Below are 57671 nucleotides of genomic sequence, written 5' to 3'. Positions count from 1 at the left end.
GGTTTACACCATCCAGTTGAAAAATGCGGTTTATGTTCTCCATGTTTTTCAGAAGAAGTCCGTTTCCGGGAAGGCAACCCCGAAACCTGAAATTGACCTGATTTATCAGCGGCTCAAGGCTGCACAGCGCCATGCGCAGGAGAGTGGATATGTCAAATGAAGTGGAAGCCAGTAGCGGTAATGTCTACGCCGATTTAGGCGCGTATGACGCCGAACAGATGCAGCTGAAAGCGCAACTGGCAATGGTGATTGGTGAGATTTTGCAACGCAAAGGGTTAACGCAGCAGCAGGCCGCGCAGTTACTGGGAATGACACAGCCTAAACTTTCCAACCTGCTACGCGGTCAGTTTCGCGGTATCAGCGAAGCAAAGATGCTCGAATGTCTGGTGAAACTGGGCCGTGATGTAGAGATTGTTGTCGGGAAAGAGGGCAATATGCCAGGGACGCTGAAAGTGAAGTTTGGCTGATATTCACCTTCAGGCTATTTCGATGCGCTAAATGCCGGCGAGTGGGTTAACTTACTTTCAAGTATGTTAATAATCAAATCGAGTGGAAAGATGATTTCAACGCACATGATGACAGGCATACCTGTGAAGAATATGGGTAATTGTGTGGGAGACCTGGCTGCAAACAGGGCAGAAATTCGGGATGCGATTGATTTTCTGATTAATTGTTATTAGAGCGCCCATCCCCGGCGCTCTGTTCCTGCTTCTTTACCCCGCCCGTGCAAAATCTGCGGCTTCGGCAATCAGCGCGTTATCCGGGCGTACGCCGGTGTACAGGGCGAACTGCTCCACGGCCTGTAAAGCAATCACCTCTGCGCCGCTGAGGGTCTTTTTACCCAGCGTCTGCGCCAGCTTAATCACCGGTGTTTCTGCTGGTAGGGCGACCACGTCAAATACCACGCTGGCGGCGGCGACCATTGTTTCGCTGTAGGCCTGTTCATCGCCCTCTTTACCGCCCGCCATGCCGACGGGCGTCACATTGACCAGAATATCGCAGGTAATCCCTTCTGGCTGCGGCTGCCACTGGAAACCGTACTGTTTTGCCAGCGCAGGGCCGCTTTCCCGATTACGGGCGGCGACGATCACATCACGAAAACCGGCATCGCGAAATGCGGCGATGACCGCTTTGCCCATCCCACCGCTGCCGCGGATCATGACGCGCGCGCTGCTATTGAGCTGGTGGCTGGCAATCAGGGCTTTTACTGCAATATAGTCGGTGTTAAATCCCGTCAGCGTGCCGTTGTCATTCACGATGGTGTTGACGGAATCAATGACTTTTGCGGACGGATCGATGGCGTCCAGAAACGGCATGCAGCTTTCTTTAAACGGCATGGATACCGCGCAGCCGCGGATGCCTAACGCCCGCACGCCTTTCACCGCGGCCTCAATATCCTGCGTGGTGAAGGCTTTGTAGATAAAATTTAATCCTAACTTTTCATACAGATAGTTGTGAAAACGCGTGCCGAAGTTGCCGGGGCGACCGGCCAGCGACATGCACAGTTGGGTGTCGCGATTAATCATGTTAAATCTCCCCGGCGTGAGACAATACGTAGTGTTCGGCTTCCTGCGACCAGATCCCCTGATGACGTCCCAGGATGTCGCGCAGTTCAGGATCGTCAATCTGTGTGAGTGCGGTTAACGGCAGTGCTTTACCGGTGTACACCAGTTTTTTCCCACCACCGACGTGAGGCAGTTCCAGCGTTGTTTCACCTGCCGCATTCAGTCCCAGGATGTGCGTCACCACTTTTGCCGCCTGGACTTTCTTGTCTTCAATCAGTTTTACCGCCGTGCGCATATCGTCGGTATTACCGCCAGATGTTCCCACGTAATGGGTAAAGGCATAGTGCACATCGTAGAAGTTAATCGGTGCGCTGAACTGCTTATCCTGCGGACCGGCAAAGAAGTTCATGCAGCCATCGGCAGCCAGCAGAGAAGAGGCCAGCGTGACCAGTTCTTCGTTTGGCACAAACACAAAGATGTCGTCAAATCCGTGACCGCCGCTCAGCGCCATCAGCGTGTCGTAAGCGGCATCCTGGCCGTGGATATAATGGATCAACGTTTGTGGTTCTGAGGGATAATGCTTGCGGGCATAGCTCAGCTTATCGTTGTTGGTGTCGGTTACTACCAGCAGCGCCGGGTTAACCGGACCATGCAGCGCGTAGTCGATCGCCAGCAGCCCCATCGGCCCGGTTCCGCCGAGGATCAGCGTACGCCCCTGCGGACGAATACCCATCTTATGGTTATAGGTGCCTTCCTGCAGGTGATAGTTGGCATTGAATGCGCCAATCACGCAGGACAGCGGCTCAACCAGCGAGCCTTCAAAATAGGTTTCACCTTCGTAGGCCAGCAGGCAATCCTGCGCCATCACTTCATTCGGAATGATGACGTGGGTGGCTTCACCGCCCACCCACGGGAAGGAGTATCCCGGGCAGTCGGGGCGATCCGGCAGTTGCAGGTTGGCCTGAATGACATAGCGCTGGCCGGGCTGAAACTTATGCTGCCATTTTTTCCCCACGGCAATAATATCGCCGCAAAACTCGTGGCCGATGATAATCGGGTTGGTTGCCACATCGTCCGGCACCTTTTTGTGGTTCTCACCCTGATTCGCCTCTTTCCAGGAAGAGAGGCACAGGCTGTCAGTGACGACCGAGGCCAGAATTTCATCGTCCTGCATTTCAGGAAGGTCGAAGGTTTCCAGACGCAGATCGCGTTTGCCATATAATCTCAGAGCTGTTGTTTGCATAGTTACCACCTCAGTTTTGACAGGAGCCCCGACTTCTCATCGGGGCGAAAAATCAGGACAGAAAGCCCAGCGCGTTACCGATAATCCCCAGCGCAAACAGGGCGAAGATCAGCCATACCGGATTAATTTTTTTGTTAAGCAGACGCACCATCAACAGCGTCAGACCCAGCGCCAGCAGGCCGGGGCAGAGTTGGTCGAGAATGTTCTGCACGGTCATGGTGACGGTGGTGCCATCTGCGCCTGGCGTTTGCGACACCACCAGTGGCACGTTGATGCTGGTCCATTTGGTGACCAGTACTCCCATCACAAACAGGCCGAGAATTGATGCCCCTTCGGTCAACTTTTGCAGCAGATTGCCGCCCATGTCGCTGACGATGTTGACCCCTTTGCGAAAGCCAATTTGCAGGCCATACCACTTCATCGCCAGGCGTACTGCGTTGAAAATAAAGAAGAACAGCAGCGGGCCGAGAATATTGCCGGAGAGCGCCAGTGACGCGCCGAGCGCGGCGGTAATCGGGCGCAGCGTGCCCCACACCAGCGGATCGCCAACGCCAGCCAGCGGGCCCATCAGGCCGACTTTGATGCCGTTGATCGCGCCATCGTCAATTTCCGCACCGTTGGCGCGTGCCTCTTCCATCGCTGCGGTGACGCCGATCACCGGACCGCAAACGGCAGGGGTGGTGTTGAAGAACACCAGATGGCGTTTGAGGGCCGCAACCTGATCCTCTTTCAGTGGATACAGACGCTTGATGGCAGGGATCATGTCGTAGCAAAAGCCCAGCCCATGAATGCGTTCAAAGTTAAATGACGCCTGCTGCAGGTTGGAGCGAACAAACATGCTAAACAGGTCGGATTTGGTCAGTTTTTTCTGTTCCATGATAGGCTCCGTTAGTCGTCAAGCTGGTCGAGGGCTTGAGAAGAGGCGGCTTGCGCCTGTGGTTCAGCTTTACGCCACTGGGGGTTCAACTGGATGTAGACCAGCGCGATAATCACACCCACGCCTCCGAAAGCCAGCAGACTCAAATCGAGATACCCCCCGGCGATAAACCCGAGGAAGAAGAAGGGCATCAGGTACTTCACGCCCATCATGCGCAGCACCATGGCGTAACCGACCACCACGATAAAGCCACCGGCAATCTGCAGCCCTCGGGTGACGAATTCCGGGATGGCGTTCAGCATATTGCTGACCATATCGGCGCTGACAAACAGCGAGACAATCAGCGCCGGAATGGCAACGCGCAATGCCTGCACGCCTAACGCAGAAACATGGAGCATGTCGATGGTGCGAAAGCGGGCGTCTTCGGCAGCTTTATCCGCCGCGTGCTGGAACACCACGGTGATGGTACGGGCGAATACCGTCAGCACCTGGCCTGCTGCGGCAACAGGCAAGGCGATGGCGATGCCGGTCGCGATGCTCTGTTGTCCGACGATAACCAGAATGGCGGAGATAATACTGGCGAGCGCCGAATCGGGAGACTGCGCTGCGCCGACGTTCATCCAGCCGAGAGCGATCAGCTCCAGCGTGCCACCGAGCATAATCCCGGTTTTTAAATCACCGAGGATCAGGCCGATAACGGTACAGGCGATGAGCGGGCGGTGGGTCTGGAACTCATCCAGCACACTGCCCATTCCGGCAATACAGGAAAATATAAATATGGCGATAATTTGTAGGGTACTTATTTCCATAATATGTCACCTTGTGAATATGATCATCCCTGCCTGTTAAAGCATAAGTACACAGGCGTTTTTATTTATTCAGCGAACGACTGTTCTTTTATTTTTTCAAGAATATTAACCGAGGGGTCGGATGCGACGACGCGTAAATCCAGTGTGATACCTAATCTATCCAACTCACGAAATGCATTAATATCGTCGTCATCCAGAGAAACGGCTTTGGTTAATTGCTTTTTACCCGGTCGCCAGGCCATGCCGCCAATATTTAACGTGGCAATTTGCACTCCTTTTCTTACCATTGCTAACGCATCCTGCGGACGGGTAAAAAGATAAAAAACGGTTTCGTTCTGATATTGCGGATTATGGTAAACCGCGACTGCCTTTTCGATATTGACGACGTTAACCTTCATTCCCGGGGGAGCGGCCTGGCGTAATAATGTCCGACGCACTTCATCGTTATAAACGTCATCATTGCAGATGATAATCCGTTGGGCGTTCGCCACCTTCGACCAGACGGTGGTGACCTGACCGTGGATCAGGCGGTCATCAATACGAGCAAGGGTAATGTTCATCAGAAATCCTCTTCGGTCGTTTCCAGGTGCTGCCAGACGACGCACGTTTGTTGAGCAATGGTCGTCAGGTGCGCGCACAGTTCATCCACATTCATACTGCTTTGGTTGTCTACCAGTTCCAGCGCCAGGGGTAATGACAACCCGCTAATGACCCGTATTGCAGGATTACGCATCGCCAGCGTCGCGGCGGCATTCCACGGGCTACCACACTGCAAATCAACGGCAATCAGCCATTCACCACCAGTGTGAATACTCACTAACTTTTCCAGTTTTACCACGATGTCGCTGGCGTTTTCTCCAGGGACAAATTCCACCGCTGCAACGTTGACGTCACCGTAAACCATCTGCACGGATTCCAGCATGGCACAGGCCAGTTTGCCGTGGGCGCAGAAGATTGCATTGACCATAAAACCTCCTTAGCCGCGCGTTTTTCCGCCCGCAATGTTAGTGGTTACTCCGGTGATGTAACTGGCGCGTTCAGACAGCAGATAACAAACAAAATCAGCTACTTCACTCAGACGTCCTGAACGACCAATGGGGATCGAGTTTTTGGTGTAGCCTTCACGCAGTTGCTCGACGGTGATATTGCGGGTCCAGGCCAGCGCTTCCTCGTACTCCGGCGTGCGCAGCCCGGTTTTTTCCAGAATGCCCGGCGCAATGCCGACCACGCGGATGCCGTGTTTACCCAGCTCTTTCGACCAGGAACGGGTAAAGCTATTCAGGGCGGCTTTGGTGGCGGCATAGCAACTTTGGCCCTCTGAACCTTCCAGCCCACTTTCTGAAGAGACATTCACAATCACGCCGTCATGCTGTTTCACCATCTGGCGAGCCACCGCTTGCGACATCAAAAACACGCCTTTTTGGTTGATATTGACCATTTTTTCAAAAGCCGCTTCGTTGAGTTCATATTGTCCGGCGGGGGCTTTTTCATCGACCAGCAGGCGCGGAAAATTAACGCCCGCGTTATTCACCAGACCATCAATACGCCCATAGCGGTGGATAATTTCGGTAACGGTATGATTAACTTCTTTGGCGCTGGAAATATCTGTCGGCCAGAAATGATATCCGTCATGACCTTCATATTGACCTTCTCCACCCTGAATATCCGCCATTTGCACATTAGCGCCTTGCGCTAATAATTCTTCGACTATCGCCAGCCCAATGCCGGATGCACCGCCGGTAACAATAATGACTTTGCCCTGCAGATTTAACCACGTTTGCATAATACACTCCCAATTTCAGATAAGGGGACCCCACATAAAATTAATTATGGCAGGATCAATTCAAATATATTTACTTCAACAATAATTCAGCAGTATGGCTGTTGGTGACTAAACAGTTAATATAATTCCCACGTAATGCGCCTAAAATCCCACTGTATTTTTCTTCACCCATTGCAATGCCAATAGAGTAACGCGCCTGTTTTAATTTATTGGTTTCGATGGAGAGTGTTTTTTCACTCATATGGGTCTCTACCGTCACACCGTTGATATCGTAAAAGCGCGAGCAAATATCTCCGGCAACCCGACGAGCGTGCAGGTCATCGCTCTCTTCGCTGCCGTAAAATGCGTGCCAGTTGGCGCCATCCCGTATCGCCGGAGAGCCAATCCCGACCAGCGCGACGTCCAGATTATCCCAATAGGCGGAAATCGATTTAAAATGTCGTGATTGCATAATCCCGTTACGGATCAGCGGGTTTTCCAGCAGTGCCGGGAAATCTGCCAGGTGGGATTCGCCCTTGAGTTTTGCCGCTGCGCCATAAGTCAGCGTATTAACGTGGTAGCGGCTTTCAAGCTTGCCGGACGGCCCGCCGATAATCGGCACGCAGATGAGCTGGCGTGACTGGCTGGCAGGGGATAATCCTTCAACCAGCCCCCGTACCGCGCGGCCCCAGGAGAAACCGATAATATCGCCGGGCTCCAGCAAGCGTTCCAGTAGCTGCGCGCCGTGTACACCCATCATATTGAGTTGTTCATCTTCCTGCTCGTTGTCGCAGGAGACCACGACCGCCTCTTTCAGATCAAACTTCTGTTTTAGCTGCTGCTCCAGCCACAGGTTCTCGTTGTAGTCGTAATTAATGGCGATGGTGACGATGCCCTGCTCGCGGCCACGTTTTAGCAAACGACTGATCGTGGTGCGATAAATCCCCAGTTCGCGAGCGATTTGCGCTTGTGTCATATCTTGTTCGTAGTACAGCTGCGCTATTTTTACGATCAGGCGGATATCATCGCTGTTTTCCGTCGCCATTTTTGAACTCCTGCACATTTGTGCAAATCACGAAATTGCCTTCTTGATCTGATATAACCCCATTCCTTCCTCAGCTCAAAGCTATTTTCACTTATTTCAACGCCCTGATCTGGCTGATTGTGTTGCACATTTGATGTGCTGATAGCGCGCTGTCGGCACATATGTGCTTCTTGTTCTAATGCCTTGATTCTGCTTATTTTCGGCAGACAAAATTGCAGACGTGGATGAGCGACACTTTTGTGTCGAAAGGTGTGGCAGATCACAAATAGCGTTCAGGCATTCGAACACGATTATTTTTTATCGCCCGCAAGGTAGGGTATATTTCGCTGTCAAAGGAGAAATTATGCTGCCCGACTCATCCATCCGATTAAATAAATACATCAGTGAAAGCGGAATTTGCTCGCGTCGCGAAGCGGATCGCTTTATCGAACAAGGGAATGTCTTCCTGAATGGCAAACGTGCCACCATTGGCGATCAGGTGATGCCTGGCGACGTCGTAAAAGTGAATGGTCGGTTGATTGAGCCGCGGGAAGCGGAAGATCTGGTTTTTATCGCGCTGAACAAGCCGGTAGGGATTGTCAGCACCACTGAAGACGGCGAGCGCGACAACATTGTTGATTTCGTTAATCACAGCAAGCGCGTGTTCCCGATTGGCCGTCTGGACAAAGATTCCCAGGGGCTGATCTTTCTCACCAATCACGGCGATCTGGTGAATAAGATCCTGCGTGCCGGTAACGATCATGAAAAAGAGTATCTGGTAACGGTTGATAAGCCGGTTACGGATGACTTTATTCGTGGGATGGGGGCCGGTGTGCCAATCCTCGGAACCGTCACCAAGAAATGTAAGGTGAAGAAAGAAGCGCCGTTTGTATTTCGCATCACCCTGGTCCAGGGGCTGAACCGTCAGATCCGTCGGATGTGCGAACACTTTGGTTATGAAGTGGTGAAGCTTGAACGTACGCGGATCATGAATATCGGTTTGTCCGGGTTGCCGCTGGGTGAATGGCGTGACCTGACGGATGACGAACTGATCGATCTGTTTAAGCTGATTGAGAACTCATCTTCAGAAGCTAAACCAAAGGCGAAAGCGAAGCCAAAAGCAGCCACCGCAGGCATTAAGCGCCCGGTGGTGAAAATCGAAAAATCTGCTGAGAAAGAGAAAGCGCGCCCGGCGTCTAACGGTAAACGTTTTGCTCAGCCGGGGCGTAAGAAGAAAGGACGTTAACGCCGACCGCGCGTCGGTGTGCTAGCCGACCAGGAAAACGAGGCCTCTGAATCCGGTTTATAAGCCTGCTTTTTCTTTAGCTGGCGGGCTTTTTTGGCTTCGGCTTCACGCTGCAGCATCAGCTTATCGATGTACTCTTTCTTAATGCTGTTGGTCTCTGCGTTGGTTAGCAGGCGACCGTGCGCAATACGGGCACGGTCGAGCAGCGTTTTCAGTTCGCGCTGTTCGCGCTCGGTCATCTCTTTTTGGGTAATGCGGGGGAGTGCCATAATGGTGCCCTCTGTTAGCCGATATCCTCAGTGTACGGTAATCCTGGGCTTGCTGATAGCACTCAGGCCGGGTAAGCATACGCCACCCGGCACTTTTTTTAATTTTCCTTCACCGTCTGATGCGGTTTCTCAGCAATAGGCTTACCGGACCAATAGCCACCGAGCAAACATTATTCAAACAAATTATGATGCAGCTTCTGTACCGCCTGCTCGGCTTCAGCACCCGGAACCAGGAAGCAGAGGTTATGGCTGGATGCGCCGTAGCAAATCATTCGAATGTTGAACGGTTCCAGCACGCCGAACACTTCTTTACCCACGCCGCAGGCTTTAGATAAGTCATTGCCAATCAGCGCGACCAGCGCCAGACCTTCTTCAACCTCCACCCGGCACAGCGCAGACAGTTCCATCAGCAGGGATTGCGTGAGCAGCGTATCACCGGTGGACGTTGAACCGGTAGTATCCAGCGTCAGCGCGACACTGACTTCGGAGGTCGTTATCAAATCCACCGAGATATTGTGGCGCGCCAGAATGCCGAAAACTTCCGCTAAAAAACCGCGAGAGTGCAGCATATTCAGGCTATGCAGCGTCAGCAGCGTTTGCTTGCGACGCAGCGCCAGGGCGCGAAACAGCGGTGGATTCTCGGTTTTATTACACACCAGCGTGCCGCCCGCTTTGGGATCTTTGCTGGAGCCGACAAACACCGGAATATCGCTACGGACAGCGGGGAGCAGCGTTGCCGGGTGCAGAACTTTTGCACCGAAGGTGGCCATTTCTGCGGCCTCTTCGAAGGCAATTTCATCAATACGTTGTGCAGACGGTACAACGCGCGGATCGGTGGTGTAGATGCCGGGAACATCGGTCCAGATATCGACGCGCGTGGCGTGCAGGGCTTCTGCCAGTAAGGCGGCGGTATAGTCGCTGCCGCCACGTCCCAGCGTGGTGGTGCGGCCTTTGCTTTCGCTGCCGATAAAGCCCTGGGTAATCACCAGGCCTTCTGCGAGACGCGGTGCCAGCTGCAGTGTTGCCAGTTCAGCCAGTGCCGTGACATCCGGCTCGGCGCGACCAAAACGATCGTTGGTACGCATCACTTTTCGCACGTCAAACCACTGCGCCTGAACATTACGCTCGCGCAGGATTTCCACAAACAGCAGGGTGGACATCAGTTCGCCGTGGCTGACCAGTTCATCAGTCAGCGCGGTTGAGGTCGCCAGCGAAGCCGCTTCCGCCAGCGTGGTAATGTTTTCCAGCAGACGTTCGATCTCTTCGCGGATTACGTTCGGATAACGTAAACGCTCCAGAATATTGAACTGAATCTGGCGAAGGGTATCGAGTTTCTCGAAGCGTTCAGTTGCCTCCAGTCCTTCAGCTAACGCTACCAGCAGATTGGTGACCCCGGCGGATGCGGAAAGCACCACCAGACGTACGCTGGCGTCGGAAAGGACCACATCAGCACTGCGGTTCATGGCGTCGAAATCCGCGACGCTGGTACCGCCAAACTTGGAGACAACTACATCAGTCATAACTACCTCGTGTCAGGGAATGAATAGAGCGACCATGGCACAAAGGCAGAACGGAAACCGGTGCAGGCGCAAATGCAAATACCGTATTTATAAATAAAATGTGTAGCCTGTGCTGTCAACGACGGGATTATGCGGATTTTTCATGCTGCAACTGCGTTGAGTAACGGTACTAATAACAACGCTGATAACCGCTATACTTTTTAGCCTCGTTTGGCGGATGCCCTGGCAACGGCACTAAAACAATCACACTTTTCTGTGACTGGCGTTACAATCGATCTCAGTCACAATTCTCAAAATCAGAAGAGTATTGCTAATGAAAAACATCAATCCAACGCAGACCTCAGCCTGGCAGGCACTACAAAAACACTTTGAAGAGATGAAAGACGTTACGATCGCGGACCTTTTCGCGAAAGATAGCGACCGTTTCACTAAGTTTTCCGCAACGTTTGACGATTTGATGCTGGTGGATTTCTCCAAAAACCGCATTACCGAAGAAACGCTGGCGAAACTGCAGGATCTGGCGAAAGAGACTGACCTGAGCGGTGCCATCAAGTCCATGTTCTCCGGCGAGAAGATCAACCGTACCGAAGACCGTGCGGTGCTACACGTAGCGCTGCGCAACCGTAGCAATACCCCAATCATCGTTGACGGCAAAGATGTGATGCCGGAAGTGAACGCGGTGCTGGAGAAGATGAAATCCTTCTCTGAAGCGATTATCTCCGGTAGCTGGAAAGGCTATACGGGCAAAGCTATCACTGATGTGGTGAACATCGGTATCGGCGGTTCTGACCTCGGCCCGTTCATGGTGACCGAAGCGCTGCGTCCGTACAAAAATCACCTGAATATGCACTTTGTGTCCAACGTCGATGGTACGCACATTGCCGAAGTGCTGAAAAAAGTAAACCCGGAAACCACCCTGTTCCTGGTCGCGTCTAAAACCTTCACTACCCAGGAAACCATGACCAACGCCCACAGCGCGCGCGACTGGTTCCTGGCGACCGCAGGCGACAACAAGCACGTTGCCAAACACTTCGCTGCGCTGTCTACCAACGGTAAAGCGGTTGGCGAATTTGGTATTGATACCGCCAACATGTTTGAGTTCTGGGACTGGGTCGGCGGCCGTTATTCCCTGTGGTCCGCCATTGGCCTGTCCATCATCCTGTCCGTGGGCTACGACAACTTCGTTGAACTGCTGTCCGGCGCGCATGCGATGGACAAGCACTTCTCCACCACCCCGGCGGAGAAAAACCTGCCGGTACTGCTGGCGCTGATTGGTATCTGGTACAACAATTTCTTCGGTGCTGAAACCGAAGCAATCCTGCCGTACGACCAGTATATGCACCGTTTCGCGGCCTACTTCCAGCAGGGCAACATGGAATCCAACGGTAAATACGTTGACCGTAACGGCAATGCGGTGGATTACCAGACTGGCCCAATCATCTGGGGTGAACCGGGTACTAACGGCCAGCACGCGTTCTATCAGTTGATCCACCAAGGGACCAAAATGGTGCCGTGCGATTTCATCGCCCCGGCTATCACGCACAACCCGCTGTCCGATCACCATCCGAAGCTGCTGTCTAACTTCTTCGCGCAGACCGAAGCGCTGGCGTTCGGCAAGTCTCGTGAAGTGGTTGAGCAAGAATATCGCGACCAGGGTAAAGATCCGGCTACGCTTGAGCACGTTGTGCCGTTCAAAGTGTTTGAAGGCAACCGCCCAACTAACTCCATCCTGCTGCGCGAAATCACCCCGTTCAGCCTGGGCGCGCTGATTGCGCTGTATGAGCATAAAATCTTTACTCAGGGCGTTATCCTGAACATCTTCACCTTCGACCAGTGGGGCGTTGAGCTGGGCAAACAGCTGGCGAACCGCATTCTGCCGGAGCTGAATGATGATAAAGAGATCAACAGCCATGACTGCTCGACTAACGGTCTGATTAACCGTTATAAGTCCTGGCGTTAATCTGCTTCTTCCTTCGAACTTGCCGCCTTGCCGCAATTCGAACGAACTTGCAGATTAACTGTGATAGAAGCCGATATTATTATCGGCTTTTTTTATAAGATAATTCCCGAATATCTATTTTTTTGTGCCATTCGTTAATTGAGCTTAATCCTAAAATAATTTATTAAACGCTATCGAATTTCTGGTTTTTTCAGATTTACCGGATGTTGTGTTTTTTGTTTTATATTTCAACTGCATGATTTTAATTATTTTTATTATATAAGTTTAGTCATTTTTCTCTCGCTATCTAATTATCCTAAATTCCCGCCTGACCTAATTTGCCTAATTCGCTTGTGTATACTCGATCTCGCCCGAAATTCTTTTGGGTAAATATCCATTCATTCAATGAAGGGAAATTGTGATGAAGAAAATACTGTATGGCCTTTTGGCTATATCTGCGCTTGCGGCGACTTCTGTCTATGCTGCCCCCGTTCAGGTGGGGGAAGCAGCAGGGTCGGCAGCCGCGTCGGTTTCGGCAGGAAGCTCCTCCGCAACCAGCGTAAGCACCGTAGGTTCTGCGGTGGGGGTCGCCCTGGCGGCAACCGGCGGTGGCGATGGCTCTAATACCGGAACCACCACCACCACGACCACCAGTACCCAGTAATACCGGTACGTTTAATTCTAACCACACTTCGGTGTGGTTATTTTGCCCCTGCGGAGAAACATCGTGAAGCGACCAGCGCTCATATTGGCTTGCCTGTTGCTACAGGCGTGCTCAGCCACCACCGAAGGGCTGGGTCATTCGCTGTGGGATAGCGTGTTTGGGACGCCCGGCGTACAGATGACGGACGACGATATCCATAACATGCCCTACGCCAGTCAGTACATGCAGCTTAACGGCGGGCCGCAATTGTTTGTGGTACTCGCGTTCGCCGAAAACGGCCAGCAGAAATGGGTTACCCAGGATCGGGCAATGCTCGTGACGCAACACGGACGTCTGGTGAAAACGCTGCTCGGTGGGGACAACCTGATTGCGGTGAATAATCTGGCGGCAGACCCGCTCATCAAACCCAATCAGGTAGTCGATGGCGCAACGTGGACCCGCACGATGGGCTGGACCGAACATCAGCAGGTGCGCTATGCCACCGCCCGCTCAGTCTTCACATGGGATGGCACTGACAGCATCCGAATTGCCAGCGATGAGACACCGGTACGGATCCTCGATGAAGAAGTCACCACCGATCAAACGCGTTGGCATAACCGCTACTGGATAGACAGCGAAGGGCAGATTCGCCAGTCAGAGCAGTATCTGGGCGCGAATTATTTCCCGGTGAAAACCACGCTGATTAAGGCGGCAAAACCATGATGAAACGAATGATTACCGCGCTGACCTTCAGCCTGTGCGCGGCATCTGTTTTTGCTGCTGGCAGCGTAAAAGTGATGACGGCAGGCAGCGCAGAAGCGAAAACGCTGACCGGCGCGGAGCATCTGATCGATCTGGTGGGTCAACCGAAACTGGCGAATAGCTGGTGGCCGGCGGCGGTGATTGGTGAAGAGCTGGCAACCGTTACGGCGCAGCGTCAACAGCAGGCGCTGCTGGGGCGTCTGGCGGCGCTGAGCGCAGAGGAAAGCGGCGACGATGCTGCCGCCATCAACTCGCTACGCCAGCAAATTCAGGCCCTGAAGGTGACCGGCAGACAGCGGGTGAATCTCGATCCGGATGCGGTGCGGGTGAGTGAACGCGGCAATCCGCCCTTGCAGGGCAATTACACCCTGTGGGTCGGACCGCAGCCAACGGACATCACGCTGTTTGGCTTGCTAAGCCAGCCGGGTAAACGGCCGTTTACCCCTGGGCGCGATGTTGCCAGTTATCTCGAAGGACAAAGCCTGCTGAGCGGGGCGGATCGCAGCTACGCGTGGGTGGTCTATCCCGACGGACGCACGCAGAAAGTGGCGGTCGCTTACTGGAATAAACGCCATGTTGAGCCGATGCCCGGCAGCATCATTTTTGTTGGGCTGTCTGACTCTGTCTGGAGCCGTGCCCCGGATGAAATCAATGCCGACATTCTTCGCACCCTGACCCAGCGGATCCCCGAATAATGAGAAAAACTTATCTGCTCAGCCTACTGGCGCTGGGTATCAGCACGGCCTGCCATGGTGAAACGTATCCTGCGCCCATTGGCCCTTCCCAGTCTGACTTTGGCGGCGTAGGGCTGCTGCAAACCCCGACTGCTCGAATGGCGCGTGAAGGGGAAATGAGCCTTAACTACCGCGATAACGATCAGTACCGCTACTACTCCGCGTCGGTGCAGCTGTTCCCGTGGCTGGAAACGACCCTGCGCTATACCGATGTGCGCACCAAAAAATACAGCAGCGTGGCGTCGTTTTCGGGCGATCAGACTTATAAAGACAAAGCCTTCGACCTCAAATTGCGACTGTGGGAAGAAAGCTACTGGATGCCGCAGGTGGCGGTTGGCGCGCGGGATATCGGCGGAACCGGTCTGTTTGATGCGGAGTATATTGTGGCGAACAAAGCCTGGGGACCGTTTGATTTCTCGCTCGGACTTGGCTGGGGATATCTTGGCACCAGCGGCAATGTGAGTAATCCGCTGTGCTCATACAGCGATAAATTCTGTTATCGCGATAATAGCTATAAGCAGGCGGGTTCTGTCGACGGCAGTCAGATGTTCCACGGTCCGGCATCGCTGTTTGGCGGCGTGGAATACCAGACTCCCTGGCAGCCGTTGCGCCTGAAGCTGGAGTACGAGGGCAATAATTACCAGCAGGATTTTGCCGGCAAGCTGGATCAGAAGAGCAAGTTGAACGTCGGCGCTATTTATCGCGTCACCGATTGGGCCGATGTTAACCTCAGCTACGAGCGCGGCAACACCTTTATGTTTGGCGTTACGCTACGCACTAATTTCAACGATCTGCGGCCCTCCTATAACGACAATGCGCGACCGCAATATCAGCCAGAATCGCAGGATGCCATCCTGCAGCATTCGGTGGTGGCGAACCAGCTCACGCTGCTGAAATACAACGCCGGGCTGGCGGATCCGAAACTCCAGGTGAAGGGCGATACGCTGTATGTGACAGGTGAACAGGTGAAATACCGTGATTCGCGCGAAGGGATCGAACGCGCTAATCGGATCGTGATGAACGATCTTCCTGATGGGATCCGTACGATCCGTATTACAGAAAATCGCCTGAATTTACCGCAGGTCACCACTGAAACGGACGTCACCAGTCTCAAGCGCCATCTGGAAGGTGAACCCCTCGGGCATGAAACCGAACTGGCGCAAAAGCGCGTCGAGCCAGTGGTGCCGCAGACGACCGAGCAGGGTTGGTATATCGATAAGTCACGCTTTGATTTTCACATTGATCCGGTGCTCAACCAGTCGGTGGGCGGCCCGGAAAATTTCTATATGTACCAGCTTGGCGTAATGGGCACGGCAGATTTGTGGCTAACCGATCATCTGCTTACTACCGGTAGCCTGTTTGCCAACCTCGCCAATAACTACGACAAGTTTAACTACACCAATCCGCCCAGTGATTCGCATCTGCCGCGGGTCCGCACCCATGTGCGAGACTACGTGCAAAACGATGTGTATGTGAATAATCTGCAGGCCAACTACTTCCAGTCACTGGGCAACGGGTTCTACGGGCAGGTTTATGGCGGCTACCTGGAAACCATGTACGGCGGGGCGGGCGCTGAAGTGCTGTATCGTCCGCTTGACAGCAACTGGGCGTTTGGCGTTGACGCCAACTATGTGAAGCAGCGTGACTGGCGCAGCGCGCAGGACATGATGAAATTCACCGACTACAGCGTGAAGACCGGGCATCTGACGGCGTACTGGAACCCGTCATTCGCCCAGGATGTGCTGGTGAAAGCCAGCGTGGGGCAGTACCTGGCGGGCGATAAAGGCGGAACGCTGGAAATCGCTAAACGCTTTGACAGCGGCGTGGTGGTGGGCGGTTATGCCACCATCACCAATGCCTCGCCGGATGAGTACGGAGAGGGCGATTTCACCAAAGGGGTGTACGTTTCCGTGCCGCTGGATCTCTTCTCCTCAGGACCAACCCGCAGTCGAGCAGCAATTGGCTGGACGCCGTTGACGCGTGATGGCGGTCAGCAGCTTGGGCGTAAGTTTGGTTTGTACGATATGACCAGCGACCGGAGCGAGAACTTCCGTTGATAGATGGCCCGGTAAGCGTAACGGCACCGGGCGATAAATCCCATTGCACAAAACATAAACAAAAAATGTAGATCTCTGTCACATTTTTGCGTTATACAGGAACCTCGCCATTGAGCATGAGGGGCTGCTATGACGCCGATATCTCGTCCGCGTGTTGAGTTCATCTCCACGATTTTACAGACCGTATTGAACCTTGGGCTGCTGAGTCTGGGGCTGATTCTGGTGGTATTCCTCGGTAAAGAGACACTGCATCTGGCAGACGTTCTGTTCGCGCCGGAACAAACCAGTAAGTACGAGCTGGTGGAAGGGCTGGTGGTTTATTTTCTCTACTTTGAGTTTATCGCACTGATTGTGAAGTATTTTCAGTCTGGTTTTCACTTTCCGCTACGCTATTTTGTCTATATCGGGATCACCGCGATTGTGCGACTGATCATCGTCGATCATAAAGCACCCATGGATGTGCTGATCTATTCTGCGGCGATCCTGCTGCTGGTGATCACGCTGTGGCTGTGTAATTCCAAACGGCTGAAGCGTGAGTAAAAAAAGGGCGCTCCGTAGAGCGCCAAATAACAGTCACAGGTTGGGATAACATAAGTTGAGGGTTGCAGTGGCATTGCCCGTTACCGGGCAGGTACTTCGATGAAACTTAGCCTTTCACACCGCCTGCCGTCAGGCCGTTAACCAGCCAGCGTTGGGCCAGCAGGAACACCAGGGTGATCGGAATAGCAGAAAGCACGGCTGCTGCGGCAAAGTCGCCCCACAAATAGTTCTGTGGATTGAGATACTGCTGCATACCGACTGCCAGGGTGTAGCTGTTCACATCACGCAACAGCAGTGAGGCGACCGGTACTTCGGTAATCGCGGCAATGAACGACAGAATAAACACCACCGCCAGAATCGGTACGGAAAGCGGCAGCAGCACCAGGCGGAATGCCTGCCACGGCGTTGCGCCATCCAACGCGGCCGCTTCTTCCAGCGAACCGTCAATGGTTTCGAAATAGCCCTTGATCGTCCATACATGCAGCGCGATACCGCCAAGATAAGCGAAGATCACGCCGCCGTGGGTGTTAAGACCGATAAACGGAATGTACTGGCCCAGGCGATCAAACAAGGCATACAACGCCACCAGCGACAGCACCGCCGGGAACATCTGGAAAATCAGCATGCCTTTCAACAACGTGGCTTTGCCCGGGAAGCGCATGCGGGCAAAGGCGTAGGCGCAGGTGGTGGAAAGCGTCACAATACCGATGGCGGTAATAGTGGCCACTTTCACTGAGTTCCACAGCCACAGCAGCACCGGGAACGGCGGTGGCGTCACGCGGCCATCCGCATGTTCTACGCTAAAGCCCAGCGCCAGTTTCCAGTGTTCCCAGGAGATATTTTCCGGGATCAGGCTGCCGGTGGCGAAGTTACCCTCGCGCAACGAGATAGCAATTACCATCAGCAGCGGGAACATGATCGCTGCGATAAAAATCAGTAGCAGAAGGTGAGTGGTGAACAAACGTAGCTTCTGAGATTTGGGTTGGACCATAGCCATATTCTGTCCCCCTCCTTAGTCGAATTTCATTCGTGTGGCTTTCAGGTTCACTATCGCCAGCGCGCCCACCAGCAGGAAGATCAGCGTGGCAATTGCCGCTGCCAGACCGAAGTCCTGACCGCCGCCGCCTTCAAAGGCGATACGGTAGGTGTAGCTGACGAGCAGGTCGGTATAACCGGCTGGCGTGGTGGTGCCGAGTCGGTCCGGGCCGCCGTTGGTCAACAGCTGAATCAGTACGAAGTTGTTAAAGTTAAAGGCGAAGCTGGCGATCATCAGCGGCGTTAGCGGCTTGATCAGCAGCGGCAACGTAATCTTAAAGAAGTTCTGGAACGGGCCTGCGCCATCCATTGCCGAGGCTTCATACAGGTCGTCCGGAATCGCTTTTAGCAGCCCCATGCACAGGATCATCATGTACGGATAACCCAGCCAGGTGTTGACGATAATAATCATCGAACGCGCGGTGGTGGGGTCGCTGAACCACGCCGGCTTGATGCCAAATAGCGCGCTCAGCATCATGTTGATTTCACCGAAGCTCTGGTTGAATAACCCTTTGAAGATCAGAATCGAGATAAACGACGGCACGGCATACGGCAGAATCAGCAGGACACGGTAAATCGCTTTGCCTTTCAGCGATTCCCACTGTACCAGGCACGCCAGAACCATACCGACGGCAACGGTCAGAATCACCGTCAGGACTGAGAACACCACCGTCCAGACAAAGATGGCGAAGAACGGTTTCTGGATGCCTTCATCGGTAAAGACGCGGGTGAAGTTATCCCAGCCGATGGCGACGGTATAGCCCGGGCTGAGTTTCTCTGTACCCCAGCTACCGTCAGCGTTAATCGCCTGATAATAACCAATATCGTTGTTGGCGCGATATTTTACGCCGCTCTGATTGTTAGTCAGCAAGCCGTCATCGGCAAGCGTATACAGTGGCTGTGTGCCGGAGAACTGACGCAGCGAGCTCATGATAACTTTGCTTTCATCCGGCAGGATGGCGGTCAATTGGTTCAGCGCCTGGCGATTTTGCGTGATGATACGCAGCGTCCCACGCTCGCCCGCTGGCAAGGCATCTGTTTCTTTCAGTTGCAGTTTCTGCTCGCCGCCAAATTTAAAGGCGTCGGAAACGTAATTCTTGCCGGTTTCGCCGTCGGTGAGGGCCAGTTGCCACTCATCACCCGCCGGATACAGACCAAAGTTGTAGGTTTTACCTGCCTGATAAGAACGGTCCATCAGGACTTCCTGGGCGCGTTCAAAGGTCAGCTGGTTGGTACTGCTGTAGTTGGTAAAGGCAATCGCGATGGTACAAATCAGTGGGAACAGGACAAACAGTCCCATACCGGCAACGCCAGGGTAAACATAGCGCCAGGCGTAGGCTTTACGGTTGGCGAAAATATACAGGCCAGCAGAGCTTAAAATCAGCGTCATGATGGCAAACAGATACTCCCCCTGAGCGTACATCAAAACAACAAGGTAACCCACCAGCAGGCACAGCAGACCGATTACTGACCATTTCAGCACGTCGCTTTGCCACCAGTGTTTCTTTTTAATGACATCCATGGGGTTCAATCCTCTTTACGCTTTATCCTTCGCACTACCTCTTTGTTGGCTGCGGAAGCGCACCCCAGTCACTTACCTATGTAAGCTCCTGGGGATTTGCCTCCTTGCCGCCTCGATGTAGCGCGAATGATTTCGCGTAACAACGTATTCAATAAACCTGATTCCCTAAGAAATAAGGGAAACCGTATTACTTGGTGATACGACCTTGTGCATCTTTCAGCGCGGCATCGACGGTCTGACGGCCGCTGGCAGCGTTGATCACGGCGGTACGAACGGCATACCAGAATGCAGACATCTGTGGGATGTTCGGCATGATTTCGCCTTTCTCGGCGTTACCCATGGTGGCCGCGATACGCGGGTCTTTCGCTAACTGTTCCTGGAAGGATTTCAGCGCGACGGCACCCAGTGGTTTGTCCTTATTCACTTCATCCAGACCCTGATCGGTCAGCAGGTAGTTTTCGAGGAACTCTTTCGCCAGTTCTTTGTTCGGGCTGGCGGCGTTAATACCGGCGCTCAGTACGCCAACAAACGGTTTAGACGCTTTGCCTTTAAAGGTCGGCAGCAGCGTTACGCCGTAGTTCACCTTGCTCTTGTCGATGTTCGACCATGCCCACGGACCGTTGATGGTCATCGCGGTATCGCCTTTGTTAAACGCTGCTTCGGCGATGGAGTAGTCGGTATCCGCGTTCATGTGTTTGTTCTTGATAAGGTCAACCAGGAAGGTCAGACCTGCTTTCGCGCCAGCGTTATCCACGCCCACGTCTTTCACGTCGTACTTGCCGTTTTCAAACTTAAACGCGTAGCCACCGTCGGCAGCAATCAGCGGCCAGGTGAAGTACGGTTCTTGCAGGTTGAACATCAGCGCGGATTTACCTTTCGCCTTCAGTTCTTTATCCAGCGCAGGAATTTCTTCCCAGGTTTTCGGCGGGTTTGGCACGAGGTCTTTGTTATAAATCAGCGACAGCGCTTCAACGGCGATTGGGTAGGCGATCAGCTTGCCGTTATAGCGCACTGCATCCCAGGTGAACGGGAACAGTTTGTCCTGGAAGGCTTTATCCGGGGTGACTTCAGCCAGCAGACCGGATTGCGCGTAGCCACCAAAGCGGTCATGCGCCCAGAAGATGATGTCCGGACCGTCACCGGTCGCGGCAACCTGCGGGAATTTTTCTTCCAGCTTGTCCGGATGCTCAATGGTGACTTTGATGCCGGTGTCTTTCTCGAATTTTTTGCCCACTTCAGCGAGGCCGTTATAGCCTTTGTCGCCGTTGATCCAGATAACCAGTTTGCCCTCTTCAATCTTGGCGAGAGCTGAGGCGGAAAACATCATCGTCGTCAATGCAGACAATGCGAGGATGCGTGCGCCGGTTTTGATTTTCATATTCCCCATCCTTTTTGGTGATGTGCGCTTGGATACACAGAGGTGGCTTAACGGTGTCTAGTTTCTTTATACGACAACCTCTTTCCATCCTCCTTGCCCCTACGCCCCACCGGTTCTTTATGTGACCTGTGTTACAAAAATGTGAGTAATGCGTGCTGGCGCACATAAAAACCCACTGATTTTTGCGGGCAACATCACGAAATTCCTTGGCGGCGTACGGCCAGGGTCTCAGACGCTGCTCTCTCATCCTCCCGCCTCCTCCCCCATAAAAAAGCCAGGGGGTGGAGGATTCACGCTCCTAATGGATCACGCATAGTCAGCCCATGATGAATGTTGCTGTCGATGACAGGTTGTAACGAAGGGAGAAGGGCATGGCGAGCGTACAGCTGCGAAATGTAACGAAAGCCTGGGGTGACGTGGTGGTATCGAAGGATATCAATCTCGACATTCACGAAGGAGAATTCGTGGTGTTTGTCGGACCGTCAGGCTGCGGTAAGTCGACCCTGCTGCGTATGATCGCCGGGCTGGAAACTATCACCAGCGGCGACCTGTTTATCGGGGAGACCCGGATGAATGAAATCCCGCCCGCCGAACGTGGCGTCGGTATGGTCTTCCAGTCCTATGCGCTGTATCCCCATTTATCCGTTGCCGAGAACATGTCCTTTGGCCTCAAACTGGCCGGTGCAAAAAAAGACGTCATGAATCAGCGTGTCAATCAGGTCGCTGAAGTCCTGCAACTGGCGCACCTGCTCGAGCGTAAGCCAAAAGCGCTTTCTGGCGGTCAACGTCAGCGCGTGGCGATTGGTCGTACGCTGGTGGCCGAGCCGCGCGTGTTCCTGCTCGATGAGCCTCTTTCCAACCTCGACGCAGCACTGCGCGTGCAGATGCGTATCGAAATCTCCCGCCTGCATAAACGTCTGGGCCGCACGATGATTTACGTCACCCACGATCAGGTCGAAGCAATGACGCTGGCCGACAAAATTGTGGTGTTGGATGCGGGGCGCGTGGCGCAGGTCGGTAAGCCGCTGGAACTGTATCACTACCCGGCCGACCGCTTTGTTGCGGGTTTTATTGGTTCGCCGAAGATGAACTTCCTGCCGGTGAAAGTCACCGCAACCGCTATCGATCAGGTGCAGGTTGAATTGCCTAACCGCCAGCAAATCTGGCTACCGGTAGAAAGTCGCGCCGTTCAGGTTGGCGCCAACATGTCTTTAGGTATTCGCCCGGAACATCTGCTGCCCAGCGATATCGCTGACGTCACGCTTGAAGGCGAAGTCCAGGTGGTCGAGCAACTGGGCCACGAAACGCAAATTCATATCCAGATCCCCGCCATCCGTCAAAACCTGGTTTACCGCCAGAACGACGTGGTGTTGGTAGAAGAGGGTGCCACATTCGCTATCGGCCTGCCGCCAGAGCGTTGCCATCTGTTCCGTGAGGATGGCACTGCATGTCGTCGGTTGCATCAAGAGCCGGGCGTTTAAGGTCCCCATTAAAAAAACAAAACGCAAAACCATTGAGGGCAGTCCGAAGGGTGAAGCGTTTAAAGAAAAGCAATGATCTCAGGAGATAGAACGATGATTACTCTGCGCAAACTCCCTCTGGCGGTTGCTGTAGCAGCAGGCATTATGTCTGTTCAGGCAATGGCTGTAGATTTCCACGGTTACGCTCGTTCCGGTATTGGCTGGACAGGGAGTGGCGGTGAACAACAGTGTTTCCAGGCAACCGGTGCACAAAGTAAATACCGTCTCGGTAACGAATGTGAAACCTATGCGGAAATCAAATTAGGTCAGGAAGTGTGGAAAGAAGGCGATAAGAGCTTCTACTTCGACACCAACGTCGCTTACTCCGTCGCGCAGCAGAATGACTGGGAAGGCACCGACCCAGCATTCCGTGAAGCAAACGTGCAGGGGAAAAACCTGATCGAATGGCTGCCAGGTTCTACTATCTGGGCCGGTAAGCGCTTCTATCAGCGTCATGATGTTCACATGATCGACTTCTACTACTGGGATATTTCTGGTCCTGGCGCCGGTATTGAAAACATCGATCTGGGCTTCGGTAAATTGGCTCTGGCAGCGACGCGTTCTCAGGAAGCTGGCGGCTCTTACGCGTTCAGCAGCCAGAATATTTATGACCGTACCAAAGACACAGCCAACGACGTGTTCGACGTGCGTTTAGCGCAAATGGCCATTAACCCGGACGGTATGCTGGAACTGGGTGTGGACTACGGTCGCGCTAACACCACCGATGATTACAGCCTGGCAGACGGCGCATCAAAAGATGGCTGGATGTTCACTGCTGAGCATACGCAGAGCATGCTGAAAGGCTATAACAAGTTTGTTGTTCAGTATGCGACAGACTCTATGACCACGCAGGGCAAAGGTCTGAACCAGGGTTCTTACGGTTCTTCTACGACAACTATTACCAATCCAGACGGTTCTAAGACGAATTTCGCCAACAACGTTGTTAATAACAACGGTAGCCTGTTCCGCGTGTTGGATCACGGTGCGATCTCCCTGGGTGACAAATGGGACCTGATGTACGTCGGTATGTACCAGAACCTCGACATGGATAACGACCTGGGTACCGAATGGTACACCGTGGGTATCCGTCCGATGTACAAATGGACGCCGATCATGAGCACCCTGCTGGAAGTTGGCTATGACAACGTGAAATCGCAGCAGACCAGCGATCGCAACAGCCAGTACAAAATCACCCTGGCGCAACAGTGGCAGGCTGGCGACAGCATCTGGTCACGTCCGGCAATCCGCGTCTTCGCAACCTATGCAAAATGGGATGAAGAATGGGGCTACGTCAAAAATGGTAATGACGTAACCAAATTCGCTGCGGCGACTAATTCCGGTATCAGCACCACCAGCCGTGGCGACAGCGACGAGTGGTCCTTCGGTGCCCAGATGGAAATCTGGTGGTAATCCAGCATTAATCTGACGTCATGACCGAAAGAGGGGCGTAAGCCCCTCTTACTTAAGGTTTAGCGCGCTATTGCCTGGCCACCGCTGAACCCATGCTATCTGAGGTGATAACAATGAAAATGAAGAAAAGTCTCGTTGCCCTTTGTTTATCTGCAGGGTTGTTTGCCAGTGCGCCCGGTATCAGCCTGGCCGATGTGAATTTTGTGCCGCAGAATACCACTGGCGCCCCCACTATTCCTACAGCCGCACTGCAACAATTAGCCTGGACGCCCGTCGATCAATCCAAAACCCAGTCCACACAGCTTGCGACTGCCGGTCAGCGACTGGACGTGGCGGGGATTAGCGGTCCGGTTGCCGCCTATAGCGTACCGGCCAATATTGGGGAGCTGACCCTGACGCTCTCCAGCGAAGTGAACAAACAAACCAGCGTATTCGCGCCAAACGTGCTGATTCTTGATCAGAATATGACACCATCTGCTTTCTTCCCCAGCAGCTATTTCACCTACCAGGAACCGGGCGTGATGAGCGCGGATCGCCTGGAAGGGGTCATGCGCCTGACGCCAGCGCTGGGCCAGCAGAAGCTCTATGTTCTGGTCTTTACCACCGAGAAAGATCTCCAACAGACCACGACCCTGCTTGACCCGGCAAAAGCCTATGCTAAGGGCGTGGGTAATGCCGTGCCGGATATTCCGGATCCAATCGCCCGTCATACCACCGATGGTCTGCTGAAACTGAAAGTCAAAACCAGTTCTTCCTCCAGCGTGCTGGTTGGGCCGCTGTTTGGCTCCTCCGGTCCGGGTCCGGTGACGGTGGGTAATACCGCCGCACCGGCGACGGCCTATGCGGCTCCGGCAGCGGTGGCAGCAGCTCCGGTAGCGGCACCTGCACCGCAGAAAAGCGAGCCGATGCTGAACGACACTGAAAGCTATTTTAACCAGGCTATTAAGGATGCCGTTGCGAAAGGCGATGTCGATAAAGCGCTGAAGCTGCTTGATGAGGCCGAACGTCTGGGATCGAAATCTGCCCGTTCCACCTTTATCAGCAGTGTAAAAGGCAAGGGGTAACCGTCTCCCCACATTGCTGATTTTGCAACAACTGGTGCGTCTCCTGGCGCACCTTTTTTTATCCTTCGGTGCTACTTGTTACACTTATGTTGCTCTGCCGATCACTTAATTATGTTTGCTCACCCCGTAAAGCCTTTTCTGCGATACAATGCCTGAACGTGACAAATCGGAGAGTAAGGCATGCCACACCCTGCGTTAACGCAACTGCGTGCGCTGCGTTATTTTGATGCGATCCCGACGCTAGACCCCCAACTGCTTGACTGGTTGTTACTGGAAGACTCCATGACCAAACGTTTTGAGCAGCAGGGAAAACGGGTAACCGTAACGTTGATACGAGAAGGATTTGTTGGGCAAAATGAGGTAGCTGAAGAACTGACGCTGCTGCCGACAGAATCTCGCTATTGGCTACGTGAAATCCTGCTCTGCGCGGATGGTGAACCCTGGCTTGCCGGGCGCACAGTGGTGCCTGAATCAACATTGTGCGGTCCTGAGCTGGCCTTGCAAAATCTGGGGAAAACCCCACTTGGGCGCTACCTGTTTACATCATCGACATTGACCCGAGATTTTATTGAGATTGGCCGCGATGCAGCGCTGTGGGGGCGTCGTTCCCGCCTGCGACTGAGCGGTAAGCCGTTGATGCTTACCGAGCTGTTTTTACCTGCATCGCCGTTGTACTGAGAGGATGATAAAGATGGAGTGGAGTCTGACGCAGAATAAGCTGCTGGCGTTTCACCGCTTGATGCGTACGGATAAGCCAATCGGCGCCTTACTGCTGCTCTGGCCAACGCTGTGGGCGCTGTGGGTGGCGACCCCTGGGGTACCGCAATTGTGGATCCTGGCGGTTTTTGTTGCCGGTGTGTGGTTAATGCGCGCTGCCGGATGCGTGGTAAATGACTATGCCGACAGAAAATTTGACGGGCATGTCAAACGCACGGCGAATCGACCGCTGCCAAGCGGGGCGGTAACGGAGAAAGAGGCCCGCACGTTGTTTGTCGTGCTGGTGCTGCTCGCCTTCCTGCTGGTGTTAACGCTAAATACGATGACGATTTTGTTATCTATTGCCGCGCTAGCGCTGGCGTGGGTTTACCCTTTCATGAAGCGCTACACGCATCTGCCGCAGGTGGTGCTGGGCGCGGCGTTTGGCTGGTCTATTCCGATGGCGTTTGCCGCCGTGAGCGAGTCTGTGCCGCTGAGCTGTTGGCTGATGTTCCTCGCCAATATTCTCTGGGCGGTGGCCTATGACACCCAGTATGCGATGGTAGACCGGGATGATGACCTGAAGATTGGCATTAAATCGACCGCGATCCTGTTCGGTCAGAACGACAAGCTAATTATTGGTATCTTGCAGGTTGGCGTACTGGTGCTGATGGCGCTGGTGGGGTGGCTGAGTGGGTTGGGGCTGGGCTATTACTGGTCTCTGCTGGTGGCGGGCGCGCTGTTTGTGTATCAGCAGAAGCTGATTGTTCACCGCGAACGGGATGCCTGCTTCAAAGCGTTTATGAACAATAACTATGTGGGCCTGGTACTGTTCTTAGGGCTGGCGATGAGCTACTGGCATCTTTGAGTTGAGGCTTAGCCTGCAAAATAAAAAACCGGTCGAAATGACCGGTTTTTTTATGCTTATTCGCCCTGTGTGGCGCTCTCGATGGTCAGACGGACATCTGACGTCACCAGTTCGGCCAGCATCTGGTAGATCTTCATCGTCTCTTCCGGCTCGGCATCGCCGGTATCGCTGATGTAGCCTTCGTCACGCAGGGTCAGTACCAGAGAGCTGAATACCGCTTTATCGAAGAATTCCGGCGCGTTGATACCGTGCAGTACAGAAAGACGTTGAGCCACGGTGCGGCTCTCTTTCTCCAGCGTACCACGGTTGATGGACGGGTTCGCACTCAGCAGCCAGAAGGTGATGGCATAGCGCTGCAGAGTCTCGCGCGCACCTGCAGCCAGCAGCTGTAGCGTACGGGAGCGTGCCGGGTTGATTTGCAACTCATCGTTTTGCAACGTAATCAACCCCTGACGCTGCATTTCTCCAGCCAGTTCGTCGATCACCCCAGCGAGCTCATCGCGTTCCCAGCGCAGGAACAGCTCGGCTTTCAGCATCGGGTACAGCGCATCAATATGCTGCTGCAAAGCCGCACGTGAAATACGACGATGCTGAGTAACAATCGCCGCCATCAGTGACGGCAGTACCAGCATATGCGCAATGTTGTTGCGGTAGTACGTCATCAGCACCGCCTGCTCGCGCGGCAAAATGATGATGTCGCCGATGGTGTCTTTCTCGACCTCAAACTTGTTCATCTGCAAGGCGTGATCGATAAGCTCACTGGCACTCTGCGTCGGAACCGTCGCATCTGAAGCATACGGTACGTTGCGCAGCAGGCTCAGGTAGCAATCAAGCTGCTCAGTTAACTGCTCACGGGTCAGTGAACGCTGGCGGGAGGCCAGTAGCGCAGTACAACACAGGTTCATGGCGTTGGCCGCGCCGGCGTTGTTAATGCGCACCATCAGATCGGCGGCAATGTTATTGACCGTCGGCGTCAGCCAGGCCGGGCGAATCGACTCGATAGGATCGATAGATTCACGCCACTCCGGCACGTGCTGGTTGAGGTAGGTCATCAATGGCATCGGTTCGCCAAAGTTGACGTAGCCCTGACCCAAATTACGCAGCTTGCTTAAGCCACGCAGCATTTGCGGCAGGCTCTCTTTCTCTTTCGTCGCGCCACGCAGTTCTTTGGCGTAGGTGCCGACTTCCATCACATGCTCGTAGCCGATGTAAATAGGCACCAGCGTAATCGGGCGCGTACCGCCGCGCAGCATCGCCTGAATCGTCATCGACAGCGTGCCGGTTTTCGGGTCCAGCAGACGGCCTGTACGTGAGCGCCCACCTTCGACAAAGTACTCAACCGAGTAACCGCGGCTGAACAGCTCGCCAAGGTATTCACGAAAGACGGTGGAATAGAGCTTATTGCCCTTGAAGGTACGGCGAATAAAGAATGCACCCAGACGACGGAAAATCGGGCCAGCCGGCCAGAAGTTCAGGTTGATCCCGGCCGCAATGTGCGGCGGAACCAGGCCCTGGTGGTACAGAACGTACGACAGCAGCATATAGTCCATATGGCTGCGGTGGCAGGGGACATAGACAATTTCATGCCCGTCGTGCGCCAGTTGGCGTACACGTTCTGCATTATGAACGTTAATGCCCTGATACAAACGGTTCCAGGTAAAGCCCAGAATACGGTCCGTCAGGCGGATCATCTCATAGGAGAAGTTGGCGGCGATCTCTTCCATCAGCGCAATGGCGTTTTGCTGCGCTTTTTCGTGGGAGATTTTTTTACTGCGCGCTTCATCTTCCACCGCGCGGGCGATCGCTTTTGAGGCCAACAGCTTATTAAACAGATCCTGACGGGCAGGGAGGCGCGGGCCGACTGCGGCCAGGCGCTGGCGGGCAAAGTGCATACGCGCCACGCGCGCCAGTTTCTGGGCGATGGTTTTATCCGTGCCGTGTTCGTCTGCCATGCGACGCAGGGAGACTGAAGGCGAGAAGCGGACAAAACTGTCGCGACCCAGCCAGGACACCGCAAAGAATTTCTGTACCCCGTTCAGCATACGCAGCGGCGGATTGACCTCGCCTTTTTCGCGTCCTGGCGCACGGCCAAACATCACCGAAACCGGCACCATCTGCACATCCAGGTCTGGATTGCTGCGATGCAAGTCGAGATAGTTATGGAACAGCTTGATGGACTCTTCTTTTGGCGTGTAATAGGTAAACACGCGCGGGCCGCCGTGAATAAACACGTAGCGCGGCAGTAAAGTCCCGTCTATCTCCAGCGGTTCCAGGGGATCGGGGAGATCGTGCACCAGACATTGGGCACGTAGCGTCAGCAAGTCAGCTTTTGAGTTGTACGGTAGAACGTACATAATGGGCCGAGACGTATCGAGTCCCAACTCCGGGGCAGGTTCCGCCGGAATAGACTTGCTTTTTACCAGGACGCTTAATGGTAAATTCAGTAATTTGTAGTAAATTCGTGGCCAGCCGGACATAAACGATGTAAAGCCTCTGGTTAATAATGCAAATGCGCTGCAAGGATATCAGAAAGTTTAGTGAATTTCTGGTGTATCCCGTCATACTTCGCGCTGCTTTGCCACACCCTGAAACAAACGGGGTAACGTTACAATGACATTGACGCTAATAATGTAAAAAGGTTCTTTTTGATGGCCAATAATACCACTGGATTCACCCGAATTATCAAAGCTGCAGGCTATTCCTGGAAAGGTTTTCGCGCCGCGTGGATTAATGAGGCGGCATTCCGCCAGGAAAGCGTTGCCGTGCTGCTGGGCGTTGCCATCGCCTGCTGGCTGGATGTCGATGCCATTACCCGCGTGTTGTTGATTGGCTCGGTGATGCTGGTGATGATCGTTGAAATCTTAAACAGCGCCATTGAAGCAGTGGTCGACCGTATTGGATCGGAGTATCACGAACTTTCCGGTCGGGCAAAAGATATGGGGTCGGCAGCTGTTCTGCTGTCTATTTTTGTTGCCCTGATCACCTGGGGCATCCTGTTGTGGTCGCATTTGCGATAAGGATTCCACAACTTCATAAATCTCCTGTTTTTTGTGCAGTTTGCGGTTCCAAAATCGCCTTTAGCTGTATATACTCACAGCATAACTGTATATACACCCAGGGGGCGGAATGAAAGCGTTAACGGCCAGGCAGCAAGAGGTGTTTGATCTCATTAGGGATCACATCAGCCAGACAGGTATGCCACCGACGCGTGCGGAGATCGCGCAGCGTTTGGGGTTCCGTTCCCCAAACGCGGCTGAAGAACACCTGAAAGCGCTGGCGCGTAAAGGGGTGCTCGAAATCGTCTCTGGCGCATCGCGTGGTATTCGTTTGTTGCATGAAGAAGAAGAAGGATTACCGCTTGTAGGCCGAGTTGCCGCAGGTGAGCCGCTTCTGGCGCAACAGCACATCGAAGGCCACTATCAGGTCGATCCTTCACTGTTCAAACCCAATGCCGATTTCCTGCTGCGGGTCAGCGGTATGTCGATGAAAGATATTGGTATTATGGACGGAGACCTGCTGGCAGTGCATAAAACCCAGGACGTGCGTAACGGCCAGGTGGTGGTTGCCCGCATTGATGATGAAGTGACGGTTAAGCGCCTGAAAAAACAGGGCAATAAAGTCGAGTTGTTGCCAGAAAACAGCGAGTTCAAACCGATAGTCGTCGACCTGCGCGAGCAAAACTTCACCATTGAAGGGCTGGCCGTCGGTGTTATCCGTAACGGTGAATGGCTGTAATTTTCTGTTGATTTCCTGTAGGCCGGATAAGACGTTTGCGTCACCATCCGGCAACTTGCCCGGTGGTGCGCTTACCGGGCCTACACAACATCTTTCATTACGTCTAACTTCTTCTCAGGCTTTCCTGTATGCCTTTCTTTACCTCCTCTGATAAAGCACTCTGGCACCTCGCCTTACCGATGATTTTCTCTAATATCACCGTTCCCCTATTGGGACTGGTAGATACGGCGGTGATTGGTCATCTGGATAGCCCGGTTTATCTTGGCGGCGTAGCCGTTGGGGCGACGGCAACCAGTTTTCTCTTTATGCTGCTGCTCTTTTTACGCATGAGTACCACCGGGCTGACGGCTCAGGCATTTGGCGCAAAAAATCCACAGGCGCTGGCACGTGCGCTGGTGCAACCGCTGATTCTGGCGTTGGGCGCCGGGGCGACAATTGCGGTGTTTCGCACGCCGATTATCGATCTGGCGTTGCACATTGTCGGTGGCAGTGAAGCGGTGCTGGAACAGGCCCGGCGCTTTCTTGAAATCCGCTGGCTCAGCGCGCCAGCCTCGCTGGCGAATCTGGTGCTGCTCGGCTGGCTGCTGGGCGTTCAGTACGCGCGGGCGCCGGTGATCCTGCTGATTGTCGGCAATATCCTTAACATAGTGCTCGATATATGGCTGGTGATGGGCCTGCATATGAACGTGCAGGGGGCTGCGCTGGCGACGGTCATTGCTGAATATGCCACGTTGTTGATTGGTCTGCTGATGGTGCGCAAGGTTCTCCATCTACGCGGTGTTTCGCTCACGATGCTGAAACAGGCATGGCGCGGAAACGTTCGCCGCCTGCTGGCGCTGAACCGCGACATCATGCTGCGTTCGCTGTTGCTGCAGCTTTGTTTTGGCGCGATTACGGTGCTGGGGGCGCGTCTCGGGGGCGATATTATTGCGGTCAACGCCGTTCTGATGACCCTGTTGACGTTCACCGCCTATGCGCTGGATGGATTTGCCTATGCTGTGGAAGCGCATTCTGGTCAGGCTTACGGCGCGCGGGATGGCAGTCAGCTGCTGGATGTCTGGCGAGCGGCGTGTCGGCAGTCGGGAATTGTGGCGATCCTTTTTTCGCTGGTCTATGCCCTGTTCGGCGGGCACATTATTGCGGCGTTGACCTCTCTGCCACAGATTCAGCAGTTAGCCGATCGTTACCTCATCTGGCAGGTGGTGTTACCGCTGGTGGGCGTCTGGTGTTACCTGCTCGACGGTATGTTTATTGGCGCGACGCGTGCTGCGGAAATGCGTAACAGCATGGCCGTTGCCGCCGTGGGGTTCGCATTAACTTTATTGGCGTTACCGCTGTTGGGAAACCACGGTTTATGGCTGGCGCTCGCCGTTTTTCTGTCACTGCGTGGACTTTCATTGGCCTTCATCTGGCGGCGTCACTGGCGAAATGGCACCTGGTTTGCCTGAACAGGATGGTTAAAAGTTCCGAATAATAAATAGAACTCAGAATCACTGACTACACTTATTCTCACGTCCAGCAAAAACATCGCGTGTCTGGGCGCAGCACTCTCGCTATTCACAACCTAACGATGAGGATCTGATGATGAATAAAGACGAAGTCGGCGGTAACTGGAAGCAGTTGAAAGGTAAAGTGAAAGAGCAATGGGGCAAACTGACCGATGATGATATGACGGTCATTGAAGGTAAACGTGACCAGTTGGTGGGTAAAGTCCAGGAACGTTACGGTTATGCGAAAGATCAGGCGGAGAAAGAAGTGAAGGATTGGGAAACCCGCAACGACTACCGTTGGTAATTTTCCCCTCCCGCCTGAATGTACAAGGATGTACGTTCTTTTGCTTAACGCCCGACTTTTTTCTTCACCTGAATCGAATGGTCATGCTGGCACTCGCCAGGATGACGGCAGGCTTCAACCTCCACACAAACCTGACACAGACCATGCGCCTCAATCACATTATGACGCAGGGCAAAGCCCATTTTTGCCGCCAGCGTATGCATAATGTCTTCCACTCCCTCCGCGCACTCTTCTCTCACCACGCCGCAGCGGTCACAAATGAACATCGCTGAGCTGTGGGTGGGTTGATCGAACAGATGGCAGAGCACGTAGCTGTTGGTGGATTCCACCTTGTGGACAAAACCTTGTTCAAGCAGAAAATCGAGAGCACGATAAACGGTAGGCGGTTTGGCCTGTGGCTCGGTTTCCCGCAGCAGATCAAGCAAATCATAGGCGCTGATCGCTCCTTCCTGCAGGCTCATCAGACGCAGCACTTCGAGGCGTTGCGGCGTGAGTCGCACGTTACGTTGCGCACAGAGTTTTTCAGCTTGAGCCAACAACTCCTGGGTAGGGGTTCTTTCCATTTTAGCGCCTCGATTTGCGTGGAAGGATAATCCCTTACTTTATCATGTTCTGCTTAAAACGCCGAGATCCGCCGCCGTGTGCTATACCTGACGCATCGCAATACTGGAAAATATAAAATGAAAAGACCGGACTGTATTCGCCACTGGCGCGAGGTGGAGGGGGCAGATGACTCTACCTATCCCGGCAGCGATGAGCTGTTTTCTATTGGCGCGCCGCTTGCCCGCAAACTGGGCCTGGGTCGCCTCGGCATTCACCATGAACGTCTGCCACCGGGCCGCCGCACATCGTATCCTCACGCCGAAAGCGATGAAGAAGAGTTTATCTACGTGCTCGAAGGGTATCCGGAGGCGTGGATTAACGGTTATTTATGGAGGCTGGAACCGGGCGACAGCGTTGGATTTCCGGCGGGTACCGGCGTGTGCCACACCTTTATCAATAATACCAGTGAAGAGGTACGCCTGCTGGTCGTCGGTGAGGCAAATAAAAAATTTAACCGAATCTATTACCCGCTCAACCCGGTGTATGCGGCCACGCGCGAAGATCGCTGGGTGGACCATCCACCGCAGTTTTTTGGTCCCCATGATGGAAAGCCAGGGCAGAAATAGCGTGAGGGGGATCCGCGACGATGTGGCTAACTATCGTCGCGGTCTATGCTATAGTAGCGCCCCTTTTTTAACCGGATGCTTAATTATTCGCCATGCTGCCTGAATCTCAGTCCACCGCTTTTCCTGCTCATCGTTTTTCTATCGCGCCGATGCTCGACTGGACGGACAGACATTGCCGTTACTTTTTGCGCTTACTGTCTGGCCAGACGTTGCTCTATACGGAGATGGTGACCACCGGGGCAATCATTCATGGTAAAGGCGACTATCTGGCGTATAGCGACGAAGAGCATCCGATAGCCTTACAGCTTGGCGGTAGCGACCCGGCGGCGCTGGCGCAGTGTGCGAAGCTGGCTGAAGCACGGGGTTATGACGAGATTAACCTTAACGTGGGTTGCCCCTCTGATCGCGTACAGAATGGGATGTTTGGTGCCTGCCTGATGGGCAATGCGCAGCTGGTCGCCGATTGCATCAAGGCGATGCGCGATGTGGTGTCGATTCCGGTCACGGTCAAAACCCGTATTGGTATCGATGACCAGGACAGCTACGAATTTCTGTGTGATTTCATCAACACGGTTTCTGGTAAAGGCGAATGCGAGATGTTTATCATCCACGCCCGCAAGGCCTGGCTGTCCGGGCTGAGTCCGAAAGAAAACCGCGAGATCCCGCCGCTGGATTATGATCGCGTTTATCAGCTAAAGCGTGATTTCCCGCAGCTGACCATGTCGATCAACGGCGGCATTAAATCGCTGGAAGAAGCGAAAGCGCATCTTGAACATATGGATGGCGTGATGGTGGGGCGTGAGGCCTATCAAAACCCCGGTATTCTGGCGTCTGTGGATCGCGAAATTTTTGGCACTGCTGACGCTGATGCGGACCCTGTTGCCGTGGTGCGCGCCATGTACCCGTACATTGAGCGTGAACTGAGCCAGGGAACCTATCTGGGACATGTTACCCGCCATATGCTGGGGCTGTTCCAGGGCATTCCTGGCGCGCGTCAGTGGCGTCGTTATCTGAGCGAAAATGCGCATAAAGCCGGAGCGGATATTAACGTGCTGGAACATGCTTTAAAGCTGGTGGCAGATAAACGTTAATTATTCACCAAAAGTTAGTCAATTTCACCACGCCCTGCGCATTGTCGCGGGGCGTTTTCTTTATAAATCAACGCATTAATTTTGGCATGATTTTTGTAATGGTTTGAGCAGAAACTTATTATGGGAGAGCATCATGCTGGAACTACTTTTTGTGATTGGCTTTTTTGTCATGCTGATGGTCACCGGCGTGTCACTGTTGGGGATTCTAGCCGCGCTGATGGTGGCGACTGCCGTGATGTTCCTTGGCGGGATGTTTGCGCTGATGATTAAACTACTGCCATGGTTGTTACTGGCTGTCGCCGTCGTGTGGGTGATCAAGGCGATAAAAGCGCCAAAAATCCCACAGTATCAGCGCAATAACCGCCGGTTTTACTAAGGTATTGAGCGGTGTGTCACAACCTGCAACATTGCCTTTAGAACCAAATAGGAATTGATAATCAAATCTGTCACTATTGCGCGGTTAACAAATTCATCGAGCTGTACCCTACATACAGCCGAACTAAAAAAAGAAAGGGCTTCCCACGGGAAGCCCTAATTCTTTCTTTCCCCGTCATAATTTAAACTCCAGGTGTGTTGGCTGCTTTCATCATTATTCAGGGGAAGTCGGCGCATTACGGGATCAGCAAACTCGACCCCTGCGTGGCCCGGCTTTCCAGTACTTCATGCGCACGCCGGGCGTCTTGCAACGCAAATCTCTGACCTTCCGCGATATCGACTTTAATCACGCCGCTGGCAATCAGTGAAAACAGCTCATTACTGGCTTCGGTCAACTCATGGCGGTTGGTGATGTAGCCCTGCAGCGAAGGGCGTGTGGCATACAGCGAACCTTTCTGGTTCAGAATCCCTAAGTTAACGCCAGTCACCGGCCCGGAGGCATTACCAAAACTGACCATCAGCCCCCGGCGTTGCAGGCAGTCCAGCGACGCTTCCCAGGTGTCTTTACCCACGGAGTCATAAACCACCCGCACTTTTTTACCGCCGGTTATCTCTTTAACGCGTTCAACAATGCTCTCTTCACGATAGTTAATCACCTGCCATGCGCCGGCCTGCAATGCAGTTTGCGCCTTCTGCGCATTGCCGACTGTACCAATCAGCTTCGCCCCTAGTGCTTTTGCCCACTGGCAGGCAATCAGCCCGACGCCGCCTGCGGCAGCATGGAACAGAAACGGTTCGCCAGGTTGAATTTCATAGGTTTTACGCAACAGATAGAAAACGGTTAATCCTTTCAGGAAGGATGCGGCAGCCTGCTCAAACGAGATGGCGTCGGGCAAAATGGCGGCTTTATCGGCGGGGACGTTATGCACGGAGCTGTAGGCACCGAGCATGGACTGGGCGTAGACCACGCGATCGCCGACGCTTAAGTGCGTAACTTTGCTGCCGACTTTGCTGACCACGCCCGCCGCTTCAGTGCCTAATCCGCTGGGCAGAGAGGGGGGCGGATACAGCCCGCTGCGGATGTAAGTATCGATATAGTTGATGCCAATTGCTTTGTTTTCGACCTGGATTTCATGCTCGGCCGGATCAACGGGCGTAAAGTCCACAGCCTTTAGTACGTCAGGGCCGCCGTGCTTGTGAAATTCAATACGTGTTGCCATGCTTCCTCCAGAAATGTGGTAATCTTTCGACCCAATCATTATCTCGGTAACTCCATTCACTATGGCAGGAAATAAACCCTTCAACAAACAACAGACTGATGCTCGTGACCGCGATCTGCAGGTTGCCGGGCTGAAAGTACCGCCGCACTCGATTGAAGCGGAACAGTCGGTGTTGGGCGGTTTAATGCTGGATAACGAACGCTGGGACGATGTCGCCGAGCGTGTCGTCGCGGAAGATTTTTACACCCGACCGCACCGGCATATCTTCACCGAAATGCACCGTCTGCAGGAGATGGGCAAACCCATCGATCTGATAACCCTGGCAGAGTCGCTGGAAGTGCAGGGGCAACTCGACAGCGTCGGCGGTTTTGCTTACCTGGCTGAGTTATCTAAAAATACGCCAAGTGCGGCGAACATTAGCGCCTATGCGGATATCGTCCGCGAACGTGCCGTGGTCCGCGACATGATTTCGGTCGCCCATGAAATCGCGGAGGCCGGTTTTGATCCGCAAGGGCGTTCCAGTGAAGACCTGCTGGATCTCGCGGAATCCCGCGTCTTTAAAATCGCTGAAAGCCGCGCTAATAAAGACGAAGGCCCGAAAAATATTACCGAGGTGCTCGACGCCACCGTCGCGCGCATCGAGCAGCTGTTCCAGCAGCCGCATGACGGCGTCACTGGGGTGAATACCGGTTATGATGACCTCAACAAAAAAACCGCCGGTTTACAGCCGTCGGACCTGATTATCGTCGCCGCGCGTCCGTCGATGGGTAAAACGACGTTCGCGATGAACCTCGTCGAAAATGCGGCGATGTTGCAGGATAAGCCGGTTCTTATCTTCAGTCTTGAAATGCCCTCAGAACAGATCATGATGCGTTCTCTGGCCTCGCTGTCGCGCGTGGACCAGACCAAAATCCGTACCGGTCAACTGGATGACGAAGACTGGGCGCGAATTTCCGGGACCATGGGTATCTTGCTGGAGAAACGAAACATCTATATTGATGACTCCTCCGGTCTGACACCCACGGAAGTGCGTTCGCGTGCGCGGCGTATCGCCCGTGAACACGGCGGTATCGGGCTTATTATGATCGACTACTTACAGCTGATGCGTGTGCCGTCGCTTTCCGACAACCGTACTCTGGAAATTGCTGAAATTTCTCGCTCGCTGAAAGCGTTAGCGAAAGAACTGCATGTGCCGGTGGTGGCGCTGTCGCAGCTTAACCGCTCTCTGGAACAACGCGCCGACAAGCGTCCGGTCAACTCGGATCTGCGTGAATCGGGCTCTATCGAGCAGGATGCCGACTTAATCATGTTTATTTATCGTGACGAGGTTTATCACGAGAACAGCGACTTAAAAGGTATCGCGGAAATTATTATTGGTAAGCAACGTAACGGTCCAATCGGTACGGTGCGTCTGACGTTTAATGGTCAATGGTCGCGCTTTGATAACTATGCGGGCCCACAATACGACGACGAATAATCCTCGTCATCCTTCGAGCCACAGCGGTGTTGGCTGCACCCGTTCACCCCAGTCACTTAGTTAGCTAAGCTCCTGGGGATTTACGGCCTTGCCGCCTTGCTGTGACTCAAATGATTTAGAGGATAAATTTTTTTTAAAGATCGGGTCACCAAAGCAAACATTTATTAAGGAATTCAAATGCAAGCGGCAACTGTTGTCATTAACCGCCGCGCTCTGCGACACAACCTGCAACGTCTGCGTGAACTGGCACCCGCCAGTAAACTGGTTGCGGTAGTGAAAGCGAACGCTTACGGCCATGGTCTGTTAGAGACCGCGCGAACGCTCCCCGATGCGGACGCTTTTGGTGTCGCTCGTCTTGAAGAAGCCCTGCGGCTGCGCGCAGGTGGGATCACGCAACCCATCCTGCTGCTGGAGGGTTTTTTCGATGCCACCGATCTGCCGACGATCTCCGCGCAGCGGCTGCATACTGCCGTACACAATCAGGAGCAGCTTGCGGCCCTGGAAGCGGCAGAACTGACGGAACCGGTCACCGTCTGGATGAAGCTCGACACCGGTATGCACCGTCTGGGCGTGCGCCCGGAGCAGGCTGAGGCGTTTTATCAGCGCTTGACCCAATGTAAAAACGTGCGTCAGCCGGTCAACATTGTCAGCCACTTTGCTCGCGCAGACGAACCTGAATGTGGCGCGACGGAAAAGCAGCTCGATATCTTCAATAGCTTTTGTGAAGGCAAGCCGGGTCAGCGTTCTATTGCCGCGTCAGGTGGCATCCTGCTGTGGCCGCAGTCCCACTTCGACTGGGCGCGACCGGGGCTGATTCTGTATGGCGTATCGCCCCTGGAGAACCATTCAGTGGGTGCCGATTTTGGCTGCCAGCCGGTGATGTCACTCACTTCCAGTCTGATCGCCGTGCGTGAGCACAAAGCGGGGGAACCCGTTGGCTATGGCGGAACATGGCACAGCGAACGTGACACGCGCCTGGGCGTTGTGGCGATGGGTTATGGCGACGGCTATCCGCGTGCGGCGCCGTCCGGCACACCGGTACTGGTCAATGGCCGGGAAGTGCCGATTGTTGGCCGCGTAGCCATGGATATGATCTGCGTTGATTTGGGACCTGAAGCACAGGAAAAAGCTGGTGACCCAGTGATTTTGTGGGGCGAGGGGCTGCCCGTTGAACGTATTGCAGAAATAACGAAAGTTAGTGCTTACGAACTTATCACGCGCCTGACCTCAAGGGTGGCGATGAAGTACGTGGACTGAACCGGGTTGTCAGCCGGATAAGGCGGTTCCGCCGCCATCCGGCACTAATCCTCTCAACATCCTCTCGATCTTCTCCCGCTTCCGGTTTATTGTGTTCTAATCCCCTGCCTGTAAACCTGGAGAACCACCACGTGTTTCAAAAAGTTGACGCCTACGCCGGCGACCCGATTTTATCGCTCATGGAGCGCTTCAAGGAAGATTCACGTAGCGACAAAGTGAATCTCAGCATCGGTCTGTACTACAACGAAGACGGGATTATTCCTCAGCTTAAAGCGGTGGCAGAAGCGGAAGCCCGGCTCAATGCTAAGCCGCAGGGCGCGTCGCTGTACCTGCCGATGGAAGGCCTGAACAGCTATCGCCATACCATTGCGCCGCTGCTGTTTGGCGCAGAACACCCGGTGCTCCAGCAACAACGCGTGGCGACGATTCAGACGCTGGGGGGATCCGGTGCGCTAAAAGTGGGCGCGGATTTCCTGAAGCGTTACTTCCCTGACTCTGGCGTCTGGGTTAGCGATCCGACATGGGAAAACCATATTGCGATTTTTGAAGGGGCGGGATTTGAAGTAAGCACTTACCCCTGGTATGACAGCGCGACCAACGGCGTGCGCTTCAACGACCTGCTGGCAACATTGAATACCTTACCGGCGCGCAGTATTGTGCTGTTACATCCGTGCTGTCATAACCCAACCGGTGCGGACTTAATGCCAGCACAGTGGGATGCGGTTATCGAGATTCTGAAAGCGCGCGATCTGATCCCATTCCTTGATATTGCCTATCAGGGATTTGGGGCGGGCATGGAAGACGACGCCTATGCGATCCGCGCCATTGCCAGCGCCGGATTACCGGCACTGGTCAGCAACTCATTCTCTAAAATTTTCTCTTTGTACGGTGAGCGAGTTGGCGGTCTTTCTGTGGTTTGCGAAGACGCCGAGACCGCGGGGCGCGTGCTGGGGCAGTTAAAAGCCACGGTGCGTCGTATCTACTCCAGCCCGCCTAACTTTGGTGCGCAGGTTGTTGCTACCGTGCTGGGTGATGACGTGCTTAAAGCCAACTGGCTGGCGGAAGTGGAAGCAATGCGTACCCGCATCCTGGCGATGCGTCAGGAGCTGGTCAATGTTCTCCATGCCGAGATGCCGGGCCGTAACTTTGATTACCTGCTGCAACAGCGTGGCATGTTCAGCTATACCGGGTTGAGTGCCGCTCAGGTCGATCGTCTGCGTGATGAATTCGGGGTTTACCTGATTGCCAGCGGTCGCATGTGCGTTGCCGGATTAAATCACGGCAACGTCCAGCGCGTGGCGAAGGCGTTTGCCGCTGTTATGTAACTGAGTTTGTGGGCCTGATACGCGTAGCGCTATCAGGCCTGTTACCAATGTGATCGTCCTCTTTTTCTGTAACAAAACCAGAGAAATCCCTTCCTTTCACCTTCCCCAGGGGGTAAGGTCAGATAGTTTTTTGACCAGTTGTTAATAAAAAAATGATAACTAGCTGACTACTTAGGGAAAAATATGCGCAAGATTACGTTGGCACTCAGTGCCGTTTGCTTATTGTTCACGTTAAATCATTCCGCCCAGGCTTTAGTTTCTTCCCCCTCACAGCTCAATCCAGGCACCAACGTTGCAAAACTCGCTGAGCAATCCCCTGTTCACTGGGTTTCTGTTGCCCAAATTGAAAACAGCCTGACCGGACGCCCGCCGATGGCCGTCGGATTCGATATTGATGACACCGTTCTTTTTTCCAGCCCGGGCTTTTGGCGCGGTAAAAAAACGTATTCTCCGGACAGTGAGGATTACCTGAAGAATCCGGCCTTCTGGGAAAAAATGAACAACGGCTGGGATGAGTTCAGCATTCCAAAAGAAGTGGCGCGTCAGTTGATTGATATGCATGTTCGCCGCGGCGACAGCATCTTTTTTGTCACGGGGCGTAGCCAGACAAAAACCGAAACCGTGTCTAAAACGCTGGCTGATAACTTTCACATCCCGGCCGCGAATATGAATCCGGTTATTTTTGCCGGTGACAAACCTGGTCAAAATACCAAAACGCAGTGGCTGCAGGATAAAGGCATCCGTATGTTCTACGGTGACTCTGACAACGACATTACCGCCGCGCGCGACGTAGGAATCCGCGGTATTCGTATTCTGCGGGCCTCTAACTCTACCTATAAACCGTTGCCACAGGCCGGTGCGTTTGGTGAAGAGGTGATCGTCAATTCGGAGTATTGAGAACGCTGGCTGCTGGTTTTTTAAACAAATTTACGCGACTGGCTTTTACCTTTGGCAGACTTGCTGCACACTGAGTAAAAGATGTTCTCATTAGGCGAGCTGCTGGTAAGGGGAATAAAAATGACGAATTCGGAGTTGCTGCAATACTGCATGGCGAAAACAGGTGCCGAACAAAGCGTGCACAGTGACTGGAAAGCCACGCAAATTAAAGTCGAAGATGTGCTTTTTGCCATGGTGAAAGAGGTGGAAGGTCGCCCGGCGGTGTCGCTGAAAACCAGCCCCGAATTGGCTGAGTTATTGCGTCAGCAGCATAGCGATGTACGACCAAGCAGGCATCTTAACAAAGCGCACTGGAGCACGGTGTATCTGGACGGTTCGCTACCCGATTCACAGATTTACTATCTGGTGGACGCTTCCTGGCAACAGGCTATCAATACGCTTCCGGAAGATAAACGCAGGTTGCTGGTGTCATAATCTGCCGCTTCCTGATGATTCCGGAAGCGGCATGGATATGATTACAGCAGCGGTTTGAGGAAGCGGGCGGTGTGCGAGGCTTCACATTCAGCGACCGTTTCCGGCGTACCGGCAACCAGGATTTCCCCGCCGCCGCTACCGCCTTCCGGGCCGAGATCGACAATCCAGTCGGCCGTTTTAATCACGTCCAGATTATGCTCAATCACCACGATGGTGTTGCCCTGATCCCTGAGCTGATGCAACACGTCCAGCAACTGCTGAATATCCGCAAAGTGCAGACCGGTGGTCGGCTCATCGAGAATATACAGCGTTTGTCCGGTACCGCGTTTTGACAGCTCACGCGCCAGCTTCACGCGCTGGGCCTCACCGCCGGAGAGGGTCGTTGCGGACTGCCCCAGACGAATGTAGGTCAGACCAACGTCCATCAGCGTTTGCAGCTTACGCGCCAGCGCCGGAACGGCATCAAAGAACTCACGCGCTTCTTCAATGGTCATATCCAGCACTTCGTGGATAGTCTTGCCCTTGTACTTAATCTCCAGCGTTTCTCGGTTGTAGCGCTTGCCTTTGCACTGGTCGCACGGCACGTAGATATCCGGCAGGAAGTGCATCTCGACTTTGATCACGCCATCGCCCTGGCAGGCTTCGCAGCGTCCACCGCGCACGTTAAAGCTGAAACGCCCCGGCGTGTAGCCGCGCGCGCGTGATTCCGGCACACCGGCAAACAGTTCGCGTACAGGCGTAAATACGCCGGTATAGGTCGCCGGGTTGGAACGCGGCGTACGACCAATCGGGCTCTGGTCGATGTCGATAACTTTGTCGAAATGTTCCAGACCCTGAACATCGCGATACGGCGCAGGTTCCGCCAGTGTCGCACCGTTCAGCGCCGTCTGCGCAATTGGGAACAGCGTATCGTTGATCAGCGTCGATTTACCGGAACCGGATACGCCGGTAATACAGGTAAACAGGCCAACCGGCAGCGTCAGGGTGACCTCTTTCAGGTTATTGCCTCGCGCGCCGGTGAGTTTCAGCACTTTTTCCGGATTAGCGGGCACGCGTTGTTTAGGCACTTCAATCTTGCGCTTGCCGCTCATGAACTGACCGGTGAGCGATTCCGGTACCGCCATAATGTCATCCAGCGTGCCTTCCGCGACCACCTGTCCACCGTGGACACCCGCGCCCGGACCGATGTCGATCACGTGGTCAGCGGCGCGAATCGCATCTTCATCGTGCTCGACCACAATCACGGTATTACCCAGGTTACGCAGATGGATAAGCGTGCCCAGCAGGCGTTCGTTGTCGCGCTGGTGCAGACCGATAGACGGTTCATCCAGCACGTACATGACGCCGACCAGGCCTGCACCGATCTGGCTTGCCAGACGAATACGCTGGGCTTCACCGCCGGAGAGCGTTTCAGCGGAGCGTGACAGCGTCAGGTAATTCAGACCGACGTTAACCAGGAATTTGAGGCGGTCGCCAATCTCTTTAAGGATTTTCTCCGCAATCTTCGCCCGTTGACCGGCAAGTTTGAGATTGTTGAAGAAATCCATCGCATGACCGATGCTCATGTCGGAAATGGTGGGCAACGGCGTGTTCTCCACGAACACGTGGCGTGCTTCACGACGCAGGCGCGTGCCTTCACAGCTGGCGCATGGTCGGTTGCTGATGAACTTAGATAACTCTTCGCGTACCGCACTGGATTCCGTCTCTTTATAACGGCGTTCCATATTGTGCAGCACACCTTCAAACGGGTGACGACGTACGGACGTATCGCCGCGATCGTTCATGTATTTGAATTCGATATTCTCTTTGCCGGAACCGTACAGCACCACTTTATGCACGGCAGGATTCAGGCTGGCCCACGGGGCTTCGACGTCGAATTTATAGTGTTCCGCCAGTGATTTAAGCATCTGGAAGTAATAGAAGTTACGGCGATCCCAGCCACGAATAGCGCCACCGGCCAGCGACAGTTCCGGGTTTTGGATCACGCGGTCAGGGTCGAAATACTGCTGTACGCCGAGGCCGTCGCAGGTTGGACATGCGCCCGCCGGGTTGTTGAACGAGAACAGGCGTGGTTCCAGTTCGCGCATGCTGTAGCCGCAAATCGGGCAGGCAAAGTTGGCGGAGAACAGCAGCTCTTCCGCTTTCGGGTTGTCCATATCGGCAACCACCGCCGTACCACCGGAAAGCTCCAGTGCAGTTTCAAAAGACTCCGCCAGGCGTTGGGAGAGATCGTCGCGCACTTTGAAGCGGTCAATCACCACTTCAATGGTGTGTTTCTTTTGCAGCTCCAGCTTGGGCGGATCGGAAAGGTCGCACACTTCACCGTCAATACGGGCGCGGATGTAACCCTGGCTTGCCAGATTCTCCAGCGTTTTGGTGTGTTCGCCTTTCCGCTCTTTAATCACCGGTGCCAGCAGCATCAGGCGCTTGCCTTCTGGCTGCGACAGAACGTTGTCCACCATCTGACTGACGGTCTGCGCCGCCAGCGGTACGTCGTGATCCGGACAGCGCGGCTCACCGACGCGGGCAAACAGCAGGCGCAGGTAGTCGTGGATTTCGGTAATCGTACCTACCGTGGATCGCGGGTTATGAGATGTCGATTTTTGTTCAATGGAGATGGCTGGCGACAGCCCCTCAATGTGGTCGACATCCGGTTTTTCCATCAGCGACAGGAACTGACGAGCATACGCGGAAAGCGATTCAACGTAACGACGCTGCCCTTCGGCATACAAGGTGTCGAAAGCAAGCGAGGATTTGCCTGAGCCCGAAAGCCCGGTGACGACAATTAGCTTGTCGCGCGGGATGACGAGGTTGATGTTTTTGAGATTATGGGTGCGGGCGCCCCGAACTTCGATCTTATCCATTCATCTTTCCCGGATTAAACGCTTTTTTGCCTGGCTGCATGGTGCTACCGGCGATCACAAACGGTTAATTATGACACAACCCAACCTGAATGGATATACAGTATTGGAATGCAAAACGCAGGTGTCTGTGCAACAATGTCTGGCTGAGGTTGTTTACTGGAATCCGCCTCGCAACGTAGTAAAAGCGCTATTGGAAATGCTACAATCCCGCGCTTACACTTATTCAGAAACGTTTTTCAGGAGACACGATCATGGCCAGCAGAGGCGTAAACAAGGTGATTCTCGTCGGTAATCTGGGCCAGGACCCGGAAGTACGCTATATGCCGAATGGTGGCGCAGTTGCCAACATTACGCTGGCTACTTCCGAATCCTGGCGTGATAAAGCGACCGGTGAGATGAAAGAGCAGACTGAATGGCACCGCGTTGTGCTGTTTGGCAAACTGGCGGAAGTGGCCAGCGAATATCTGCGTAAAGGTTCTCAGGTCTACATTGAAGGTCAGCTGCGTACCCGTAAATGGACCGACCAGTCTGGTGTTGAGAAGTACACCACTGAAGTTGTTGTTAACGTTGGCGGCACCATGCAAATGCTGGGTGGCCGTCAGGGCGGTGGTGCACCGGCGGGTGGTAATGCCGGTGGCGGTCAACAGGGTGGTTGGGGTCAGCCTCAGCAGCCGCAGGGTGGCAACCAGTTTAGCGGTGGCGCACAGTCTCGTCCGCAGCAGTCTGCTCCGGCAGCGCCGTCTAACGAACCGCCGATGGACTTTGACGACGATATCCCATTCTAATCGTTGCTAAACGATTGATGTCGCAGTGATGAAAAAACCCCGTTTCGATGGGGTTTTTTGTATTTGAAGAAACCGTGGGTTTCCGTATGGGGTGGTAGTCCAGAGCCTTAAATGGGCCCATTTGACCTAAAATAAGCGTCCGACCGAAGCCTGGGTTTAGTCAGACGCTTTCTTTTTATCAGGTCAGTACCATCGGCCAGTCTGGCGGCGTATGGCTCATGACCTCTACCATAACGGATTGGATGTTATTCCAGATAGTGGATACGTCCATCAGGGTGATGCCGAGCAATCCGGTTGCAAACCAGCAGGCAAAAACCAGCCCCAAACCGCTGCTAATGACGGCCAGGCCAATATAATCTGATTTACGAAAACGGATATTGAGCGTGCTGGCTAAAAACATCAGCACCGCACTCAGCAGCTGCCACCGCAGAAGAACTACGCCAGTAGTTATTGTTGCCATGAAAAACGTCCTCAGAAAGTCTTGATGCCCAGGACAGCGCGGGGTTGTTCACAACAGGTGTGGCGCTCTGGCTATCGGCGGGCATGCACATCAATGAAACACTGTTTCTGTTACATGATTTTTGTGAACTATATCACATCTGTTTGTTTGTTCACCAGTGACGGAGAATGTTTTTTGCAGGAATATAACCCTATTTAGTATATGGTTATTAAGTGGGGGGAATAGATAATAAGTAATTAACCATTAAAGATGTATTTATACTGCCTGTTACCTTTAACCGAAATTAATCGTTAAGAATTTTAATGTGTTTTTTATACGCAACCAGTATCACGCGGATAAAACATTACGATTTTTACAGTGTGCTATTTTAAAATAAGCTTAACTTTAAGTTTGCCTTACGGAAAAAGAATATCATCATCCGCTATTATCAGACTTTTACATAGAGACGGCAGTTGCTAATGTTGATAGATTCATGCAACTTAACTAGCCGGCGTTTATAGCATCCTGCCTTGATGGGTAATGGCATATACGATACAGGGAAATAGGGCTGACATGACTCACAGTGCGCGACGTAAGACGCTGAGAATCCTAGGAACGTTCACGGTGGTATTGCTCCCCGTGGTGCTGGCATTATGGTTTGCTCACGTCAGGGCGATGTCCGAAACTCGCCATCAACTCCGCACTTTTGCTCAATTGGTCCTAAATAAAACGGAACTGGTGATCCAGCAAGCCGATTTAGCACGCGATATGGCGCAGCTGTATCAAGGGAAGATGTGTACCCCGGCGCATCAGAAAAACATGCTGAATATTATTCGTGGGCGTTTATATATCAGCGAGCTCATTTATGCGCAGGCTGATCATTTTTTGTGCTCTACATCGATGGCGCCGTCAGCCTCATATATTATGCCCACGGCTGACTATAAGCGTACGCCGGACATCTCCATTTATTACTATCGCGATACGCCGTTTTTTTCTGGCTACAAAATGACGTATATGCAAAGAGGAAACTACGTTGTCGTCATCAACCCATTATCCTACAGTGAGGTCATGTCTGATGACCCAGGTCTGGCTTGGGGCGTTTACGATACGGTAACGGATAGCTTTTTCTCTGCCAGCGAAGGGGCAAATGTAGCGCAGTTATTGCCGCTGGTACGCGGCGAAGCCTCTACGTTCCAGCAAAACGATCGCTTTTATACCATCGTTCATTCAGAAAAGCGGCCGATTGCGATTATTGTCTCGACCACGGGCGATCGCGTAAATCAGAATTTCTATCATGAAGCCACGTTGACGCTCCCCTTTGGCGTGATCAGTAGCATCCTGATACTGCTCATGTGGTGGCGCACACGCCAACAATACTATTCTCCTCGCCGCCTGCTAAAACGCGCGATCAAAAAACGCCAGCTTTGCCTGCATTACCAGCCGATCATTGATATCAAAAATGGAAAATGCGTCGGGGCCGAGGCACTGCTGCGTTGGCCCGGTTGTAAAGGCGAGGTCATGGGGCCGACGGAATTTATTCCGCTGGCCGAGAAGGAAGGGATGATTGAGAAGGTAACGGATTACGTGGTTGAAGAAGTGTTCAACGATTTGGGCTATTTTCTGTCGGCACACCCTCAGCTTTATATCTCAATGAATCTCTCTGCCTCTGATTTTCATTCGTCCCGACTGATTGCGCTGATTGCTGAGAAATCACGTGATTACTCCGTCCGTTCACAGCAAATTAAGGTTGAGGTAACCGAACGCGGGTTTATTGATTTGCAGAAAATGACCCCAGTTATTCAGGAATTTCGTCAGGCGGGTTATGAAGTCGCGTTTGATGATTTTGGTACCGGATATTCCAATCTGCACAATTTGTCTTCGTTGAACGTGGATATTCTGAAGATAGATAAATCGTTTATCAGCACGCTGGCCACCAACAGCACCAGCCACATGATTGCTGAACATATCATCGAAATGGCGCAAAGTTTACAGCTGAAGACGATTGCAGAAGGGGTAGAAACGGCTGAGCAAATCAGCTGGCTGCTTGAGCGTGGCGTACAGTACTGTCAGGGGTGGTATTTTGCGAAGGCATTGCCGCCGCAGGAGTTCATGCACTGGATCCAGCGGTCGCCCGCCATACTGACGCAGAGCGGGCAATAATCCTACAGCCGGTGGCGATAGTCGCTGGGTGTGCGATCAAACTCGCGGCGGAACACGCGCGAGAATGTTTGTTGCGATACATAGCCGAGATCCATCGCAATATCAAAAATAGGCCGCTCGGTATTGCGTAACTCAACGGCGGCCAGCAGCAGTCGACGTTGACGGATATAGTCACCCAAGGTCTGGCGCGTCACTGTACGGAACATTCTCTGTAAATACCATTTTGAATAACCTGATTTTTTCGCGACCGCTTCAATATTCAGCGGTTGGTCGATATGTTCATCAATCCATTCAATAAGTGTCTGAATAATCTGCTGATGGGACATATGGCAGCCTCTTTCTCAGTATTCGATTCGTCGTTTTGTCTGTGGGCGAGTATAATTCCTCAAGTTAACTTGAGGTAAAGCAATTTATGGAAAATAAATTACCCCGTATTAAAGCGCTGCTCACCCCCGGTGAAGTCGCAAAGCGTAGCGGCGTGGCGGTATCGACCCTGCATTTCTATGAAAGCAAAGGGCTAATCAGCAGCATGCGCAACGGCGGTAATCAGCGTCGTTATAAACGTGATGTGCTGCGTTATGTGGCCATTATTAAGATTGCTCAACGGATTGGTATTCCGCTGGCGACAATTGGTGATGCGTTGGGTGTGTTACCTGAAGGCCACTCGCTCAGTGCGAAAGAGTGGAGGCAGCTTTCTTCGCAGTGGCGTGAAGAGCTTGATCGACGCATTCACACTCTGGTGGCGTTACGCGATGAGCTGGATGGCTGTATCGGCTGCGGTTGTTTGTCGCGCAGTGATTGCCCGTTGCGTAACCCGGGCGATCAGCTTGGCGAGCAGGGGACGGGCGCACGATTGCTGGAAGATGATTAAAACTAAAGCGCCACAGGAGGGCGCTTTAGTTTGGTTCCGGTCTTTGTCTTTCACTCTATCCCGCTGGCTCACGGGAGGGTTTCCCCCGACATCAACACCCCTCATCGAGCACTTAGTGGAGGTTCCGGTCTGTGTTGATAAAGTAATTGTAAGTCACCCCAGGACAATTGCCAGTCAATTGATGATTTTTTAGCCGAAATTTTCCCAGCATCTTCACCTATTTTTCTGCGCGACTTTGTGGGTGAAATAATCGCGGATGTTGCAATAACAAAGAGAAATTTGTTGCCAGATTGCGCATTAACGATAACGTTTGCGCATCGGTCGCTTATTTCTTGTGCGCTATAAGAAGAAAAGCATAAAAAGCGGCAAAGTTCTGTTGAAAACCGCCGTATGATCGCAGGATAATCGTTTGCTTTTTTTTACCACCCGTTTTTTATGCGCGAAGCTAAACGTTTGCTTTTTTGCGACACCCCTTTTGACGCAAACCTGGCACATGGAGAAAACGTTTAGCAGGCAGTGGATTGTCCATCACGCATATTGACGAAAAATAAACTCTCAGGGGATGTTTTCTATGTCTACGCCTTCAGCGCGTACCGGCGGTTCACTCGACGCCTGGTTTAAAATTTCGCTCCGTGGCAGTACCGTCCGTCAGGAAGTCGTTGCCGGATTAACGACGTTCCTGGCAATGGTTTACTCCGTTATCGTGGTCCCAGGGATGCTGGGTAAAGCCGGATTCCCGCCTGCGGCCGTATTCGTGGCGACCTGCCTGGTAGCCGGTGTGGGTTCTATTGTGATGGGCCTGTGGGCCAACCTGCCGCTGGCGATTGGTTGCGCTATCTCTCTGACGGCGTTTACCGCATTTAGTCTGGTGCTGGGGCAGCATATTAGCGTGCCTGTTGCGTTGGGCGCGGTGTTCCTGATGGGCGTCCTGTTTACCATTATTTCCGCGACCGGTATCCGTAGCTGGATCCTGCGCAACCTGCCGCAGGGTGTTGCGCACGGCACGGGGATTGGTATCGGTCTGTTCCTGCTGCTGATTGCGGCAAACGGCGTTGGCCTGGTGATTAAGAACCCGCTGGACGGCCTGCCGGTTGCCCTGGGTGATTTCGATACCTTCCCGGTGATTATGTCGCTGATTGGCCTGGCGGTCATTATCGGCCTCGAAAAACTGAAAGTTCCGGGCGGTATCCTGCTGACCATTATCGGTATTTCCGTTGTTGGCCTGATTTTCGACCCTACCGTACATTTTTCCGGTATTTTTGCCATGCCTTCTCTGAGCGATGCGGAAGGTAATTCCCTGATTGGCAGCCTGGATATTATGGGCGCACTGAATCCTGTCGTTCTGCCGAGCGTGCTGGCGCTGGTCATGACCGCCGTCTTCGATGCGACCGGAACGATACGTGCTGTGGCTGGACAGGCGAACCTGCTGGATAAAGACGGACAGATTATTGATGGCGGCAAAGCGCTGACCACCGACTCCCTGAGCAGCGTGTTCTCTGGTCTGGTGGGCGCGGCCCCTGCAGCGGTTTACATTGAGTCCGCGGCGGGTACGGCAGCGGGCGGTAAAACCGGTCTGACGGCGATCACCGTCGGCGTTCTGTTCCTGCTGATCCTGTTCCTCTCTCCACTCTCTTATCTGGTTCCTGCCTACGCAACTGCACCGGCGCTGATGTATGTCGGTCTGCTGATGCTGAGCAATGTGGCGAAAATCGACTTTGCAGACTTTGTGGATGCGATGGCGGGTCTGGTGACCGCCGTGTTCATCGTGCTGACCTGTAACATCGTGACCGGCATTATGATCGGCTTTGCCACGCTGGTGATTGGACGCATTGTTTCCGGTGAATGGCGCAAACTGAATATCGGTACCGTGGTCATTTCCATCGCGCTGGTAGCCTTCTATGCAGGCGGCTGGGCAATCTGATTCTGATTTGATGACGATCCTAAAAACGGGTGGCTTTTGCCGCCCGTTTTTATTTTCAGAACACATCCCGTTGTCTTTTGCGTTACTCTGAAGAAGATAGAATTGAGGCACGACGCCTCTCGTCACATATCATAAGAAACATCGCAAACAGGGAACGCATGGAAATCTTTTTTACCATACTCATCATGACCCTTGTGGTCTCGCTGTCGGGGGTATTTACTCGCGTATTGCCCTTCCAACTCCCTTTACCCCTTATGCAGATCGCCATCGGCGCCTTGCTGGCGTGGCCGACGTTTGGTTTGCATGTGGAATTCGACCCCGAACTTTTTCTGGTTCTGTTCATCCCGCCGCTGCTGTTTGCCGATGGCTGGAAGACGCCAACGCGTGAGTTTCTTGAGCACGGGCGAGAGATTTTCGGCCTTGCGCTGGCGCTCGTGCTGGTCACGGTGGTCGGAATTGGCTTTATGATTTACTGGCTGGTGCCGGGGATTCCACTGATCCCAGCTTTTGCGCTGGCAGCCGTGCTGTCACCCACCGATGCCGTTGCGCTTTCCGGCATCGTTGGTGAAGGACGCATACCGAAGAAAATCATGGGCATCCTGCAGGGCGAAGCGTTAATGAACGACGCCTCTGGCCTGGTTTCACTCAAGTTTGCTGTCGCCGTGGCGATGGGGACGATGGTGTTTACCGTCGGCGGCGCGACGGTTGAATTCTTTAAGGTGGCGATTGGCGGGATCCTGGCGGGTTTTGTGGTCAGCTGGCTGTACGGTCGCTCCCTGCGTTTTCTCAGCCGCTGGGGTGGTGACGAGCCTGCGACGCAAATCGTCCTGCTGTTCCTGCTGCCGTTTGCCTCATATCTGATTGCGGAACACATTGGTGTTTCCGGGATCCTCGCGGCGGTGGCTGCCGGGATGACAATCACCCGTTCCGGCGTGATGCGTCGCGCACCGCTGGCGATGCGTTTACGTGCGAACAGCACCTGGGCCATGCTCGAGTTTGTGTTTAACGGCATGGTCTTCCTGCTGTTAGGGCTACAGTTACCGGGGATTCTGGAGTCTTCGCTGGCGGCGGCAGAAGCCGATCCGAATGTCGAAATCTGGATGCTGTTTACCGATATCGTATTGATTTACGTGGCGCTGATGCTGGTGCGTTTTGGCTGGCTGTGGACCATGAAAAACTTCAGCATGCGTTTTCTGAAGAAAAAACCAATGGAGTTTGGCTCCTGGACCACGCGTGAAATCCTGATCGCATCCTTTGCTGGCGTGCGCGGGGCCATCACGCTGGCTGGTGTGCTCTCCATTCCGCTATTGTTGCCGGACGGCAGCGGCTTCCCGGCACGTTATGAGCTGATCTTCCTCGCCGCCGGTGTGATTCTGTTCTCGCTGTTTGTTGGCGTGGTGATGCTGCCGATTCTGCTGCAGCATCTGGAAGTGGCGGATCACTCGCAGCAGCAAAAAGAGATTCGCATTGCCCGCGCCGCAACGGCGGAAGTGGCGATTGTCGCCATCCAGAAAATGGAAGAACGTCTGGCTGCGGACAGCGAAGAGAATATTGATAATCAGCTTCTAACCGAGGTGAGTTCGCGCGTGATTGGTAATCTGCGTCGTCGTGCCGATGGGCGAAACGATGTAGAAAGCTCCATGCAGGAAGAAAACCTCGAACGACGTTTTCGTCTGGCCGCGCTGCGCTCAGAACGTGCGGAGCTTTATCACCTGCGCGCCACGCGCGAAATCAGCAATGAAACGCTGCAGAAACTGCTGCACGATCTGGATTTGCTGGAAGCGTTATTGATCGAGAACCAATAAACGGTTGTGCCGGATGGCGGTTACCCCGCATCCGGCACTTACGACTCCTGCGTTAACCAAAAACCTTCGCAGCATTTCAGCCACGCATGGGCGCTGTGAGAAAGATAAACACCTTCGCGCCAGATCATACCCAACTGCCAGCGTAAATGACTCTCCAGCGGGATCCAGCGCAGGGTTTGCTTATCCAGCCTTTGGCAAATCGGTTCCGGTAAAATGGCGATCCCGACCCCGGCCTGCACCATCGCAGCCAGGAAATCCCACTGCCCGCTGCGGACTGCAATGCGCGGCTTGACGTTGTGCTGGCTAAACAACTCCAGTAGCTGACGGCTCAGGGCAAAATCTTCGTTGTATATAAGCAGCGGGTGCTCCGCCAGCGCTTCGGGGGAAATGGATTCACACGTTGTCCACTGACCGGAGCGCGGGACCAGCACGCAGAGCGGATGACTGAAAAGCGGTAACGTTGCCAACCCGCTCTCTTCTTCAACCGGCAGCGCCGTCATTGCCACATCCAGATCGCCGTTCATCACCGCTTGCTGAACGGTTAAGCCGCCAAATTCTGCTATTTTCAGCTCAACGCCGGGATAACGCTGGCGAAACAGGCTGATGGGCCCGGCCATTAACATGCCGACCATCGGGGGAATACCGAGCCGCAGGATCCCTTTATTGAGATGGTTAATATCGCTGAGTTCCGCTTCAAGCTGGCGGAATTCGGCGAGGATCGCCAGGCCGCGTTCGAAGACGATTCGCCCGGTGTCGGTCAACAACAATCGCCGTCCGTCACGAATTAACAGCGTACAGTTCAGCTCGTCTTCAAGGTTCTTCAACATTTTGCTGATAGTGGGCTGGGTGACAAAAAGCTTCTCCGCCGCGCGGGTAAAACTCTGCTGGCGAACCACCTCAACAAAATATCGCAGCGTTCTGATATCCATGATTATTCCTTAAGACTATGCCTGCAATGAGTTTAATTCATTTCAGTCCAGGGAGGTGGGTCTCTATACTGGCGCTCTCTATTTTTTACGGACACTCCCTCATGGCTGTGGCGATAAGCCGCGTGACGCCTGCCGTTATTCATCGACTCCAGATCCCCGTTCAGGTTCTGTTGTACGCAGGTTTATTTGTTTTTGCCCAATATCTCGTCTCCTGGCTGCATTTGCCGCTTCCCGCCAATCTGGTCGGGATGGTACTGATGCTGGCGCTGATTGTGTGCCGCGTGATCCCGCTTAGCTGGATACGCGCAGGCGCCCGCTGGTTGCTGGCTGAAATGCTGCTGTTTTTTGTCCCGGCGGTGGTCGCGGTGGTGAATTATACGCACCTGCTGCTGGTGGATGGCTGGCGTATTTTTGCCGTTATTGCGATCAGTACGCTGATGGTGCTCGGCGCAACGGCGTGGGTGGTCGATAAAGTGTATCGCTATGAAATGAGCAGGTTAAACCGTGAGTAATTTCCAGTTAAGCGTGCTGTGTCTGGTGATTACATTGGGTATCTATTTTGCCAACAAACGCCTGTATCGTCGTTTTCGTAAATTGCCGCTGATGCCGCTGGTCCTCACGCCGGCGCTGCTGGTGCTGATGCTGGTGTTCGGGCATATCTCCTGGCAAAACTATATTGGTGAATCGCACTGGCTGATGTGGCTGCTGGGCCCGGCGACCATCGCTTTTGCCGTGCCGGTTTACGATAATCTCGCGGTGATTAAGCGCCACTGGATGTCGCTGACGGCGGGCGTGGTGACGGCAACGCTGGTGGCTGTCACCAGTTCGGTATGGCTGGCGCGTCTGTTTATGTTACCTGATGAGATCCAGCGCAGTCTGGCGGTGCGTTCCGTGACCACGCCATTTGCGCTGGCAGCGGCAGAGCCGCTGGGCGGACAGCCGGATCTGGTCGCGCTATTTGTGGTGATCACGGGCGTGTTCGGTATGGCGGTTGGCGACATGCTATTTTTGCGTCTTTCCATCCGCGAAGGTATGGCGAAAGGGGCCGGGTTTGGTGCGGCGTCGCACGGCGCAGGCACTGCACGTTCCTATGAGCTTGGCCAGCAGGAAGGGGTGATAGCCAGCCTGGTGATGATGCTCTCCGGCGTGGTGATGGTGCTGGTGGCACCGCTGGTCGCGAGGCTGATGTTCTGAGAACGGGGGGGAACCCTCCGGCCCGAGAGCCGGAGGTGAAGGGAGATTAGTGTGCGCGACCTTGTTCTACGCCGTACCCGGTCTGGGAACGGATGAACTGAGCACGGAACTGCTCACGCTCGCGATTGCCTTCTGCGGAGTTATCGGTGGCAGAGAAGAACCAGATACCGAGGAACGCCACGCTGATGGAGAACAGCGCCGGATATTCATACGGGAAAATGGCTTTTTCGTGGCCGAGGATTTGCACCCAAATCGTTGGGCCAAGCACCATCAATACCACCGCCGTTATCAGACCTAACCAGCCACCCAACATTGCGCCACGCGTGGTCAAACGCGACCAGTACATGGAAAGCAGGATGATCGGGAAGTTGCAGCTTGCGGCAATGGCGAACGCCAGGCCCACCATAAAGGCGATGTTCTGGTTTTCAAACATCACGCCGAGCAGGATGGCAATCACGCCCAGTACCAGCACGGTGATTTTCGACACGCGCAGTTCTTCACGCTCGGTAGCACCTTTGCGGAACACGTTGGCGTACAGGTCGTGAGATACCGCCGATGCGCCCGCCAGCGTCAGACCGGCAACGACCGCCAGAATGGTGGCGAATGCTACTGCCGAAATAAAGCCGAGGAACAGGTTACCGCCCACCGCGTTGGCCAGATGCACTGCAGCCATGTTGTTACCGCCGATAAGCTGGCCAGCGGCGTCTTTGTACGCCGGGTTAGCACCGACCAGCATGATCGCGCCAAAGCCGATGATAAAGGTCAGGATGTAGAAATAACCCATAAAGCCGGTGGCGTAGAACACGCTCTTACGCGCTTCGCGGGCATCGCTAACCGTGAAGAAACGCATCAGAATATGCGGCAGACCTGCCGTACCGAACATCAATCCGAGGCCTAACGACAGCGCTGATATTGGATCTTTCACCAATCCGCCCGGACTCATAATTGCAGAGCCTTTCGGGTGTACCGCCATCGCTTCGGTGAACAGGTTGTTGAAGCTGAAGCCAACGTGCTTCATCACCATGAAGGCCATAAAGCTGGCACCGAACAGCAACAGTACGGCTTTGATGATTTGCACCCACGTGGTTGCCAGCATGCCGCCGAACAGCACGTACATCATCATCAGCACACCCACCAGTACCACGGCAATGTGATAATTCAGACCGAACAGTAGCTGGATAAGCTTACCGGCACCGACCATCTGGGCAATCAGGTACAGCGCAACCACCACCAGCGAACCGCAAGCTGACAGAATACGGATTGGACCCTGTTTCAGACGGTAAGAGGCAACGTCGGCAAAGGTATAACGACCGAGGTTACGCAGACGTTCGGCGATCAGGAACAGGATAATCGGCCAGCCGACCAGGAAGCCGAGCGAGTAAATCAGTCCGTCATAACCGGAAGTGAATACCAGCGCGGAAATCCCGAGGAACGATGCCGCCGACATATAGTCGCCCGCGATCGCCAGTCCGTTCTGGAAGCCGGTGATGTTGCCGCCGGCGGTGTAATAGTCGTTACGTGAACGCACGCGCTTGGATGCCCAGTAGGTAATACCGAGCGTAAAGATGACGAAAATCAGGAACATGACAATCGCCTGCCAGTTGGTTGGCTGGCGTTGGACTGCACCGCTAATAGCATCCGCCGCGTTTGCGGCGAAGGGCAGCGTGGCGGCAAGCGCCGTCAGGACTCTCTTCATGATGCTTTAACCTCGTGCAGAACCGCATTGTTAAGACGATCGAATTCACCGTTTGCCCGCCAGATGTAGATCCCGGTCAGAATGAAGGAGATAAGGATCACACCCACCCCAATCGGAATACCCCGGGTGACGCTGGTTCCCGCATGCAGCGGCGTCCCCAGCCAGCCAGGCGCAAAGGCAATTAGTAAAATAAAGCTGATATAAACCACCAGCATGATGATGGACAGAACAGCGGCAAACCGTTGCCTTTTTTCAACTAATTCCCTGAAACGCGCACTGTCTTCTATCCGCTGATAAATATTGTCATTCATCACAGAGTCTCCAGAGGCCCCTTCGTCTTTCACGCCGCAGGTGTGTTGGCCGCACTCGCCCACCCCAGTCACATAGTGAACTATGCTCCTGGGGATGTGCTCGCTTGCCGCCTTCCTGCAACGCGAAATCCTTTGGGGAGGTTTTTTATATATTTTCCCTCTCCCATTTTGAGAAAGGGCAGGGGTGAGGTTGTAGGCCCGATAAGCAGCGCGCTATCGGGCATTTCATGGTTATCGTTATGATGGCATTGCGATAGCCTGCTTCTCTTCGAGCAGTTTCTCTACCACGCCAGGATCGGCGAGGGTCGAGGTATCGCCCAGATTGCTGGTATCGCCGGCCGCAATTTTGCGCAGAATACGGCGCATAATTTTGCCGGAGCGGGTTTTTGGCAGTGAGTCGGTCCAGTGCAGCACGTCTGGTGTTGCCAGCGGACCAATTTCTTTACGTACCCAGTTGCGAACTTCGGCGTACAGCTCAGGTGTCGGTTCTTCTCCGTGGTTCAATGTGACGTAGGCATAGATGGCCTGGCCTTTAATATTATGTGGAATACCCACCACCGCGGCTTCGGCAATCTTCGGATGCGACACCAGCGCCGACTCGATTTCTGCTGTTCCCAGACGGTGACCCGAAACGTTCAGCACGTCGTCCACGCGTCCGGTGATCCAGTAATAACCGTCTTCGTCACGGCGTGCGCCGTCGCCGCTGAAGTACATATTTTTGAAGGTGGAGAAGTAGGTTTGTTCAAAGCGATCGTGATCGCCAAACAGGGTTCTCGCCTGACCCGGCCAGGAATTGGTAATCACCAGATTGCCTTCGGTCGCGCCTTCCAGAGGATTACCTTCATTGTCGACGATTGCGGGCTGCACGCCAAAGAACGGACGTGTTGCGGAACCGGCTTTCAGTTCGGTGGCGCCCGGCAGCGGGGTGATCATGAAGCCCCCGGTTTCGGTCTGCCACCAGGTGTCGACCACCGGGCATTTTTCGTTGCCGATCTTCTTCCAGTACCACTCCCACGCTTCCGGGTTGATTGGCTCGCCAACGGAACCCAGAATGCGCAGAGACGAACGATCGGTGCCTTCAATCGCTTTATCGCCTTCCGCCATCAGGGCGCGGATCGCGGTTGGCGCGGTGTAGAGAATATTGACCTGATGCTTATCAACGACCTGCGACATACGCGCCGGTGTTGGCCAGTTGGGTACGCCTTCAAACATTAGCGTAGTAGCGCCGCAGGCCAGCGGACCGTACAGCAGGTAGCTGTGTCCGGTTACCCAACCCACGTCAGCGGTACACCAGTAGATATCACCCTGATGATAATCAAACACATACTTAAAGGTGGTTGCGGCATAAACCAGATACCCACCGGTGGTGTGCAGCACGCCTTTTGGTTTACCGGTTGAACCGGAGGTATACAGAATAAACAGCGGATCTTCCGCGTTCATTTCTTCCGGCTGATGCTCA

Annotated in this window: 57 protein-coding genes (2 of these 57 cut by a window edge); 34 read left to right on the top strand and 23 right to left on the bottom strand. The window is 53.7% G+C overall.

Translation table 11 applies throughout. From position 1 onward, the window contains the following. From JQ822_RS21760 to JQ822_RS21750, 3 genes are all read left to right on the top strand, one after another. Positions 1-160, top strand: the end of a protein-coding gene (locus tag JQ822_RS21760; RefSeq protein WP_213135205.1) for a type II toxin-antitoxin system RelE/ParE family toxin. 200 nt of this gene lie to the left of the window's left edge; the window shows 160 of its 360 coding nt (coding positions 201-360); its start codon lies beyond the left edge, outside the window; it ends in the stop codon at positions 158-160. Next, the gene (locus JQ822_RS21755; protein ID WP_213135204.1) at positions 150-467 is read left to right on the top strand and encodes a helix-turn-helix domain-containing protein; all 318 of its coding nucleotides are present in this window, start codon (positions 150-152) and stop codon (positions 465-467) included. The genes JQ822_RS21760 and JQ822_RS21755 overlap by 11 nt, the downstream gene beginning before the upstream one ends. Positions 468-530: 63 nt before the next feature. Next, a complete protein-coding gene (locus tag JQ822_RS21750; protein WP_446715022.1) occupies positions 531-680 on the top strand; it encodes a CcdB family protein in 150 nt (49 codons plus the stop codon). A 33-nt stretch (positions 681-713) separates the two neighbouring features. On the opposite strand, the gene JQ822_RS21745 is transcribed toward JQ822_RS21750, so the two are convergent. The 8 genes from JQ822_RS21745 to JQ822_RS21710 all read right to left on the bottom strand — a co-directional run bounded on the left by JQ822_RS21745 (position 714) and on the right by JQ822_RS21710 (position 7241). After that, positions 714-1526 carry a shikimate 5-dehydrogenase gene (locus JQ822_RS21745; protein ID WP_213135203.1) on the bottom strand — a complete coding sequence of 271 codons (813 nt, stop codon included), beginning with the start codon at positions 1524-1526 and terminating at the stop codon, positions 714-716. A gap of 1 nt (position 1527) precedes the next feature. After that, positions 1528-2748 (bottom strand): L-sorbose 1-phosphate reductase, encoded by a 1221-nt coding sequence (sorE, locus tag JQ822_RS21740; protein ID WP_213135202.1) that lies wholly within the window; start codon positions 2746-2748, stop codon positions 1528-1530. Between the two features lie 52 nt (positions 2749-2800). After that, the gene (locus JQ822_RS21735; protein ID WP_213135201.1) at positions 2801-3625 is read right to left on the bottom strand and encodes a PTS system mannose/fructose/sorbose family transporter subunit IID; all 825 of its coding nucleotides are present in this window, start codon (positions 3623-3625) and stop codon (positions 2801-2803) included. Positions 3626-3636: 11 nt separating this feature from the next. Further along, the gene (locus JQ822_RS21730; protein WP_202037193.1) at positions 3637-4434 is read right to left on the bottom strand and encodes a PTS mannose/fructose/sorbose transporter subunit IIC; all 798 of its coding nucleotides are present in this window, start codon (positions 4432-4434) and stop codon (positions 3637-3639) included. Between the two features lie 65 nt (positions 4435-4499). Then, a complete protein-coding gene (locus tag JQ822_RS21725) occupies positions 4500-4994 on the bottom strand; it encodes a mannose/fructose/sorbose PTS transporter subunit IIB (RefSeq protein ID WP_213135200.1) in 495 nt (164 codons plus the stop codon). After that, positions 4994-5401: a mannose/fructose/sorbose PTS transporter subunit IIA gene (locus JQ822_RS21720; protein WP_213135199.1), complete on the bottom strand. Its 408-nt coding sequence runs from the start codon at positions 5399-5401 to the stop codon at positions 4994-4996. Before JQ822_RS21720 ends, JQ822_RS21725 begins: the two co-directional genes overlap by 1 nt. A gap of 9 nt (positions 5402-5410) precedes the next feature. After that, positions 5411-6217: an SDR family oxidoreductase gene (locus tag JQ822_RS21715; RefSeq protein WP_213135198.1), complete on the bottom strand. Its 807-nt coding sequence runs from the start codon at positions 6215-6217 to the stop codon at positions 5411-5413. A gap of 70 nt (positions 6218-6287) precedes the next feature. Then, positions 6288-7241 (bottom strand): sugar-binding transcriptional regulator, encoded by a 954-nt coding sequence (locus JQ822_RS21710; protein ID WP_213135197.1) that lies wholly within the window; start codon positions 7239-7241, stop codon positions 6288-6290. A 343-nt stretch (positions 7242-7584) separates the two neighbouring features. Here JQ822_RS21710 and rluF point away from each other — a divergent pair, with 343 nt between their 5' ends. Further along, complete coding sequence (rluF, locus tag JQ822_RS21705; protein WP_213135196.1) at positions 7585-8466, top strand: 23S rRNA pseudouridine(2604) synthase RluF; 882 nt, start codon at positions 7585-7587, stop codon at positions 8464-8466. Here the strand turns inward: rluF and JQ822_RS21700 are convergent. Beyond that, the gene (locus JQ822_RS21700) at positions 8463-8735 is read right to left on the bottom strand and encodes a DUF3811 domain-containing protein (RefSeq protein ID WP_213135195.1); all 273 of its coding nucleotides are present in this window, start codon (positions 8733-8735) and stop codon (positions 8463-8465) included. The two genes, rluF and JQ822_RS21700, sit on opposite strands and share 4 nt — an antisense overlap. A 170-nt stretch (positions 8736-8905) precedes the next feature. Further along, a complete protein-coding gene (gene lysC / locus JQ822_RS21695; protein WP_135323555.1) occupies positions 8906-10255 on the bottom strand; it encodes a lysine-sensitive aspartokinase 3 in 1350 nt (449 codons plus the stop codon). 313 nt (positions 10256-10568) lie between these two features. Here lysC and pgi point away from each other — a divergent pair, with 313 nt between their 5' ends. From pgi to psiE, 6 genes are all read left to right on the top strand, one after another. Continuing rightward, positions 10569-12215, top strand: coding sequence for a glucose-6-phosphate isomerase (pgi, locus tag JQ822_RS21690; RefSeq protein WP_213135194.1), 1647 nt, complete (start codon positions 10569-10571; stop codon positions 12213-12215). A 400-nt stretch (positions 12216-12615) separates the two neighbouring features. Next, a complete protein-coding gene (yjbE, locus tag JQ822_RS21685; RefSeq protein ID WP_135323553.1) occupies positions 12616-12858 on the top strand; it encodes an exopolysaccharide production protein YjbE in 243 nt (80 codons plus the stop codon). A 63-nt stretch (positions 12859-12921) separates the two neighbouring features. Next, positions 12922-13560 carry a YjbF family lipoprotein gene (locus JQ822_RS21680; RefSeq protein ID WP_213135193.1) on the top strand — a complete coding sequence of 213 codons (639 nt, stop codon included), beginning with the start codon at positions 12922-12924 and terminating at the stop codon, positions 13558-13560. Continuing rightward, on the top strand, positions 13557-14294 hold the full coding sequence (locus JQ822_RS21675) for a capsule biosynthesis GfcC family protein (RefSeq protein WP_213135192.1): 738 nt from the start codon (positions 13557-13559) through the stop codon (positions 14292-14294). Before JQ822_RS21680 ends, JQ822_RS21675 begins: the two co-directional genes overlap by 4 nt. Beyond that, positions 14294-16390, top strand: coding sequence for a YjbH domain-containing protein (locus tag JQ822_RS21670; RefSeq protein ID WP_213135191.1), 2097 nt, complete (start codon positions 14294-14296; stop codon positions 16388-16390). The genes JQ822_RS21675 and JQ822_RS21670 overlap by 1 nt, the downstream gene beginning before the upstream one ends. A 129-nt stretch (positions 16391-16519) precedes the next feature. Next, on the top strand, positions 16520-16930 hold the full coding sequence (gene psiE / locus JQ822_RS21665; RefSeq protein WP_213135190.1) for a phosphate-starvation-inducible protein PsiE: 411 nt from the start codon (positions 16520-16522) through the stop codon (positions 16928-16930). A 106-nt stretch (positions 16931-17036) separates the two neighbouring features. Here psiE and malG read toward each other — a convergent pair whose 3' ends face one another. The 3 genes from malG to malE form a co-directional block, all read right to left on the bottom strand. Beyond that, positions 17037-17927: a maltose ABC transporter permease MalG gene (malG, locus tag JQ822_RS21660; RefSeq protein WP_096758729.1), complete on the bottom strand. Its 891-nt coding sequence runs from the start codon at positions 17925-17927 to the stop codon at positions 17037-17039. Between the two features lie 15 nt (positions 17928-17942). Then, on the bottom strand, positions 17943-19487 hold the full coding sequence (gene malF / locus JQ822_RS21655) for a maltose ABC transporter permease MalF (RefSeq protein WP_213135189.1): 1545 nt from the start codon (positions 19485-19487) through the stop codon (positions 17943-17945). A gap of 187 nt (positions 19488-19674) precedes the next feature. Further along, a complete protein-coding gene (gene malE / locus JQ822_RS21650) occupies positions 19675-20865 on the bottom strand; it encodes a maltose/maltodextrin ABC transporter substrate-binding protein MalE (RefSeq protein WP_213135188.1) in 1191 nt (396 codons plus the stop codon). 371 nt (positions 20866-21236) lie between these two features. Here malE and malK point away from each other — a divergent pair, with 371 nt between their 5' ends. The 5 genes from malK (at position 21237) to ubiA (ending at position 26423) form a co-directional block, all read left to right on the top strand. After that, positions 21237-22346: a maltose/maltodextrin ABC transporter ATP-binding protein MalK gene (gene malK / locus JQ822_RS21645; RefSeq protein WP_213135187.1), complete on the top strand. Its 1110-nt coding sequence runs from the start codon at positions 21237-21239 to the stop codon at positions 22344-22346. A gap of 93 nt (positions 22347-22439) precedes the next feature. Next, the gene (locus tag JQ822_RS21640) at positions 22440-23795 is read left to right on the top strand and encodes a maltoporin (protein ID WP_213135186.1); all 1356 of its coding nucleotides are present in this window, start codon (positions 22440-22442) and stop codon (positions 23793-23795) included. A 113-nt stretch (positions 23796-23908) separates the two neighbouring features. Beyond that, positions 23909-24859 (top strand): maltose operon protein MalM, encoded by a 951-nt coding sequence (malM, locus tag JQ822_RS21635; protein ID WP_213135185.1) that lies wholly within the window; start codon positions 23909-23911, stop codon positions 24857-24859. 180 nt (positions 24860-25039) lie between these two features. After that, the gene (gene ubiC / locus JQ822_RS21630) at positions 25040-25537 is read left to right on the top strand and encodes a chorismate lyase (protein WP_135323541.1); all 498 of its coding nucleotides are present in this window, start codon (positions 25040-25042) and stop codon (positions 25535-25537) included. Positions 25538-25550: 13 nt separating this feature from the next. Next, complete coding sequence (ubiA, locus tag JQ822_RS21625) at positions 25551-26423, top strand: 4-hydroxybenzoate octaprenyltransferase (RefSeq protein ID WP_213135184.1); 873 nt, start codon at positions 25551-25553, stop codon at positions 26421-26423. A gap of 56 nt (positions 26424-26479) precedes the next feature. On the opposite strand, the gene plsB is transcribed toward ubiA, so the two are convergent. Continuing rightward, positions 26480-28900 carry a glycerol-3-phosphate 1-O-acyltransferase PlsB gene (gene plsB / locus JQ822_RS21620; protein WP_213135183.1) on the bottom strand — a complete coding sequence of 807 codons (2421 nt, stop codon included), beginning with the start codon at positions 28898-28900 and terminating at the stop codon, positions 26480-26482. Between the two features lie 171 nt (positions 28901-29071). Here plsB and JQ822_RS21615 point away from each other — a divergent pair, with 171 nt between their 5' ends. The 4 genes from JQ822_RS21615 (at position 29072) to JQ822_RS21600 (ending at position 31952) form a co-directional block, all read left to right on the top strand. Then, positions 29072-29440, top strand: a complete 369-nt coding sequence (locus JQ822_RS21615) for a diacylglycerol kinase (RefSeq protein ID WP_003826594.1) — start codon at positions 29072-29074, stop codon at positions 29438-29440. A 109-nt stretch (positions 29441-29549) separates the two neighbouring features. Continuing rightward, positions 29550-30158, top strand: coding sequence for a transcriptional repressor LexA (lexA, locus tag JQ822_RS21610; protein ID WP_135323538.1), 609 nt, complete (start codon positions 29550-29552; stop codon positions 30156-30158). 128 nt (positions 30159-30286) lie between these two features. After that, on the top strand, positions 30287-31606 hold the full coding sequence (gene dinF, locus JQ822_RS21605) for an MATE family efflux transporter DinF (protein WP_213135182.1): 1320 nt from the start codon (positions 30287-30289) through the stop codon (positions 31604-31606). A gap of 136 nt (positions 31607-31742) precedes the next feature. After that, on the top strand, positions 31743-31952 hold the full coding sequence (locus JQ822_RS21600; RefSeq protein WP_096758718.1) for a CsbD family protein: 210 nt from the start codon (positions 31743-31745) through the stop codon (positions 31950-31952). Positions 31953-31996: 44 nt separating this feature from the next. Here JQ822_RS21600 and zur read toward each other — a convergent pair whose 3' ends face one another. Then, complete coding sequence (gene zur, locus JQ822_RS21595; protein WP_213135181.1) at positions 31997-32515, bottom strand: zinc uptake transcriptional repressor Zur; 519 nt, start codon at positions 32513-32515, stop codon at positions 31997-31999. Positions 32516-32632: 117 nt separating this feature from the next. Between zur and JQ822_RS21590 the strand changes: the two genes are divergently transcribed. The 3 genes from JQ822_RS21590 to pspG all read left to right on the top strand — a co-directional run bounded on the left by JQ822_RS21590 (position 32633) and on the right by pspG (position 34588). Further along, complete coding sequence (locus JQ822_RS21590; protein ID WP_213135180.1) at positions 32633-33121, top strand: cupin domain-containing protein; 489 nt, start codon at positions 32633-32635, stop codon at positions 33119-33121. 92 nt (positions 33122-33213) lie between these two features. Beyond that, a complete protein-coding gene (dusA, locus tag JQ822_RS21585) occupies positions 33214-34212 on the top strand; it encodes a tRNA dihydrouridine(20/20a) synthase DusA (protein ID WP_213135179.1) in 999 nt (332 codons plus the stop codon). 133 nt (positions 34213-34345) lie between these two features. Further along, a complete protein-coding gene (pspG, locus tag JQ822_RS21580; protein ID WP_213135178.1) occupies positions 34346-34588 on the top strand; it encodes an envelope stress response protein PspG in 243 nt (80 codons plus the stop codon). 235 nt (positions 34589-34823) lie between these two features. On the opposite strand, the gene JQ822_RS21575 is transcribed toward pspG, so the two are convergent. Next, entirely contained in the window at positions 34824-35807 is a 984-nt protein-coding gene (locus JQ822_RS21575; RefSeq protein ID WP_213135177.1) for a quinone oxidoreductase, read from the bottom strand. A 61-nt stretch (positions 35808-35868) separates the two neighbouring features. Here JQ822_RS21575 and dnaB point away from each other — a divergent pair, with 61 nt between their 5' ends. The 5 genes from dnaB to JQ822_RS21550 all read left to right on the top strand — a co-directional run bounded on the left by dnaB (position 35869) and on the right by JQ822_RS21550 (position 41237). After that, the gene (gene dnaB, locus JQ822_RS21570; RefSeq protein WP_135323527.1) at positions 35869-37284 is read left to right on the top strand and encodes a replicative DNA helicase; all 1416 of its coding nucleotides are present in this window, start codon (positions 35869-35871) and stop codon (positions 37282-37284) included. A 177-nt stretch (positions 37285-37461) separates the two neighbouring features. Then, positions 37462-38541 (top strand): alanine racemase, encoded by a 1080-nt coding sequence (gene alr / locus JQ822_RS21565; RefSeq protein WP_213135176.1) that lies wholly within the window; start codon positions 37462-37464, stop codon positions 38539-38541. Positions 38542-38672: 131 nt separating this feature from the next. Next, positions 38673-39866 (top strand): aromatic amino acid transaminase, encoded by a 1194-nt coding sequence (tyrB, locus tag JQ822_RS21560; protein WP_213135175.1) that lies wholly within the window; start codon positions 38673-38675, stop codon positions 39864-39866. A 183-nt stretch (positions 39867-40049) separates the two neighbouring features. Then, positions 40050-40763 carry an acid phosphatase AphA gene (gene aphA, locus JQ822_RS21555; RefSeq protein WP_213135174.1) on the top strand — a complete coding sequence of 238 codons (714 nt, stop codon included), beginning with the start codon at positions 40050-40052 and terminating at the stop codon, positions 40761-40763. A 120-nt stretch (positions 40764-40883) separates the two neighbouring features. Continuing rightward, a complete protein-coding gene (locus JQ822_RS21550) occupies positions 40884-41237 on the top strand; it encodes an MmcQ/YjbR family DNA-binding protein (protein WP_213135173.1) in 354 nt (117 codons plus the stop codon). Between the two features lie 41 nt (positions 41238-41278). On the opposite strand, the gene uvrA is transcribed toward JQ822_RS21550, so the two are convergent. Beyond that, positions 41279-44101: an excinuclease ABC subunit UvrA gene (uvrA, locus tag JQ822_RS21545; protein ID WP_213135172.1), complete on the bottom strand. Its 2823-nt coding sequence runs from the start codon at positions 44099-44101 to the stop codon at positions 41279-41281. A 251-nt stretch (positions 44102-44352) separates the two neighbouring features. On the opposite strand from uvrA, the gene ssb1 reads away from it, so the two are divergent. Continuing rightward, positions 44353-44886: a single-stranded DNA-binding protein SSB1 gene (ssb1, locus tag JQ822_RS21540; RefSeq protein ID WP_045438572.1), complete on the top strand. Its 534-nt coding sequence runs from the start codon at positions 44353-44355 to the stop codon at positions 44884-44886. 178 nt (positions 44887-45064) lie between these two features. Here ssb1 and JQ822_RS21535 read toward each other — a convergent pair whose 3' ends face one another. Then, entirely contained in the window at positions 45065-45346 is a 282-nt protein-coding gene (locus JQ822_RS21535; protein WP_135323520.1) for a YjcB family protein, read from the bottom strand. 552 nt (positions 45347-45898) lie between these two features. Between JQ822_RS21535 and JQ822_RS21530 the strand changes: the two genes are divergently transcribed. Beyond that, the gene (locus JQ822_RS21530; protein WP_213135171.1) at positions 45899-47485 is read left to right on the top strand and encodes an EAL domain-containing protein; all 1587 of its coding nucleotides are present in this window, start codon (positions 45899-45901) and stop codon (positions 47483-47485) included. A gap of 2 nt (positions 47486-47487) precedes the next feature. Here the strand turns inward: JQ822_RS21530 and soxS are convergent, their stop codons facing one another. Further along, positions 47488-47811: a superoxide response transcriptional regulator SoxS gene (soxS, locus tag JQ822_RS21525; RefSeq protein ID WP_135323517.1), complete on the bottom strand. Its 324-nt coding sequence runs from the start codon at positions 47809-47811 to the stop codon at positions 47488-47490. 86 nt (positions 47812-47897) lie between these two features. Between soxS and soxR the strand changes: the two genes are divergently transcribed. From soxR to JQ822_RS21510, 3 genes are all read left to right on the top strand, one after another. Beyond that, the gene (gene soxR, locus JQ822_RS21520) at positions 47898-48356 is read left to right on the top strand and encodes a redox-sensitive transcriptional activator SoxR (protein ID WP_213135170.1); all 459 of its coding nucleotides are present in this window, start codon (positions 47898-47900) and stop codon (positions 48354-48356) included. Between the two features lie 571 nt (positions 48357-48927). After that, complete coding sequence (ghxP, locus tag JQ822_RS21515) at positions 48928-50277, top strand: guanine/hypoxanthine transporter GhxP (RefSeq protein ID WP_213135169.1); 1350 nt, start codon at positions 48928-48930, stop codon at positions 50275-50277. 158 nt (positions 50278-50435) lie between these two features. Further along, positions 50436-52082, top strand: coding sequence for a Na+/H+ antiporter (locus JQ822_RS21510; protein ID WP_213135168.1), 1647 nt, complete (start codon positions 50436-50438; stop codon positions 52080-52082). A gap of 38 nt (positions 52083-52120) precedes the next feature. Here JQ822_RS21510 and JQ822_RS21505 read toward each other — a convergent pair whose 3' ends face one another. After that, positions 52121-53011, bottom strand: a complete 891-nt coding sequence (locus JQ822_RS21505; RefSeq protein ID WP_213135167.1) for a LysR family transcriptional regulator — start codon at positions 53009-53011, stop codon at positions 52121-52123. Positions 53012-53112: 101 nt separating this feature from the next. On the opposite strand from JQ822_RS21505, the gene JQ822_RS21500 reads away from it, so the two are divergent. Both JQ822_RS21500 and JQ822_RS21495 read left to right on the top strand, forming a co-directional pair. Beyond that, the gene (locus JQ822_RS21500) at positions 53113-53523 is read left to right on the top strand and encodes a CidA/LrgA family protein (protein WP_135323512.1); all 411 of its coding nucleotides are present in this window, start codon (positions 53113-53115) and stop codon (positions 53521-53523) included. Then, entirely contained in the window at positions 53516-54205 is a 690-nt protein-coding gene (locus JQ822_RS21495; RefSeq protein WP_213135166.1) for an LrgB family protein, read from the top strand. Before JQ822_RS21500 ends, JQ822_RS21495 begins: the two co-directional genes overlap by 8 nt. Before the next feature lie 46 nt (positions 54206-54251). Here the strand turns inward: JQ822_RS21495 and actP are convergent, their stop codons facing one another. From actP to acs, 3 genes are all read right to left on the bottom strand, one after another. After that, positions 54252-55901, bottom strand: a complete 1650-nt coding sequence (gene actP / locus JQ822_RS21490) for a cation/acetate symporter ActP (RefSeq protein ID WP_213135165.1) — start codon at positions 55899-55901, stop codon at positions 54252-54254. Beyond that, positions 55898-56212, bottom strand: a complete 315-nt coding sequence (locus JQ822_RS21485; RefSeq protein WP_045438627.1) for a DUF485 domain-containing protein — start codon at positions 56210-56212, stop codon at positions 55898-55900. Before JQ822_RS21485 ends, actP begins: the two co-directional genes overlap by 4 nt. Positions 56213-56449: 237 nt before the next feature. Further along, positions 56450-57671: the 3' portion of an acetate--CoA ligase gene (gene acs, locus JQ822_RS21480; RefSeq protein WP_213135164.1), read on the bottom strand. Its footprint extends 737 nt past the window's final position; the window shows 1222 of its 1959 coding nt (coding positions 738-1959); the start codon falls outside the window, past its right edge; it ends in the stop codon at positions 56450-56452.

It is taken from the genome of Citrobacter sp. FP75 (assembly GCF_018342065.1).
GTDB lineage: Bacteria > Pseudomonadota > Gammaproteobacteria > Enterobacterales > Enterobacteriaceae > Citrobacter.
Note: the sequence above shows the minus strand (reverse complement) of the source record. Positions and strands in the feature narration are given on the sequence as shown.

Coding starts and splice junctions, on each gene's coding strand:
- JQ822_RS21725 (WP_213135200.1), bottom strand. CDS start 4,994: ATGAACATTACCCTTGCTCGTATTGATGACCGCCTGATCCACGGTCAG.
- JQ822_RS21750 (WP_446715022.1), top strand. CDS start 531: ATGTTAATAATCAAATCGAGTGGAAAGATGATTTCAACGCACATGATG.
- malG (WP_096758729.1), bottom strand. CDS start 17,927: ATGGCTATGGTCCAACCCAAATCTCAGAAGCTACGTTTGTTCACCACT.
- ubiC (WP_135323541.1), top strand. CDS start 25,040: ATGCCACACCCTGCGTTAACGCAACTGCGTGCGCTGCGTTATTTTGAT.
- ssb1 (WP_045438572.1), top strand. CDS start 44,353: ATGGCCAGCAGAGGCGTAAACAAGGTGATTCTCGTCGGTAATCTGGGC.
- lysC (WP_135323555.1), bottom strand. CDS start 10,255: ATGACTGATGTAGTTGTCTCCAAGTTTGGCGGTACCAGCGTCGCGGAT.
- JQ822_RS21730 (WP_202037193.1), bottom strand. CDS start 4,434: ATGGAAATAAGTACCCTACAAATTATCGCCATATTTATATTTTCCTGT.
- malF (WP_213135189.1), bottom strand. CDS start 19,487: ATGGATGTCATTAAAAAGAAACACTGGTGGCAAAGCGACGTGCTGAAA.
- JQ822_RS21755 (WP_213135204.1), top strand. CDS start 150: ATGTCAAATGAAGTGGAAGCCAGTAGCGGTAATGTCTACGCCGATTTA.
- JQ822_RS21715 (WP_213135198.1), bottom strand. CDS start 6,217: ATGCAAACGTGGTTAAATCTGCAGGGCAAAGTCATTATTGTTACCGGC.
- malM (WP_213135185.1), top strand. CDS start 23,909: ATGAAAATGAAGAAAAGTCTCGTTGCCCTTTGTTTATCTGCAGGGTTG.
- rluF (WP_213135196.1), top strand. CDS start 7,585: ATGCTGCCCGACTCATCCATCCGATTAAATAAATACATCAGTGAAAGC.
- JQ822_RS21550 (WP_213135173.1), top strand. CDS start 40,884: ATGACGAATTCGGAGTTGCTGCAATACTGCATGGCGAAAACAGGTGCC.
- pspG (WP_213135178.1), top strand. CDS start 34,346: ATGCTGGAACTACTTTTTGTGATTGGCTTTTTTGTCATGCTGATGGTC.
- JQ822_RS21675 (WP_213135192.1), top strand. CDS start 13,557: ATGATGAAACGAATGATTACCGCGCTGACCTTCAGCCTGTGCGCGGCA.
- zur (WP_213135181.1), bottom strand. CDS start 32,515: ATGGAAAGAACCCCTACCCAGGAGTTGTTGGCTCAAGCTGAAAAACTC.
- aphA (WP_213135174.1), top strand. CDS start 40,050: ATGCGCAAGATTACGTTGGCACTCAGTGCCGTTTGCTTATTGTTCACG.
- JQ822_RS21720 (WP_213135199.1), bottom strand. CDS start 5,401: ATGGTCAATGCAATCTTCTGCGCCCACGGCAAACTGGCCTGTGCCATG.
- JQ822_RS21745 (WP_213135203.1), bottom strand. CDS start 1,526: ATGATTAATCGCGACACCCAACTGTGCATGTCGCTGGCCGGTCGCCCC.
- actP (WP_213135165.1), bottom strand. CDS start 55,901: ATGAAGAGAGTCCTGACGGCGCTTGCCGCCACGCTGCCCTTCGCCGCA.
- JQ822_RS21735 (WP_213135201.1), bottom strand. CDS start 3,625: ATGGAACAGAAAAAACTGACCAAATCCGACCTGTTTAGCATGTTTGTT.
- dnaB (WP_135323527.1), top strand. CDS start 35,869: ATGGCAGGAAATAAACCCTTCAACAAACAACAGACTGATGCTCGTGAC.
- malE (WP_213135188.1), bottom strand. CDS start 20,865: ATGAAAATCAAAACCGGCGCACGCATCCTCGCATTGTCTGCATTGACG.
- sorE (WP_213135202.1), bottom strand. CDS start 2,748: ATGCAAACAACAGCTCTGAGATTATATGGCAAACGCGATCTGCGTCTG.
- JQ822_RS21615 (WP_003826594.1), top strand. CDS start 29,072: ATGGCCAATAATACCACTGGATTCACCCGAATTATCAAAGCTGCAGGC.
- JQ822_RS21670 (WP_213135191.1), top strand. CDS start 14,294: ATGAGAAAAACTTATCTGCTCAGCCTACTGGCGCTGGGTATCAGCACG.
- soxS (WP_135323517.1), bottom strand. CDS start 47,811: ATGTCCCATCAGCAGATTATTCAGACACTTATTGAATGGATTGATGAA.
- JQ822_RS21640 (WP_213135186.1), top strand. CDS start 22,440: ATGATTACTCTGCGCAAACTCCCTCTGGCGGTTGCTGTAGCAGCAGGC.
- soxR (WP_213135170.1), top strand. CDS start 47,898: ATGGAAAATAAATTACCCCGTATTAAAGCGCTGCTCACCCCCGGTGAA.
- JQ822_RS21505 (WP_213135167.1), bottom strand. CDS start 53,011: ATGGATATCAGAACGCTGCGATATTTTGTTGAGGTGGTTCGCCAGCAG.
- JQ822_RS21700 (WP_213135195.1), bottom strand. CDS start 8,735: ATGGCACTCCCCCGCATTACCCAAAAAGAGATGACCGAGCGCGAACAG.
- plsB (WP_213135183.1), bottom strand. CDS start 28,900: ATGTCCGGCTGGCCACGAATTTACTACAAATTACTGAATTTACCATTA.
- psiE (WP_213135190.1), top strand. CDS start 16,520: ATGACGCCGATATCTCGTCCGCGTGTTGAGTTCATCTCCACGATTTTA.
- JQ822_RS21575 (WP_213135177.1), bottom strand. CDS start 35,807: ATGGCAACACGTATTGAATTTCACAAGCACGGCGGCCCTGACGTACTA.
- pgi (WP_213135194.1), top strand. CDS start 10,569: ATGAAAAACATCAATCCAACGCAGACCTCAGCCTGGCAGGCACTACAA.
- ghxP (WP_213135169.1), top strand. CDS start 48,928: ATGTCTACGCCTTCAGCGCGTACCGGCGGTTCACTCGACGCCTGGTTT.
- JQ822_RS21710 (WP_213135197.1), bottom strand. CDS start 7,241: ATGGCGACGGAAAACAGCGATGATATCCGCCTGATCGTAAAAATAGCG.
- dinF (WP_213135182.1), top strand. CDS start 30,287: ATGCCTTTCTTTACCTCCTCTGATAAAGCACTCTGGCACCTCGCCTTA.
- dusA (WP_213135179.1), top strand. CDS start 33,214: ATGCTGCCTGAATCTCAGTCCACCGCTTTTCCTGCTCATCGTTTTTCT.
- uvrA (WP_213135172.1), bottom strand. CDS start 44,101: ATGGATAAGATCGAAGTTCGGGGCGCCCGCACCCATAATCTCAAAAAC.
- yjbE (WP_135323553.1), top strand. CDS start 12,616: ATGAAGAAAATACTGTATGGCCTTTTGGCTATATCTGCGCTTGCGGCG.
- lexA (WP_135323538.1), top strand. CDS start 29,550: ATGAAAGCGTTAACGGCCAGGCAGCAAGAGGTGTTTGATCTCATTAGG.
- malK (WP_213135187.1), top strand. CDS start 21,237: ATGGCGAGCGTACAGCTGCGAAATGTAACGAAAGCCTGGGGTGACGTG.
- JQ822_RS21500 (WP_135323512.1), top strand. CDS start 53,113: ATGGCTGTGGCGATAAGCCGCGTGACGCCTGCCGTTATTCATCGACTC.
- JQ822_RS21590 (WP_213135180.1), top strand. CDS start 32,633: ATGAAAAGACCGGACTGTATTCGCCACTGGCGCGAGGTGGAGGGGGCA.
- ubiA (WP_213135184.1), top strand. CDS start 25,551: ATGGAGTGGAGTCTGACGCAGAATAAGCTGCTGGCGTTTCACCGCTTG.
- JQ822_RS21530 (WP_213135171.1), top strand. CDS start 45,899: ATGACTCACAGTGCGCGACGTAAGACGCTGAGAATCCTAGGAACGTTC.
- alr (WP_213135176.1), top strand. CDS start 37,462: ATGCAAGCGGCAACTGTTGTCATTAACCGCCGCGCTCTGCGACACAAC.
- JQ822_RS21485 (WP_045438627.1), bottom strand. CDS start 56,212: ATGAATGACAATATTTATCAGCGGATAGAAGACAGTGCGCGTTTCAGG.
- JQ822_RS21600 (WP_096758718.1), top strand. CDS start 31,743: ATGAATAAAGACGAAGTCGGCGGTAACTGGAAGCAGTTGAAAGGTAAA.
- JQ822_RS21535 (WP_135323520.1), bottom strand. CDS start 45,346: ATGGCAACAATAACTACTGGCGTAGTTCTTCTGCGGTGGCAGCTGCTG.
- JQ822_RS21510 (WP_213135168.1), top strand. CDS start 50,436: ATGGAAATCTTTTTTACCATACTCATCATGACCCTTGTGGTCTCGCTG.